General features: G+C 70.6%; 39 protein-coding genes and 1 pseudogene (1 of these 40 cut by a window edge). 19 read left to right on the top strand and 21 right to left on the bottom strand.

The window, feature by feature from the left end; genetic code table 11:
- Nucleotides 1-168 precede the first annotated feature (168 nt).
- Genes ABEA46_RS02395 through ABEA46_RS02375 form a run of 5 tightly spaced genes read left to right on the top strand, consistent with a single transcriptional unit; the run spans nucleotide 169 to nucleotide 3,953 of the window.
- Nucleotides 169-495 carry a hypothetical protein gene (locus ABEA46_RS02395; protein WP_345542731.1) on the top strand — a complete coding sequence of 109 codons (327 nt, stop codon included), beginning with the start codon at nucleotides 169-171 and terminating at the stop codon, nucleotides 493-495.
- A 9-nt stretch (nucleotides 496-504) separates the two neighbouring features.
- On the top strand, nucleotides 505-1,860 hold the full coding sequence (locus ABEA46_RS02390) for a hypothetical protein (RefSeq protein ID WP_345542730.1): 1,356 nt from the start codon (nucleotides 505-507) through the stop codon (nucleotides 1,858-1,860).
- A 40-nt stretch (nucleotides 1,861-1,900) separates the two neighbouring features.
- Nucleotides 1,901-2,491, top strand: coding sequence for a hypothetical protein (locus tag ABEA46_RS02385; protein ID WP_345542729.1), 591 nt, complete (start codon nucleotides 1,901-1,903; stop codon nucleotides 2,489-2,491).
- Nucleotides 2,488-3,111, top strand: a complete 624-nt coding sequence (locus ABEA46_RS02380; protein ID WP_345542728.1) for a hypothetical protein — start codon at nucleotides 2,488-2,490, stop codon at nucleotides 3,109-3,111. The genes ABEA46_RS02385 and ABEA46_RS02380 overlap by 4 nt, the downstream gene beginning before the upstream one ends.
- Entirely contained in the window at nucleotides 3,108-3,953 is an 846-nt protein-coding gene (locus tag ABEA46_RS02375; protein WP_345542727.1) for a hypothetical protein, read from the top strand. The genes ABEA46_RS02380 and ABEA46_RS02375 overlap by 4 nt, the downstream gene beginning before the upstream one ends.
- A gap of 33 nt (nucleotides 3,954-3,986) precedes the next feature.
- Here ABEA46_RS02375 and mmsB read toward each other — a convergent pair whose 3' ends face one another.
- Both mmsB and ABEA46_RS02365 read right to left on the bottom strand, forming a co-directional pair.
- Nucleotides 3,987-4,886, bottom strand: coding sequence for a 3-hydroxyisobutyrate dehydrogenase (gene mmsB / locus ABEA46_RS02370; protein ID WP_345542726.1), 900 nt, complete (start codon nucleotides 4,884-4,886; stop codon nucleotides 3,987-3,989).
- A 32-nt stretch (nucleotides 4,887-4,918) separates the two neighbouring features.
- Entirely contained in the window at nucleotides 4,919-6,115 is a 1,197-nt protein-coding gene (locus tag ABEA46_RS02365) for an acyl-CoA dehydrogenase family protein (RefSeq protein ID WP_345542725.1), read from the bottom strand.
- Nucleotides 6,116-6,354: 239 nt separating this feature from the next.
- Here ABEA46_RS02365 and ABEA46_RS02360 point away from each other — a divergent pair, with 239 nt between their 5' ends.
- The 4 genes from ABEA46_RS02360 to ABEA46_RS02345 all read left to right on the top strand — a co-directional run bounded on the left by ABEA46_RS02360 (nucleotide 6,355) and on the right by ABEA46_RS02345 (nucleotide 12,473).
- Nucleotides 6,355-8,043, top strand: a complete 1,689-nt coding sequence (locus ABEA46_RS02360; RefSeq protein WP_345542724.1) for a choice-of-anchor I family protein — start codon at nucleotides 6,355-6,357, stop codon at nucleotides 8,041-8,043.
- Nucleotides 8,044-8,165: 122 nt separating this feature from the next.
- Complete coding sequence (locus ABEA46_RS02355; protein WP_345542723.1) at nucleotides 8,166-10,061, top strand: hypothetical protein; 1,896 nt, start codon at nucleotides 8,166-8,168, stop codon at nucleotides 10,059-10,061.
- Between the two features lie 22 nt (nucleotides 10,062-10,083).
- Nucleotides 10,084-11,088, top strand: a complete 1,005-nt coding sequence (locus tag ABEA46_RS02350; RefSeq protein WP_345542722.1) for an acetylxylan esterase — start codon at nucleotides 10,084-10,086, stop codon at nucleotides 11,086-11,088.
- An 80-nt stretch (nucleotides 11,089-11,168) separates the two neighbouring features.
- Nucleotides 11,169-12,473 (top strand): FAD-dependent oxidoreductase, encoded by a 1,305-nt coding sequence (locus ABEA46_RS02345; RefSeq protein ID WP_345542721.1) that lies wholly within the window; start codon nucleotides 11,169-11,171, stop codon nucleotides 12,471-12,473.
- A gap of 48 nt (nucleotides 12,474-12,521) precedes the next feature.
- Here the strand turns inward: ABEA46_RS02345 and ABEA46_RS02340 are convergent, their stop codons facing one another.
- From ABEA46_RS02340 to ABEA46_RS02315, 6 genes and pseudogenes are all read right to left on the bottom strand, one after another.
- Nucleotides 12,522-14,342 (bottom strand): heparinase II/III domain-containing protein, encoded by a 1,821-nt coding sequence (locus tag ABEA46_RS02340; protein ID WP_345542720.1) that lies wholly within the window; start codon nucleotides 14,340-14,342, stop codon nucleotides 12,522-12,524.
- A 76-nt stretch (nucleotides 14,343-14,418) separates the two neighbouring features.
- A pseudogene (locus tag ABEA46_RS02335) lies at nucleotides 14,419-14,541 on the bottom strand (alpha-L-rhamnosidase C-terminal domain-containing protein); the annotation flags it as partial.
- A gap of 45 nt (nucleotides 14,542-14,586) precedes the next feature.
- A complete protein-coding gene (locus ABEA46_RS02330; protein ID WP_345542719.1) occupies nucleotides 14,587-15,603 on the bottom strand; it encodes a hydroxyacid dehydrogenase in 1,017 nt (338 codons plus the stop codon).
- Nucleotides 15,604-15,747: 144 nt separating this feature from the next.
- The gene (locus tag ABEA46_RS02325) at nucleotides 15,748-17,748 is read right to left on the bottom strand and encodes a hypothetical protein (protein ID WP_345542718.1); all 2,001 of its coding nucleotides are present in this window, start codon (nucleotides 17,746-17,748) and stop codon (nucleotides 15,748-15,750) included.
- Entirely contained in the window at nucleotides 17,724-21,473 is a 3,750-nt protein-coding gene (locus tag ABEA46_RS02320; protein ID WP_345542717.1) for an Ig-like domain-containing protein, read from the bottom strand. The genes ABEA46_RS02325 and ABEA46_RS02320 overlap by 25 nt, the downstream gene beginning before the upstream one ends.
- 197 nt (nucleotides 21,474-21,670) lie before the next feature.
- On the bottom strand, nucleotides 21,671-22,735 hold the full coding sequence (locus ABEA46_RS02315) for a LacI family DNA-binding transcriptional regulator (protein ID WP_345542716.1): 1,065 nt from the start codon (nucleotides 22,733-22,735) through the stop codon (nucleotides 21,671-21,673).
- Nucleotides 22,736-22,925: 190 nt separating this feature from the next.
- Between ABEA46_RS02315 and ABEA46_RS02310 the strand changes: the two genes are divergently transcribed.
- From ABEA46_RS02310 to ABEA46_RS02285, 6 genes are all read left to right on the top strand, one after another.
- Complete coding sequence (locus ABEA46_RS02310) at nucleotides 22,926-24,305, top strand: ABC transporter substrate-binding protein (RefSeq protein ID WP_345542715.1); 1,380 nt, start codon at nucleotides 22,926-22,928, stop codon at nucleotides 24,303-24,305.
- Nucleotides 24,306-24,379: 74 nt separating this feature from the next.
- Nucleotides 24,380-25,363, top strand: a complete 984-nt coding sequence (locus ABEA46_RS02305; protein ID WP_345542714.1) for a carbohydrate ABC transporter permease — start codon at nucleotides 24,380-24,382, stop codon at nucleotides 25,361-25,363.
- Entirely contained in the window at nucleotides 25,363-26,343 is a 981-nt protein-coding gene (locus ABEA46_RS02300) for a carbohydrate ABC transporter permease (RefSeq protein ID WP_345542713.1), read from the top strand. The genes ABEA46_RS02305 and ABEA46_RS02300 overlap by 1 nt, the downstream gene beginning before the upstream one ends.
- 20 nt (nucleotides 26,344-26,363) lie before the next feature.
- Nucleotides 26,364-29,534 carry a GH92 family glycosyl hydrolase gene (locus tag ABEA46_RS02295; protein WP_345542712.1) on the top strand — a complete coding sequence of 1,057 codons (3,171 nt, stop codon included), beginning with the start codon at nucleotides 26,364-26,366 and terminating at the stop codon, nucleotides 29,532-29,534.
- On the top strand, nucleotides 29,524-31,218 hold the full coding sequence (locus tag ABEA46_RS02290; protein WP_345542711.1) for a hypothetical protein: 1,695 nt from the start codon (nucleotides 29,524-29,526) through the stop codon (nucleotides 31,216-31,218). The genes ABEA46_RS02295 and ABEA46_RS02290 overlap by 11 nt, the downstream gene beginning before the upstream one ends.
- Before the next feature lie 46 nt (nucleotides 31,219-31,264).
- Nucleotides 31,265-32,881: an FAD-dependent oxidoreductase gene (locus ABEA46_RS02285; protein ID WP_345542710.1), complete on the top strand. Its 1,617-nt coding sequence runs from the start codon at nucleotides 31,265-31,267 to the stop codon at nucleotides 32,879-32,881.
- An 81-nt stretch (nucleotides 32,882-32,962) separates the two neighbouring features.
- On the opposite strand, the gene ABEA46_RS02280 is transcribed toward ABEA46_RS02285, so the two are convergent.
- The 10 genes from ABEA46_RS02280 to ABEA46_RS02235 all read right to left on the bottom strand — a co-directional run bounded on the left by ABEA46_RS02280 (nucleotide 32,963) and on the right by ABEA46_RS02235 (nucleotide 52,117).
- Entirely contained in the window at nucleotides 32,963-34,018 is a 1,056-nt protein-coding gene (locus tag ABEA46_RS02280) for a sialidase family protein (RefSeq protein ID WP_345542709.1), read from the bottom strand.
- Entirely contained in the window at nucleotides 34,015-34,938 is a 924-nt protein-coding gene (locus ABEA46_RS02275; protein WP_345542708.1) for a dihydrodipicolinate synthase family protein, read from the bottom strand. The genes ABEA46_RS02280 and ABEA46_RS02275 overlap by 4 nt, the downstream gene beginning before the upstream one ends.
- Nucleotides 34,939-34,942: 4 nt before the next feature.
- Nucleotides 34,943-35,926, bottom strand: coding sequence for a carbohydrate ABC transporter permease (locus ABEA46_RS02270; protein WP_345542707.1), 984 nt, complete (start codon nucleotides 35,924-35,926; stop codon nucleotides 34,943-34,945).
- Nucleotides 35,923-36,858 carry a carbohydrate ABC transporter permease gene (locus tag ABEA46_RS02265; protein ID WP_345542706.1) on the bottom strand — a complete coding sequence of 312 codons (936 nt, stop codon included), beginning with the start codon at nucleotides 36,856-36,858 and terminating at the stop codon, nucleotides 35,923-35,925. Before ABEA46_RS02265 ends, ABEA46_RS02270 begins: the two co-directional genes overlap by 4 nt.
- A gap of 79 nt (nucleotides 36,859-36,937) precedes the next feature.
- Nucleotides 36,938-38,326, bottom strand: a complete 1,389-nt coding sequence (locus ABEA46_RS02260; protein WP_345542705.1) for an ABC transporter substrate-binding protein — start codon at nucleotides 38,324-38,326, stop codon at nucleotides 36,938-36,940.
- An 88-nt stretch (nucleotides 38,327-38,414) separates the two neighbouring features.
- Complete coding sequence (locus tag ABEA46_RS02255; RefSeq protein ID WP_345542703.1) at nucleotides 38,415-41,480, bottom strand: alpha-mannosidase; 3,066 nt, start codon at nucleotides 41,478-41,480, stop codon at nucleotides 38,415-38,417.
- 127 nt (nucleotides 41,481-41,607) lie between these two features.
- On the bottom strand, nucleotides 41,608-43,851 hold the full coding sequence (locus ABEA46_RS02250) for an FAD-dependent oxidoreductase (RefSeq protein ID WP_345542702.1): 2,244 nt from the start codon (nucleotides 43,849-43,851) through the stop codon (nucleotides 41,608-41,610).
- Nucleotides 43,852-43,924: 73 nt separating this feature from the next.
- A complete protein-coding gene (locus ABEA46_RS02245) occupies nucleotides 43,925-45,085 on the bottom strand; it encodes a hypothetical protein (RefSeq protein ID WP_345542701.1) in 1,161 nt (386 codons plus the stop codon).
- 74 nt (nucleotides 45,086-45,159) lie between these two features.
- The gene (locus ABEA46_RS02240) at nucleotides 45,160-48,468 is read right to left on the bottom strand and encodes a hypothetical protein (protein WP_345542700.1); all 3,309 of its coding nucleotides are present in this window, start codon (nucleotides 48,466-48,468) and stop codon (nucleotides 45,160-45,162) included.
- Nucleotides 48,469-48,481: 13 nt separating this feature from the next.
- Nucleotides 48,482-52,117 (bottom strand): glycosyl hydrolase, encoded by a 3,636-nt coding sequence (locus ABEA46_RS02235; protein ID WP_345542699.1) that lies wholly within the window; start codon nucleotides 52,115-52,117, stop codon nucleotides 48,482-48,484.
- A 219-nt stretch (nucleotides 52,118-52,336) separates the two neighbouring features.
- On the opposite strand from ABEA46_RS02235, the gene ABEA46_RS02230 reads away from it, so the two are divergent.
- Nucleotides 52,337-53,605, top strand: a complete 1,269-nt coding sequence (locus ABEA46_RS02230) for an ROK family transcriptional regulator (protein ID WP_345542698.1) — start codon at nucleotides 52,337-52,339, stop codon at nucleotides 53,603-53,605.
- A gap of 61 nt (nucleotides 53,606-53,666) precedes the next feature.
- On the opposite strand, the gene ABEA46_RS02225 is transcribed toward ABEA46_RS02230, so the two are convergent.
- Nucleotides 53,667-54,020 (bottom strand): YciI family protein, encoded by a 354-nt coding sequence (locus ABEA46_RS02225; RefSeq protein WP_345542697.1) that lies wholly within the window; start codon nucleotides 54,018-54,020, stop codon nucleotides 53,667-53,669.
- 120 nt (nucleotides 54,021-54,140) lie between these two features.
- Complete coding sequence (locus tag ABEA46_RS02220; RefSeq protein WP_345542696.1) at nucleotides 54,141-54,467, bottom strand: L-rhamnose mutarotase; 327 nt, start codon at nucleotides 54,465-54,467, stop codon at nucleotides 54,141-54,143.
- A 137-nt stretch (nucleotides 54,468-54,604) separates the two neighbouring features.
- Between ABEA46_RS02220 and ABEA46_RS02215 the strand changes: the two genes are divergently transcribed.
- The 3 genes from ABEA46_RS02215 to ABEA46_RS02205 are packed head-to-tail and all read left to right on the top strand — an operon-like array spanning nucleotide 54,605 to nucleotide 55,590.
- The gene (locus ABEA46_RS02215) at nucleotides 54,605-54,784 is read left to right on the top strand and encodes a hypothetical protein (protein ID WP_345542695.1); all 180 of its coding nucleotides are present in this window, start codon (nucleotides 54,605-54,607) and stop codon (nucleotides 54,782-54,784) included.
- 41 nt (nucleotides 54,785-54,825) lie between these two features.
- On the top strand, nucleotides 54,826-55,194 hold the full coding sequence (locus ABEA46_RS02210; protein WP_345542694.1) for a bleomycin resistance protein: 369 nt from the start codon (nucleotides 54,826-54,828) through the stop codon (nucleotides 55,192-55,194).
- Between the two features lie 39 nt (nucleotides 55,195-55,233).
- The gene (locus ABEA46_RS02205; protein WP_345542693.1) at nucleotides 55,234-55,590 is read left to right on the top strand and encodes a hypothetical protein; all 357 of its coding nucleotides are present in this window, start codon (nucleotides 55,234-55,236) and stop codon (nucleotides 55,588-55,590) included.
- 67 nt (nucleotides 55,591-55,657) lie between these two features.
- On the opposite strand, the gene pulA is transcribed toward ABEA46_RS02205, so the two are convergent.
- Nucleotides 55,658-55,880, bottom strand: the final stretch of a protein-coding gene (gene pulA / locus ABEA46_RS02200; protein WP_345542692.1) for a pullulanase-type alpha-1,6-glucosidase. The gene runs 5,549 nt beyond the window's last position; 223 of the gene's 5,772 nt are visible here — the last part of the coding sequence; the start codon falls outside the window, past its right edge; its stop codon occupies nucleotides 55,658-55,660.

Genomic DNA, 55,880 nt, shown 5'->3' with positions numbered 1-55,880 from the left:
GGGCATCTCCGACATGGGCGAGTCGCTGCGCAAGATGATGCAGGCGATCAAGGACACCGACCAGGCCCTCGCCGGCAACTGATCGATTCCACCTGGTGGGAAGGGGCGCTGATCCGCCCCTTCCCACCAGGCTCACGGCATCCACCACCATCCCGCTGAGGAGCGCTCATGACCGACGTCTACATCAAGGTCGATCACCTGAACCGCCTGAACGGCTCGCTGAAGCAGATCCTCGTCGAATTCCAGGATGCTGCCAAGCGCACCGATGACCTGCAGAACCTCATCGACCGGCCGGACGGCCGCTCGGGTCTGCACGACAAGACGCACGACTTCGAGGGCGGCTGGGACGACCGCCGCAACGCCCTCGTCGAGAAGCTCTCCGGCATCCAGGCCGCCGTCGAGAGCACCTGCAAGGGGTGGCAGGACTTCGACCTCCAACTGTCGAAGGACCTGGAGCTCAAAGAAGACGACGGCCGCAACCTGCCGAGGCGCTGACGGGGAGTCATGGACATCTACACGAAGCAGGGCCACCGCGTCCACGTCCTCGCGGGGAACGCGAGCGGCATCACCGAGCGGGGCAAGGAGATCGAGGACCTCGGCGACCAGATGCACGCCGCCGCCGACGTGCTCCAGGAGATCGGCGGCGGTGCGACCGAGGAGAAGGGTCGCTCGATCGAGAAGATCCGCAACGAGGTCGGCGACACCTACAAAGAGCTGCGGCTCGCCGGTGACCGCTACAAGCCGACCGGTACCGCCATGAAGCGGTACGGCTCCAAGCTCGACACCGTCCAGTCGATGATGCGCACGATCGTGCGCGACGCGGAGCAGGCAAAGCGCGACTACGACAGCGCGAAGGAGGCCGCCGACACCGCGAGCTCGACCGCGAGTTCGTCCGCCGACTACGACCCCACCGACGCCACCGCGAAGACGCAGCACCAGACCGACGCGCAGGACGCCCACGACAAGGGAGTCCTCGCGACGAAGGCGCAGACGGCCCTCAACCACCTGCTCGACGACTACGACACCCAGTGGGGCCACTGGGACGAGGCCTACGAAGACGCGCTCGGGGCCATCAACGACGCGACGCACGGCAATGTCACCGACGACTGGACCGACAACCTCGCCGGTGTCGTGGACGTCGTGCTCAAGGTGCTCACGTGGGTGGGTGTGGCACTCGCGATCGCCGCCCTCATCATCGGCGGCCCGATCCTCGCAGCCCTCGCCGCCATCGTGGGCGTGATCGCGCTGCTCGGCACCCTGTTCCTCTATGCGAAGGGTCGCAAGACCCTCACCGACGTCGCCTGGGCGGTCGTCGGCGTGCTGCCGTTCGGCAAGCTCGCCAAACTCGGTCCGCTCATCAAGGGCGGCAAGTTCGCGACGGCCGGCAAGAGCCTCGTCAAGATCCCGTTCGACGAGATCGCGACGCCCATCAAGCGGATCAAGGATCTGCGCGGCCTCGCCAAGGGCGGCGGTGCTCTGTTCCGCTCGGACCTCAGCGAGAAGGCCGCAGCCGGCCTCGCCCGCAACATCCGCAGCAGCTTCTCGAGCTTCGGCGGCGCCGGCCTGCGCAACATCCCGACCCGCATCCTGGGCGGCTCGAGCCGCGCCTACACGCAGGAGTTCGCCAAGACGTTCGCGTCGTTCTCGGCGCACCATCAGCAGCTCATGACGCCCCAGCTGCGGTCGCTGGCCGACGTGGTGTCGAGCGGCAGCAGCGCGCTGTCGCGCACCGAGCAGGTCGCGAACGTGGTCGACTTCGCCGTCAAGCGCAGCCGCATGGTGAACGCACGCGCCAACGACATCGCGTCGTGGGGAGACCCGCAGCCGGTCGACACCTGGCGAGAGCAGCTCGCGAGCTGAGCGGTCGGCGCGGCACCCGCACCCTGAGAGGATTGATCCTGTGACCCCCGAGGATGTGCCACCGTACCGTCTGCTGCTGCCGACCGGATGGGTCGAGCGCCCGGCTGATCGCGAGAGCATCCGGCTGCTCATGGAGCGCACCAGCGAGGTGTTCCGCTCGCAGCACCGGCCCGATCTGGACTCGCAGATGCGCAGCATCCTCGAGCAGGCGTATCGCAAGATGCAGCAGGGACGCGTGTTCGCCCTGTACCTCCAGGAGGACGTCGCCGCCGAGGACGTGCTGCCCATGTCGATCACGGCAGCGCTCATCTCGGGACAGCTGGGCGGCACGCTGGACCGTCAGGTGGCCGCACTGTTCCGCGATCGCGCTGCCGACTTCCTCGGTGAGGACCGGCAGATCGTGCGCTGGCAGGCCGACACGGCAGGCGAAGGCGAGTTCGCGGGCTCGACGGCGCGCGTGGTCAACTACCTCATCCCGGTGCCCGGCACCGGGCGCCGCACAGCGCTCGCGTTCACGACGACGATCCCGGCGCCGGCGACGCGGGACGACGAGGACGACGAGTTCATCGAGCAGCTGACGATGCTGAGCGACACGCTGCTGAGCACCTTCGCGTGGGAGGCCGCCGCATGAGGTACGCCATCTCGTACGACCGCGGCGCGTGGTACCCCGTGCCCACCGGATTCCCGACCGCGGAGTGGGCCGACGTCGCGGAGTGGCGCGAAGGCCTGATCGCCGACTTCGAAGAAGACACCGGCTCGCTCGACGACGATGCCCGAGACGCCGTCCGCGAGCTGGCGGACACCGCTCGCGCCGCCCACAATCCGCGAGCGAGCGAGGTGCTGCTGTTCTGCCCGCGGCGCCTGCTCGAGTTCGGCATCGCGAGCGTGTACTGCGGCACCTTCGAGGACGTGGCTGCGATGCTCGGCCGGCCGGTCACCGAGTCGCTCGACGAACTCGTGCGCGATGACGCCGCCGAGATCCCGCCGGTGGTGGTGCCGTTCGAGACCGCCGAGCTCGGCGAAGGCCGGCGCGCGGCGATCGTGCTCGCCGACGAGGACGGCCGCGCCGAGGGCGCGTTCAACTACGTCTTCCGCCGTGACGACCACCTCGTGTTCGTCACGGCCGTCGCGGACCGCATCGGCGCAGGCGCGATCATGCTCCCGTTCGTCGACGAGCTGGTGCGGGGCATCCGCCTCGAACCGGATGACGCCGTCCCGGTGCCGGCACAACACGAAGGGATCGCCTCATGACCGCAGACTCCCGCGCCGTCTCGATCGCGATGAAGGTCAGCCCGGATCTGATCTACGGCGCGGCGACCGTCACGCGCGACATCGAGGATGCCGCGCTCACCGAGGTCGACCGGCCGGCGTTCGACCGGGTCGTGCCCATCGACCGCCGGTTCGACAAAGAGCTGCGCGCGCTGCGCGACGAGCTGCGCGAGCGTGAGGAGCGGCTGCCCGAGCACCCCGAGGTCGGCGATCGTGTGGCGCTCGACCTCTGGGGGTTCCTGGCGGCGGCCGTCGCGTTCGGCATCGTCATGGCGGGCATGTCGAGTGCATTCACCGGCCCGCTCGCCGCGTGGGTCGCGACCGCCTGCGCTGTCCTGGCCCTCGCCTTGCATGCCGGCAACGCGTGGCTCACCCGTGCTGAGCCGCCCAACCGCAACACCGCCGGATACCTCGGCCTGTCGACCGTGCTGCTCGGCGTCTCGGCAGGCGTTTCGCTGCTGCTCGCGCCCGGGCTGTGGGCCGCGTTCGTGCTGCTGGCGGTGTGCACGATCGTGGTCGCGGCGCTCACGGTACGCGCGATCATCCGCTGGCAGCCGGTCGCACGGGGCATCGCGGCCTACAAGAGCGCTCTGAGCGGCCTGACGGACGAGCTCGGCGAGCGGCTGGCGCAGTCCGCCGCTCAGGCGACCGCTGACTGGGACGAGGCGATCGCGGCCCTGTCGCCCGAACAGCGCGCGGAGTTCGAGCGCTCGCGCGCCGACGGCCTCGCGGCCTTCGCTGCGCGCGACGACGTGGTCCGGCCGGTCGGGTTCGACCAGAACTCGCCGTCCGGGCGCGTGCGCTACGCGGGCGTGAAGCTGTAGTCCTGCGGCGCCCTCAGGCGCTGCGACGCGCCCTCAGGCGCTGTCGGCGCGGATCGACTCGATGACGCCTGAGAAGTCCCGGCCGGCGCCCTCGCCGGCGGCGTACTCCCGGTAGATCTCCCGCGCGAGCATGCCCATGCGCGCCGCCACGCCGGTCGCGTCGACGGCGTGCTCGGCGAGGCCGAGGTCCTTGTTCATCAGCGCGCCGGCGAACCCGGGCTGGTATTCGCGGTTGGCAGGGCTCGTCGGCACGGGGCCGGGGACCGGGCAGTTGGTGGTGAGCGCCCAGCATTGCCCCGACGCGTTGGACGCGACGTCGAACAGCGCCTGGTGCGACAGTCCGAGCCGCTCCCCCAGCACGAACGCCTCGGCGACAGCGATCTGCGACACGGCGAGGATCATGTTGTTGCACACCTTCGCCGCCTGGCCGAGCCCCGGCCCGCCGCAGTGCACGATGCGACGGCCCATGGCCTGCAGCAGCGGCTCGGCCGCTGCGAAGTCCTCGTCCGAGCCGCCGACCATGAACGCCAGTGTCGCGTTCTCGGCGCCGACGACGCCGCCCGACACCGGCGCGTCGAGCGAGCGGTGACCCGCCGCGGCCGCGAGCGCGTGTGCCGCGCGCGCCTCGTCGACGGCGATGGTCGAGCAGTCGATGAACAGCGCGGTGGATGCCGCGACCGCGAGCAGTCCGGCCGCCTGGGCGGTCCCGCGGTAGGCGTCGAGCACCTGCGTGCCGCTCTGGAACATCGTGATGACGACGTCGGCGGAGGTGGCGGCATCCACTCCCGAATCAGCGGTGGCGAGCCCGGCCTCAGCAGCCGCCGCGACGGCGGCGGGGACGACGTCGAAGCCGACGACGTCGTGACCGGTGGCGGCGAGGTTCTTCGCCATCGGCAGGCCCATGTGGCCGAGGCCCAGGAATGCGATCTTCATGTCGACCTTCTTCTTCGTCGCGGCCGTGCGCGTCAGCCGCCGAGCAGCTGCCGGCCGATGATGACGCGCATGATCTCGTTGGTGCCCTCGAGGATCTGGTGCACGCGCAGGTCGCGCACGACCTTCTCGATGCCGTACTCGTGGAGGTACCCGTAGCCGCCGTGCAGCTGCAGCGCCTCGTTGGCCACCTTGAAGCCGGCATCCGTCGCGAAGCGCTTGGCCATCGCGCACTGCATGGATGCGTCGGGAGCCTTGACGTCGAGCGCGGCCGCCGCATCGCGGACGAGGGAGCGGGCGGCACGGAGCTCCGTGGCCATGTCGGCGAGCGCGAACACGACCGCCTGCTTCTCGGCGAGGGGCTCACCGAACGTGAAGCGCTCGTGCACGTACTTGACCGTGCGGTCCAGCGCCCACTGGGCCCCGCCGAGCGAGCACGCGGCGATGTTGATGCGCCCGCCGTCGAGCGCCGACATCGCGATCTTGAACCCTTGGCCGAGGACGCCCAGGATGCTCGACGCGGGCACCCGCACCTCGTCGAGGATCACCTGACGGGTCGGCTGGGCGTTCCAGCCCATCTTGTGCTCGAGCTGGCCGAACGACAGTCCCGGGGTGTCGGCGGGGACGAGGAAGGCGGTGATGCCGCGCGCACCGGCGTCGGCGTCGGTGCGCGCCATGACGATGTAGACCGCGGCCTCGCCGCCGCCCGAGATGAACTGCTTGACGCCGGTGAGCACGTAGTCGTCGCCCGACCGGATGGCGCTGGTGGCGATGGCTGCGGCATCCGATCCCGCGCCCGGCTCGGTGAGGCAGTAGCTGCCGAAGCCCGACATCGAGGTGAGCGGCGGCAGCCACTGCCCGCGCTGCGTCTCGTCGCCGTAGGTGTCGATCATCCACGCCACCATGTTGTGGATCGAGATGTAGGCGGCGATCGCGGGATCGCCCTGGGCGAGCTCCTCGAAGATCGCGGCCGCGTCCGAGCGCGACAGGCCGGTGCCGCCGAAGTCCTCGCGCACGTAGATGCCGCCGAGGCCGAGGTCGCCGGCGTGGTTGAGCGTCTCGCGCGGGAAGTGCGACGCGGCATCCCACTCCAGGGCGTGCGGCGCGAGCTCGTGCTGCGCGAACTCGCGTACGGCGTCGAGGATCGCGGCGCGCTCCTCCGCGGTGAGGGTGGGCGCCGCGGGGTCGGGGGCCGGCGTCGTCTGGCTGAGGGGGGCGATCGTGGTCACCATTGCTCCTTCTCGGATCAGGACGCTCCTTGTGGGGCATCCTGATCAACGCGATCGTGCCGTCGTTGGCACAGTGATGATTTTACATGGACGTCCTTGTATCTGCTCGGAATTCCGGAGATCAGTAGATGCCGCATCCGTTCGCCGCTCGTTCACCGGGGCGACACCGGACGCCGATAGTCACGTCATGCGCCCATCGCGACGCCACCCCCTCTGCACATCCGACTCCGACAAGGAACCCGATGCCTTCACGCGCCTCACGCCGCGCCGGCGCCGTCGCCGCCACCGCCGCCACCGCGGTCGCCGCCTGCGCCCTCGCCCTCAGCCCGCTCGCCGCCCAGGCGGCCATCGTCCCCGACCCGATCTCGTACTCGGCCGCCGACGCCGCGATCTCGCTCGCCCCGGTGGGAACGTTCGAGACCGGCGCCTTCGACCAGTCCGCGGCCGAGATCGTCGCCGCGTACAGTGACCGGCTGTTCGTCGTCAACGCCCTCGCGGGCTCGGTCAGCGTCCTCGACTACTCCGACCCGTCCGCGATGGCCAAGGAGTTCGCCCTCAGCTCGGACGGCGTCGCCAACTCCGTCGCCGTCCGCGCCGACGGCCTCGGCGTCGTCGCCTTCGAGTCGACCGTCAAGACCGATCCGGGTCACCTCGTCTTCTTCGACGCGCGTGCGAAGGATGCCGCCTCCGCCGTCCTGGGCACGGTCCAGGTCGGCGCGCTCCCCGACATGGTCACGATCGCGCCCGACGGCAAGTACGCCCTGGTCGCGAACGAGGGCGAGCCCGCCGACGACTTCTCGTCCGACCCCGAGGGCTCGGTCAGCGTCGTCAAGCTGCCGAACAAGGTCGCAGCGGCCTCTCAGAAGGACGTCAAGACGGCCGACTTCCACGCCTACGAGGCCGGCGGCGGCAAGACGCTGCCCGCGGGTGTGCGCGTGTTCGGGCCGACCCCGCACGGCGACGACCACCCGGTGAGCCGCAACCTCGAGCCGGAGTACATCGCGGTCGACGGCAACAACGCCTACGTGTCGCTGCAGGAGGCGAACGCCATCGCCGTCGTGCAGATCCCGAGCGCGCGCGTCACCGACATCCTGCCGCTGGGCACGAAGGACCTCGGCCTCGCACAGAACGCGCTCGACCCGAGCGACAAGGACAAGGCGTTCTCGCTGCGCACGTACGAGGGACTGAAGGGCCTCTACATGCCCGACGCCATCCAGTCGTACACGGCCGGTGGCAAGACCTACCTCGTGACTGCGAACGAGGGCGACGCCCGCGAGTGGGGCGACTACAGCGAGGTCTCGCGCGTCAAGGACCTGAAGAAGGACGGCTACGGCCCGGTGTGCGCGTCGAGCCCGCTCGCGTCGTTCCTCGGCGACGCCGACCTCGGTCGCCTGAACGTCACGATCGAGAACGGGTTCGACGCCGCGGCGGGCTGCTACAGCGAGCTGTACGCGTTCGGCGGGCGCTCGTTCTCGATCTGGAGCACCGACGGCACGCTCGTGTTCGACTCAGGCTCGCAGTTCGAGCAGCTCACCGCGGCCGCGATCCCCGGCTTCGTCAACTCGAACCACACCGAGTCGAACTTCGAGGGCCGCAGCGACGACAAGGGCCCCGAGCCCGAGGGCGTCGCGATCGGCCAGGTGAACGGCCGCACGTACGCGTTCGTGGGCTTCGAGCGTGTCGGCGGCATCGCGGTGTTCGACATCACCGACCCGAAGGCCCCGCGCTTCGTGACATATGTCAACAACCGCGACTTCTCGGTGTCGGTCGAAGGCGGCGGCGACCTCGCCGCGGCCGGCGACCTCGGCCCGGAGGGCGTCGCCTTCATCCCGGCCGCGAAGTCGGCCACCGGCACCCCGCTCCTCGCCGTGGGCAACGAGGTGTCGGGCACGACCACGCTGTTCGAGATCACGGCGCTCGTCGGGCGCTGACCGCACGCAGCGGGCCCCGTCGGCGTCGGCCGGCGGACCCGCTGCGTCTGAGGGCGCCGGCACGATGATCGATTCCGATCAAGAGGTGGACTAAATCCACTGAATTGAAATAGGCTGATGGCGTGATCGCCGCCGACGCACCCCGGACCGCCGACCCCGTCCATACCGCCGACCCGCTCTGCCTGGATGCCGCCCGACGTGCGGGAGACGCACGCTACGACCCCGACCGGGACCTGCTCCTGGCACCCGCCAAGCCCAACCCGATCCACACCCGCATCGTCACGGGCTCGGCGCACCCGCCGCGCGAGAGCCTGTCGTACGCTCTCGCGCTCCTCGAGCTCGATCGCGCCGGCGACCCCACCGTCGACGGGGAGTCCCGCGCCGCGCGCGCCGCACGTGTCATCGACGCCGTCCTCGCCCTGCAGGACACCGATCCGACGAGCGACACCTACGGGATCTGGCCCTACTGGGCTGAAGAGCCTCTGGCAGAGATGGACCCTCCGGACTGGAACTGGGCCGACTTCCACGGCGAGGTGCTGTCGCTCATCCTGCTGCGTCACTCCGAGCTGCTCGACGCCGACGTGCTCGAGCGCACCCGAGCCGGGTTGCGACACGCGGCGCGGTCGATCATCCGCCGCGACGTCGACCTCGACTACACGAACATCGCGGTCAAGGGCACCTTCGTCACGCTCGCGGCGGGCACCCTGCTGGGCGATCCGGCCTTCGAGGACTACGGCCGCGGACGACTGCGGCGGCTTCACGCCCGGCTGACCGGCGTCGGCAGCTTCGCGGAGTTCAACTCGCCGACCTACTGGCACATCGTGATCCAGGCGCTCACCGCCACACGGCAGTACTTCGACGACCCCGGCATCACCCCGCTCGCCGCCGACCTCGAGCGGCTCGCCTGGCAGCACCTCCTCGCGCGCTGGCACCCCGCGACAGGGCAGCTCACCGGACCGATGGCCCGCTGCTACGAGACCGATCTGCGCGACACCCCCGGTGCGCTGCTGGTGGTGCAGCGCGTCGCGCCCGAGACCTGGACGCGACTCACCCCCGAAACGCTGGCGCCCAATGTCCATGTCGCGCCGGACGCCGTCATCGACTACCGCATCCCCGACGACCTCCGCCCGCTCCTGGACCGGATGGCACCACCGGCAACGGGGCATGAGACGTTCGCCGACACGCACTACATCGACGGGCAGGTCGCGGGCATCTCGGCGGCGGCTGCCGCCGGCATCCCTTCGTTCGTCCTGCCGACGACCGGCACCAGCTGGCGCGACGGCGCTCTGACGCTCGGCACCGTGAACTTCGGCGACACCTGGCTGCAGCGTCGTCCGCTGCTCGGTTTCTGGGCCGAGGCAGACGATGACCCGCTCGACCCGGCGACGCCCGCCCGGCACGTTGGCATCGAGGTCGTGCGCGACGGTCACGGCTTCGCGGGCGGCTCGTTCAGCGCCGTCCAGGACGGCGGCGACGTGCTGTGGGCGGTGTCGCTTGCGACCCCGTCCGGCGACGCGCACATCCACCTCGACGCGATCGCCGCCGGCGAGGACGCGCCCAGCCGCGAGCTGCTCATGCGGTTCCGGATCCGCGGTGTCGATCCCGGCGCGGTGCGCGTCGACGGCATCGCCCCCGGGGCGCCCTCGTCCTTCGACCGCGCGCACCGCGTCGAGGTGCACACCGCGGGCGTGTGGATCGAGTGGTCGCTCGCCGACGCCCGCTTCGACGGCCAGGAGCGCACCGCGCGTGTGCGCGTCGGCGACGCCGGCATCGAGATCGAGGTGCCCTGGCTCGACGTCGACGCCGCGCGCGGCCTCGTCCTCAGCGAGCTCGGCCCGACGTTCGCGGCCGGTCGGCTGCGCATGTCCGCCGAGCCGCAGGAGGATGCCGCGACGACGGCATCCCTCTCGTCCGATGCCGTCGAGCTCACGGCCGGCGGCATGCGCCTGATCGCGCCTGCGCGGCCCGGTTCGCGTCTCGACCACGCCCGGATCGCGGGCCGCAACACCTCCCGCTGACCCCCACCCACGAAGGATCACGATGGCCCAGTTCGACATGCCCCTGGAAGACCTCGAGGCGTACACCCCCACGCCCGAAGAACCGCACGACTTCGACGCGTTCTGGCGAGAGACCCTCGAGTTCTCGCGCGGTCATGGCCAGGCCGTGTTCACCCGTGTGCCCTCGCCGCTGACGCAGCTGATCGTCGAGGATGTGACGTTCCCCGGCTTCGGCGGCCAGCCGGTGAAGGGCTGGTTCCTACGCCACCCGGACGCGGTCCGCGGCACGGTCGTGCAGTTCATCGGGTACGGCGGCGGCCGCGGCGTGCCCGAGCAGTGGACGATGCTGCCGAGCGCAGGGCACGCCGTGCTGGTCATGGACAGTCGAGGTCAGGGCAACGGCGGATCGGCCGCGGCGACGCCCGACCTGGTCGGCAGCGGCCCCTCGGTCCCCGGGCGCATGAGCGCCGGCATCGAGGACCCGCACACCTACTATTACCGCCGGCTCTTCGCCGACGCGGCGTGCGCGGTCGACGCCGCGCGCAGCCACCCCGCCGTCGACTCGGCGAAGGTCGTGGTGGCGGGCGGCAGTCAGGGCGGCGGAATCGCGATCGCCGCCGCCGGGCTCAGCGAGGGCCTGGCCGGGGCGATGGTCGACGTGCCGTTCCTCAGCCACTTCCGCCGCGCGCTGCGCATCACCGACGCCATGCCGTACAACGAACTGGCCCGTTACCTGCAGACCCGCCGCGGCGACGAGGAGGACGTGTTCCGCGTGCTCTCGTACTTCGACGGCATCAACTTCGCACCGCGCGCGACCGCGCCGGCGCTGTACTCCGTCGCGCTCTGCGACAACGTATGCCCGCCGTCGACGGTCTACGCGCAGTACAACCGGTATGCGGGCGACAAGCAGATCGCGATCTACCCGTACAACGGTCACGAGGGCGGGCAGTGGACGCAGTCGCTGCGTCACCTCGCGTTCCTCGACGGGCTGTTCCCGGCGGATGCCGCTGCCCCGGTCGCCGCGGCAGTCGTCGCCGCCACGTCGTGAAGTCCGTACGGCCCGACCGCTTCTGACCGTTCTCTCTCCCACCGCCAGCCCGCGCTACCTTCCCACGCAGAATGAGACCCATGCCCAGCGAATCGTCCACCTCCGTCCCTGCTTCCGCAACCGATCTCGACGCCGCGGTGCTCGTCGTCGGCGGCGGCCCGGCAGGCGTGAGTGCCGCGGTGCAGGCCGCCCGTGCCGGCGCCCGCACGATCCTGCTCGAGAAGAACGGCATGCTCGGCGGCACCACCACGACCGCCGGCATCAACTTCCCGGGGCTGTTCCATGCGTGGGGCGAGCAGGTGATCGCCGGCATCGGCTGGGACACGGTGCGCGCGGCCGTCGAGCTCGAAGGCGCCGAGCTGCCCGACTTCTCACGCACAGACCTGCCGCATTGGCGACTGCAGATCCGTGTGAACGCGCCACTGTACGCGGCGGTGCTGAGCGAGACCGTGGCACAGTCCGGCGTCGACCTGCGTCTGCACTCGATGCTCGCCGGGCTGACGTGGCAAGACGAGGCGTGGCACGCCACGATCGCGGCGAAGGAGGGCCTGCATCACGTGCGGGTCGCGCGGGTGATCGACTGCTCCGGAGACGCGGATGCCGTCGGCCTTGCCGGTCTGGAGCGCCGTCGCAACGAGGCACGACAGCCGGGGACGTACGCGATCCTGCTCGGCGGCTACGACCCCGACTCCCTCGACTACGACGTGCTGAATCTCGAGTTCGATCGGGCATTGGAAGAGGGCCGCATCCTGCCATCGGACTTCGGGGCGCACGGCCGCGTGCTCGAGCCGTTCCTGCGCAAGCGCGGTGACAACGCGATCCACTTGGTGGGCGTGCACGGCGCCACGTCGGAGGGCCGGACCGCTGCCGAGACCGCGGGCCGCGCGGCCCTGCTGCGCATCTACCGGTTCCTGAAGCCGCTGCCCGGCCTGGCGGGGCTGACGGTGACATACGGCGCCACCGAGGTCGGCGTGCGCGAGAGCTGCACGATCGAGGGTCTGCGCAGCCTGACCGGCGAGGACTACCTGAGCGGTCGCGTATGGGATGACGCGGTGTGCTTCAGCTACTACCCGATCGACATTCACCGCCCCGATGGCAACGGCATCGCCAAGACCTACCTCGAAGAGGGGCGCGTGGCCACCATCCCGCTGTCGGCGATGATCCCGGCCGGCAACCGTCACCTGATCGTCGCGGGCCGGTGCATCGCGGGCGACCAAGAGGCGAACTCGGCCTACCGCGTGCAGGCCACCGCGATGGCGACCGGCCAGGCCGCCGGCGCCGCAGCCGCGCTCTCGGCCGCCGGAGGCATCCCGATCGACGGCGTACCGCTCGTCGAGCTGCGCGCCCTGCTCCGCGAGCACGGCGCGATCGTCCCGCAGCCCTGAGCGACGTGCGGTCCCGGCGTCTGCCGGGACCGCACGCCACGATCCTGGTCAGCGGGCGACGACCTCGACCGTCACGACGCACTCTGCGGCGGCATCCACCGTCACGAGGTCCAACGCGTAGGCGATCGCCGGCTCGTCCTCGTGCGTGCGGTACTCGAGCGTGTCCAGGCGCGGCGTCCATCGCTTCACATCCCAGCTCAGCCGCACCGCCGACCGCTCGCCGCGGATGACCGCGCCGCCCGACTCGAGCGATATCGGGTACAGCGACACCAGCCGGTCGACGAACTCGAGCGGGGCGGATGCCGCGAACCGATCCCGCACCTGCATCGTCGGGCCTCGGAACCGCAGTTCTCGCGTCAGCTCCTGCAATTCCGGCACGTCGTACCCTGCCCGCAGGTCGAGCGTGAGCTCGGCGCCTTCCGGCGCGACCGACACCCGCTCCACGACGGCACGTGCGAGCGGTCCGTGGTGCTGCCGCACTCCCCCGACGATGGGCACGCTGTGCCCGTGCGACCCGGCCGTGGGCACAGCGTAGCGGTACTCCTCGAGGAAGTAGCGACCGTCGTACAGGCCCATGCCGAGCTCTGAGAGGAGCGGTTCGCCGGCCACGGCGAACACGAACGAGCCGAGATCGTTGTGGTTGTGCGGCTCGGCGTTGTTCCCGCCCTTCGCTGCGAACCCGACCTCGACGCTGTCGCCGCCGCTCTCGGCCATGCGCCGCGCGACGAGCCATTCGGCGTCGGCGAACCAGCGATCGGGTGCGAGGGGCAGATCAGCGTCGGGCGAGGCATCCCTCGCCCACACGAACGTGCGCACGAGAAGACCCCAGTTGTGCGAGGTCTCGGGCTGCTCCGCCCACAGCTCCACAGGCGTGTGCGGCACCGTGGGATCGCGACGCTCGAGAAAGGTCACCATCGCCGGCGACACGACGCCGAACGCTGCCGAGTCCGAGAACGCTGCGACCGCGCGGCCGCCGAGCGACACCTGCGCCGCGAATCCGGCGACCACCGCGACCTTCTCGGCGCTCCACCTGTCGGTGCCTGCCCAGAGGTCGACCCCTCGGCTCTGCCGCAGCGCCTCGGCGTACATCACGAAATGGCCGAAGCCGTAGCTCCAGTAGTTCAGGCCCTCGACGCACACGCCGTCGTCGCCGTAGCCGTCCATCATCGCGCCCATCGCAGCGGTGCAGCGGTCGAGGATCGCGTCGAGCCCGGGCGTGTCAAGGTGCAGCGCCGCGATGCCGACACCCGCGGCGCACACACCCGACCAGTTCGTCTCGACGGTCTCCCAGAACCACTCGCGCTGACGGAACGGCGTGAACACGCGCCGTTCGACCTCGCGCTCGATCCTGCTGCGCACCAGCGGGTGCAGGCGCCCCTCGAGAAGGTTCGCGATCTCGGCGAGGAAGAAGGCTGTCTCGGCCGAGAACAGGTCGATGATGTCGTCGTGCGGAATCTCGGGGTGCGGCGCCGACAGCTCAGGGATGTGCGCCGGCAGCGCCCACGCGTACTCGTCGCAGATCGCCCAGATCGCGTCCTCGGCTTCACTGATCGGCACCTCATCGCTGAGCAGCGCGCCGATCGCCGCGGCATACAGCCGGCGCCGGCGGTCGAAGTACGCGTTCTGGAACGCCATCCGGTCGTCGTCGACGTCGAACCGCCGGTACAGCGCGAACCCGAGGGTCGGGATGGGCGTGCCGATCGCGTCGAGCGCGCGACGCAGGATGCGGTCTGCGGATGCCGCCACCCGGCCGTTCGAGATCGGCCGACGCCACAGTGCCGGGTCGCGTCCCTCGGCGAAGACGGCGGCCGGGCCGGCGGGGGCGACGGCGGTGGCGGATGCGGCATCGGGGCCGGCGGGGGCGTTCATCGGGTCTCCTGCTCTGCGGGGTGGTCTGCTCTGCGGGGGTCAGGGGTTCGCGAAACACGTGGCGCCCGGGTTCCATATGCTGCTCTGCGGCGCCGGAAGGAAGCTCCACGACAGTCGTCACACCGTCGGGGACGACGACGTCGAGCACCAACTCGCCGTCGGCGATCCGCCACAAGACCTCGGTGCGCCCGAACGTCAGCTGTCATCGTGGCCCTCGGAACGTCGGATTCAACAGTCAGACAATTCAAGCGGTGATCGCGAACTGCTGCGCGGTGAGCGGATGGCGCAGCGGCTCGCCCGCCGCGAGTCGCGCCACCTCGGCGATCGCCTCGGTGCCCAGGCGCGGCACCTCGTTGCCCACGGAACCCGCCAGATGCGGGGTGAGCACGACGTTGGGCAGGTCCCACAACGGGGACTCGACCGGCAGAACATCGGGTTCGGTGACGTCGAGCACGGCGTCGATGCGCCCGGTCTGCAGCTCGGCGACGAGCGCGTCCTGGTCGACCAGCGCGCCGCGGGCGGTGTTGATGAACACCGCCCCGTCGCGCAGGCGGCGCAGCTGGGCCGCCCCGATCATCCCCTCGGTCTCGGGGAGGTGTGGCGCATGCAGTGAGACCACGTCGCACGCGGCGAACAGGTCGTCGAGCCCGGCCGTGGTCACCCCCAGCAGCGCCGCGTCATCGGCATCGAGGTAGGGGTCGTAGACGCGGACGTCGAAGTCGAAGGGTCGCAGCAGGCCGAGCAGACGTCGCCCGATCTTCGACGCCCCGACGATGCCGATCCGTGCGCCGAACGCGCCGCCTGTGAGCGAGTCGATCGGAAAGCCGGCACGCGCTGCGCGGTACTCCCGCTCGGCGCGGAACACCGCCTTGGCCGACAGGAGGATCATCGCCAGCGAGTACTCCGCGACCGGACGACCGTTCTGCTCGGCCTGCGACGACACCGCGATGCCCCGCGCGAACACTCTTTCGTCGACGAGGAAGCGCACGGTGCCGGCCGCATGCACGATCGCGCGCAGGCCGGGTGCGTGCTCCACCCAATCCCCACTCTGCGCGTAGGTGCCCCAACCGGTGAGCACGATGTCGGCGTCGTGCAGCCGTTCGTAAGCGAGCGGAGTGTCGAGCGCTCCGCCGGCGGGACTCACCGTCACGTCGGCAAGGTTCAGGAGGCGTTGCCACGCGCTCGGGGTGAACAGCCGTTCCCGGAACCGGGGCGGGATCGCCACCAGGACGCGGGGACGCGGGGCGCCGGAGATGCTCATGTGGGTCGTGCCTATCCTCATCGATCTGTCTCCCGGGGCCGATCATGATCGCACCGGCATCCCATGTCGTGTCATTGCGCGCGGGATGACCGCGTTCGACCAACGCAGTGCCCCTCGTCCGCCAGCCCGCCCGCACTGCCCCGATCACGCCCTCACGTCCTGCCGGTATGCGAGGGCGTGGTCCTTGCGCGTGCCGACCGTGGTCCGCGCCGACACCCGCAACTCTTCCCCGTCGACCGGCAGCGCGAGGTGCGCGACGTCGTGGTCGAGGCGCACCGAGACCGAGGCGACAGGGGTAGCGGCATCCACTCCCGACACGCGCAGCGAACCGGCCGCGAAGGCGGCGCCGACCTCGCTCAGCACGAGATCGTGAGGGGTGGATGCCGCCACCCACGGGATCGCGATCGTCAGGGTGCCGTCGGCCCCGCGCTCGACGCGCGCGGCCCGTGGGGAACCGCCGAACTCCGCCGCGGCGAGCGCCCAGTCGATCCGCACCGCATCGGTCGTGACGCGCAGCGTCGCGCAGACGGCAGCGGCCCCCACGGGCAGCTCAGCTCCGTCGACCGCGACGTCGGCATGCCCGTCGACACCCGTCAGCGTGAACCGCACCGACAGCCCGGTGGTCGCGCGCGTCTCGCCCGGGACGATGCCGTCGAGGTGGATGTGCTCGTCGCCGCCGGGGCACGCGAGGCCGAACGCCCACAGCACCGTCCCGTCGTGCTGGGCCGAGCTGAACGAGCCCGCCGCGAAGTCGTGGCCGTCGCGCACGACGGCCGCCGATACCGACCGCATCGGCGACGTCAGGTCGTGGATGTCATCGCCGGGCTCGACCCAGAAGCCGAGCAGCACGCGCCGCTGCGCCCACGTGTCGCTGTGTGCGATCGAGCCCAGGGTGGCGGTATCCGACAGCCATGTCGTCCCGACGGCGGGCAGCACCACCGCGTCGCGGCCGCGCACGTCGGCGGCGGACACCCCGGCGTACTCCTCGTCGAGGTGGTGGACCTGCGAGAAGATCTCGACGACGGTGCGGGAACCGTCGCCGACGGCCGACAGGAGCGGACGCAGGTCGTCGGGGACGCGGTAGTCGACGACGGCGCTGTGCGCGAGGCCGACCGCGGGACGGATGCCGCCGGCATCCGTGACCGTCCAATGCTCGGGATCCACGCGCTGCAGGATGAGCCGCACGCCCTGCGGCCGCAGCTCACCCTTGTCGCGACGCAGATCGGTGTCGTAGCAGCGGGCCATCGGGCCCGAGAGCCGCCCGGTCTGTGGATGCCAGCGGCGGAGGAAGTGCCCCCACGTCAGCCGTTCGAGCTCTTCGGCGAACCCCCGCACTGTCGCATCCGACACGTACTGACGGATCTCGGTGAGCGCCTGCAGCACGACGACCCAGTACGTCGGGGAGTTGTACTCGGCGAACGTGCTCTGGGCCACCAGCCGGTCGCGCATGCGGCGCACCCGTTCGACGGCGGCTACCGCGATGGCGGCGTCGCCGGTGAACTCGCCCGCCGCGAGCAGCACGAACGAGCCCTTGGCGACGACATTCGTGTAGTCGATGTCGACATCGCGGCGGATGATCGATTCCGCCGCATGGCGCAGTCCTTCGCGGGCGTCGGCCGCGACCGCGGGCGAGAGCCGCGCGTCGTGCCGGTACAGCACGAGGGCGATGAGCTCGCCGATGAAGTCGGCCCAGTTCCAGTCGGGCGGCGACATCTCGCTGAGTGGCTCTTCGGCCCAATAGGGCCAGAGGCCGTAGGTCGGGCTTTCGGGGTCGCGGTCCTGCAGCCGCAGCACGGCACGCAGCACCCGCTCACCCCGGTCGATCCGCCCCGCTTCGAGCAGTGCCAGCGCGTACGTCATGCCGTCGCGGACGAAGTGGGCCTCACCGCTCACGATCCTCGTGTGGATCGGGTTGTACGGCGCCGGCACGAGCATCAGATCCCACTCCGGGTCGAACGCCGCGTCACCCGCCTGCAGCGCGCCCGCCAGCATCGCGGCAGTCAGCTCGCCCACGCCCTGCTCCGAAGCCTTCGTCACGGTCTCCATCGTCTCTCTTCTCGTGAGGTCGCCCGGGCGGGCGGACCCGCCGTCGAGCCCGCCCTGCCGGAGTGCCGGCGGCATCAGCAGGTGCCGCCGTCCTTCCATGGGCTCTTCTTGCCGGCACCGGGCTCGTCGCCGCGGGTCCACCACTTCGCCGTCCAGCGGTGCCCGCCATGCACGACGGCTGCGCCCGTGTCGTACGCCCCCGACGTCGTCCACGCACGGGCGTCGCCGGCGGCGCACGCGGTGGGAGTGCCTTCCTCGGCCCACGCGCCGGTCGCGAAGACCCCCGGCACCTCGCTCGCAGCCGCGTACCACTGCGCGACGTACACGGCACCTTCGTACGACACCCGGTCGCCGGCCGCGTAGGTGCGGTCGGCGTTCCAGGCCGCCGGCAGCACACGGACGGTGTGGGATGCCGTCACGCCGGGCGCCGCAGCAGCGGTCGCGGTCACCGTGACCGTGCCCTCGGCGATCGCGTGCAGGGTGCCGTCGTCCGCGACGGTGGCGGCGGCCGGATCGGACGACGACCATGCGACGGCCTGGTCGACGCCCTCGGGGGCGACTGCGGCGGTCAGCGCGAGGTCGCCGCCGACGACGACGGACTCGCCGCCGAACACCTGCACCGACTCGGGAGCCGGAGCCTGGGGAGCCGCGCTCGCGAACGTGAGTGGCAGGTGCTGCGTCACGTCCTTGGTCTTGCCGATGCCCGAGGCCCACTCCACGTAGCCCATCCGTACGCCGTTCGCCGCGTCGTTCACGAGGAACGAGTACGAGAACGATTCGGATGCCGCATCCACACCGATCTGCGCCCATGTGAGCGGAACCGTGTACGTCGTGGTCCTCGCGGCGTCGTCGCGCACCACCTCGGTGCCCGGGAGGGTGACCGCGGCCGCCGGCGACGAGAACTTGTACGTCCCCACCCCGGAGGCCAGCAACGCCACACCGTATTCGACGCGCGGGCCGTTCGCGGCGGGAGGCCCCGGGGCGAACGAGAGCTGGATGGAGTCGCCGTTGTAGAGCTGCGACGGGGCACCGGCGGGGTTGTGCGCCGGATCGTTGATCACGGCGTGCACGACGATGCCGGCGTCGGTGCGGCCGACCCACATGGTGCCGCCGACCGTGGGCTCGGACTCGTTCGAGAGCTGGATGAATGTTCCCGTGGTGTCGAGGTCGGCCGCCGAGTGCGCCTCCCCCTCGGGCACGACGGGCGCGAACGTCGTCTTTCCCGACACCGTGCGCTGGAAGCCGTCCGAGAACGTCACGGTCGCCGCGTAGTCGTACGGCGTCCACAGTGCGTAGCCGGTCACATCGAACGCCAGCACCTGCGTCGAGCCGGGCGCCACTGTCACGCTCTCGGGCGCGTCGCCGGCGATGTCGCCGACGTTCCAGGTGAGGCCGTCGATCACGAGCGGGGTCTCGGTGCTGCGGTTGTCGATCGACACCGCGAGCTGCGCCGAGCCGTCGTCGGCCGAGAACAGCGGCCTGGCGGTGACCGTCGCCTGATTGTCGACCACGTTCACCGGCACAGCGATGTGGGCCACGGCGACGCCGCCGCGCATGACGTCGACGCCGACCTGCGTCTGACCTGCCGCTTCGATCGCCGGGGCGGCGAGCGTCGCGGTGGTCGCCTGTCCGGGCTTTGACGGGACCCGCACCTGCGTGCTCCCGGTGCGGAACGTGACGAGGTCGGTCGACGCGTTCAGGCGCGCCGTGTTGTCGACCGTCACGGTGACGCCGAAGCCCTCGGCGAGCGCGACCACCGCCGGAGCGGTGGCCGCATAGGTCGCCTCGAGCGGCGAGGCCACATCGGTGACCCCGCCGCCGGTCACGTAGACCGGCTGAGCGCCAAGGGTGAGCTCGACCACGCCGCCCTCAGGTGCGTAGGTCGTGCTCGCACCGAACAGGTCGGTGACGACGACGTCGCCCGTCGAGGCGACGTGCACGGTCTTGGGCGTCGATGACCACAACACCCACGTGGCAGTCCCGGAGGCATCCGCGTACTCGTAGGCGTATGCCCCGGTCTCGACGTCGCCGGTGCCCACGTAGGCGAGGCCGTCCAGCATCCGCGTCAGCACGGCGTAAGCGACGTAGCCCTGCTTGGGGGCGAGCGACGTGAGCCCGTCGCCACCGTTGCGCAGCAGGCCGAACCTGTGCTCGCGGTTTGCGTTGTCGGTGCCGTCCTCGAGCAGGTCGTAGACGAACATCTTGTCGACGCCGGCCGCCTGCAGCAGCACCGAGCCTCGTACCAGGTATTTCGCCTGCTCGGCGTCGGTGTTGATGGCGGATGCCGTCGACCAGCCGTACTCCGTCATCCACAGCGGCTTGTCGGCCCCGTCGTTGTAGTCGCGGATCAGCTGAGCGAGCTGCCTGGCTTTGGCCTCGCCCCGGCCCTCGGGGGCGTTGGGGTAGTCGTAGTTGTGGACCGAGACGACATCGAGGTAGTCGAGGCCGCCGAGCTCGAACAGCCGCGTGAGCCACGGCAGGTCGATCCCCGCGATCGCGGGCCCGACCACCGTGGCGCCGGGCACGGCCGCCTTGATCGCCGTGGAGGTCGGGGCGAGCACCTGCAGGTAACAGTCGGCCGTCCGGCCGCAGCGACCGTCGTTGAACCCGATGTTGTACTCGTTGTAGACCTCGTAGTCGACCTCGGTGCCGTAGTGCGCGGCGACCGCCGCCGCGTACGCGGCGTACCCGGCGATGCCCTCGGGCGTGCTCGGCGTGAGGTTGTCGTCATAGAACTTGTTGCGGTAGTCGAGGATGAGAAGCGGCCGGGTGCCCTGGGCGATGATCGCGTCGATCTTGGCGTCGCGCGCCGCGTCGAACGTGTAGACGCCCTTCGTCTGCTCGACGCTCGACCAGCTGAGATCGAAGCGCGCGCCCGAGGCGCCCACGTCACCGAAGACATCGGCCTGTGCGGGCTTGGACTGCAGGTGGTCCGAGACCGCGAACGCGGTGTCGTGGCTGCCGTCTCGGTCACCGAGGATGGCGAACGACGTGTTCCGGACCACCGTTCCGGCATCGACCGAGACGCTCAGGCCGTAATAGCCGAGCTCCAGCCCGGTGAAGCCCAGCGTCGCCGTGCCCGCGGCGGTGGCGGCATCCCCCGTGTCGAGAGTCGTGCCCGCGGCGTCGGTCAGGGTCCACTGCACCGACGCGCGGTTGCTCGCGACCGACACCTGGGCGCCGGACGCATCGAACAGCATGACCGGCGTGCGCACGCTCAGCGTCGGGTCGGTGGGCACCGGCGTCGTCGTGTAGTCCTCGAAGCCGGGGTTGGCGATGAGGTTCTCGGTGGTGCCCGACTTCACCATCGACAGGTCGTCGACCCAGTACGTGCCGGTGTTCTGCTGGATGGCTCGGTAGTTCAGCGCGGTCTGCGTGTCCGTCGTCGTGTAGGTCCAGGTCGACTTGGTCCAGTCGTACGTGCCGCCGGGGAACGTCTGGCGCACGGTCCAGTCCGGGCTCATCACGAACTGCAGCGGCCCCGATGCCGGGACGTCCTGCGCCTTCGTCCAGGCCGTGAACTCGTACGTCGTCGACGGGGTGACCGTCACGGTCTGCACGACGCCGCCGTACACGTTCGCGGCCTTGGGCGTGGTGTCGACGAGCTTGAGCGCGGCGGACCCGCCGTGCGTGACCGCCGTGTCGGCGGTGCTCGTGACATCGGCACCGCCGTTGATGTACGCCTTCCACGAGGCGAACGTGTGCGATTCGGCGAGTCCGGCGTGCGCCGGCAGCGGAATCAGCAGGGATGCCGTCAGCGCGGCGATCCCGATCAGGGCGGCCCAGACAGTGCGCGTACTCGCGCGGGCAGCGGTGTGCTCCATATGTACTCCCTCGTACAGAAGTGGGGTGACGTGGTGAGTGCAGCTGTGGGATCAGGAGGTTGGTCTAACGCTTTCCCAACAGACGGTCACCGACGCTAGCACTGCCAGCGCCGTCAGATCAAGACTTACTCACGTCACCTGCGAAACCGCTTGACCAGCGCACACCTCGATACAGCCGGCACCTGCACCAGGACGCGTCAGAGCAGGTGATCGATGACGGCGAGCAGGTCGTCGATCTTCGACCGCGTGACGTCATCGTCGGGAGCCACAGTGGTGCGGCCCACGTAGAGCGTGGGGGTGATCGCCCACGTCCCCGCGCTCGTCGACGAGGGATCGATCAAGAACTCCGCCGCGGCGCTGCCGAGCGCACCGAGGTCAGGGTCGATCGTCGTCAGGAACTCGGTCCTGCGCCACTTGGGCTCTTGCAGGAAATGGTCGTGACCGACGAGCGCGACGTCCTCGGGGACACGCAGGCCGCGGGAGCGGAAGCCGGCGAACGCGCCGTACGCGATCGGGTCGTTGGCGCAGAACACGGCGTCGAACGGTTCGCCGCCGTCGATCAGTTCGGCAGCCGCCCGGTACCCCCATTCCTTCGACCAGTCCCCCATCAGGGGCGCGTCGCCGACCAGCCGCAGCCCCGCCCCAGCGATCGCGTCGGTGAACCCGCGCGAGCGCTGCGCCGACCCGTACTCTGTGCCCTCGGTGATGTGCGCGATCCGGCTGCGGCCGATCGACAGCAGGTGCTCGGCAGCGAGGCGCCCGGCCGCGTAGTCGTCCGGCAGGAACGATCGGTCGGTCGCTGCGTCCGACGTGCAGAACGCGTACGCGACGGGGCATGAGATCTCGTGAGTGATCGACGGATACGGGTAGTCCGGACCCGAGCCGATCACGAGCACCGCGTCGACGCGGCGCGCGTCGAGCGCCCGCACCTGCTGACTGCGCAGACGCCGGTCCTCTTGCGAATCCAGCACCAGGGTGGCCAGGCCCGCGGCAGCAAGTCGACGTTCGGCGCCTCGCAGGACCATGCTCGAGAACACCTCCGAGCCGTCCTCGATGAGGATGCCGACCAGTTCGCTCTGGCCGTTGGCGAACGAGCGAGCCAGAGCGTTGGGACGGAAATCCAGCCGCTCGGCCGTCTCGCGGATGCGGGCCCGCGTCTCGTCGGATGCGCGCCCCGTGCCGTTGAGCACCTTCGACGCGGTCGACAGCGACACGCCCGCCGCGGCCGCCACGTCCGCGAGCGTCGTCGCCTTGCGAACCATCACGACCTCCCGAAAACTCCGTATCTCAGCAGTCTAACGGTTTCCCAGATCACTCCCGAAGAATGCCTCGGAATGTCGAATTCGTAGTTGACAAGCCGAATCATGCTGTGCATCATGAGGTGGTCAAGCGGTTTCCCATCCCGAAGCGAAGCCGCCTGATCGCACCAGCGACCCATACGAAGGAGTATCCATGTTGCAGCAGACCAAGCGCCTCGTCGCCGGCGTCGCCGCGGTCGGTCTGGCGGCGGTCGCACTGACCGCCTGCTCGCCGGCATCGTCCGATTCGGGCTCGACGCCCCCCGCGGACGAGAACGTCACCATCAGCGTCTCCGGATACCCCGGCAGTGACAAGCCCGACAGCCGCAAGATCTGGGACGACCGGATCGCGCTTTTCGAGGAGGCGAACCCGAACATCACCGTGGAGCCGACCGAGACCAAGTGGGATCCCACGACGTTCTCGGCCCTCGTCGCGGGCGGCACACTGCCCACCGTCATCGGCGTGCCCTTCACCAATATCCGGCAGCTGGTGAGCAACGGCCAGGTGTACGACATCTCCGACCTCATCACGGGCGACGACGTCCTCGAGTCGCTCAACCCCGATGTGCAGTCGCAGGCCGTCTTCGACGACAAGACCTACGGCATCGTCTCGGCCGCCTACACGCTCGGCCTCATCTACAACCGCGGCCTGTACGAGCAGGCCGGCCTGGACCCTGACGCCGCGCCCACCACCTGGGACGAAGTCGCCGAGAACGCCCAGAAGATCACCGAGGCGACCGGGCAGACCGGCTTCTCGATCGCGACCACGCAGAACTCGGGAGGCTGGCTGCTGACGGGCATGAGCTACGGGTTCGGCAGCCGGATCCAGAACGAGGACGGCGACACGGCCGAGGTCGACAGCAAAGGCCCGACGAGCGCCCTGGAGTTCCTCGACGAGGTGCGCTGGGACCAGAACGCCGCCGGATCGAACTTCCTCATGACGCAGGACGACATGCGCACGGCCGTGGCGGCCGGGCAGGTCGGCCAGACCGTGCTCGGGGCCGACGTGTACAACGACCTCGTCGGCAACCGCGGCATGAACGGTGCCGATCTCGGAATCTCCGGACTGCCGCAGGCGTCGAAGGGCCTCGGCACCCTGGGCGGCGGCACGATCCAGGTGGTCTCGCCCAAGGCGACGGCGGCCGAGGCTGCGGCCGCCGTCGAGTGGATCAAGTTCATGTTCTTGCGCGCCTTCACCGACAAGGACTTCGCGATCGAGACGGCCAAGGCGCGTGCGGCGGAGAACCAGCCGGTGGGCGCCCCGCTCGTGCCGGTCGTCGACGAGGAGCAGTACCAGAAGTACCTCAGCTGGATCGCAGACTACGTCGACGTCGACCAGGACCAGTTCACGCAGTACTTCGACAGCCTCAAGGAGCTCGCGATCGTGCCTGAGCCGCTGACGGCGGCGCAGGAGACCTATGCGCTGCTCGACGCTGCCGTGCAGAAGGTGCTCACGGAACAGGGGACCGACATCGCGTCCACCCTCGACGAGGCGAACACCCAATCGCAGGCGCTCATCGACCAGGCGCAGTAGGCGCACTCGCACGATCCAGATCCGGGGGCGGGCGCTCGCGCCCGTCCCCGGTCTCGCCCCGAGGAGGGAAGAAGATGACGGTCCAGGATGCACGGCTGGTCGCGCACACCGCGCCGCCACCGCCGGCGACGCTCGCGACGGGCGCGCACCCCATGCGAACCCGGCAGACCGGCACCGGCCCGCTTCGTCGCTGGGTGCGCAAGGACGGCCCCGGCATGCTGCTGTTCGCGCTGCCCATGATGATCTCGTTCGCCGTTTTCGGCTGGTGGCCGATCCTGCGCAGCCTCGTTCTCAGCGTCCAGCACACCAACTTCGTCGGTCCCGCCGAATGGGTCGGGCTCGACAACTTCGCCCGGGTGCTCGCCGATCCGCTGCTGGGTACCGCGGTGCTCAACACCGCCTGGTACACGGTGCTCGCGATCGTGATCGGGTTCCCGTTGCCGGTCCTGCTCGCCGTGTTCATCGCCGAACTGCGCCGTACCCGCACGATCGCGAGCGTCTTCGCGTACATCCCGGTGATCCTCCCGCCGGTGGTTGCGGTCCTGCTGTGGAAGCAGTTCTACGACCCGAGCGCGAACGGGCTCTTCAACACGATGCTCGGCTGGGTCGGCCTCGGTCCCGTCCCCTGGCTGCAGAACGCGCTCCTCGCGATGCCGTCGATCGTCGTGCAGGCGACCTGGGCGGGCTTCGGCGGCACCACGATCATCTACCTCGCCGCGCTCATGGCCGTGCCTCCGGAGCTGTACGAGGCAGCCGAGGTCGACGGCGCGCGCGTGCTCCGCCGCTTCTGGCACATCACGCTCCCCCAGTTGCGGACCGTGATCCTGTTCATGCTGCTGCTGCAGGTGATCGGGACGTTCCAGGTGTTCACAGAGCCGTACGTCATGACCGGCGGCGGCCCCAACAACAGCACGACGACGATCCTCATGCTGATCTTCCGCTACGCGTTCGTATCGGGTGACTACGGCAAGGCCACGGCCCTCAGCCTCATGCTCGCGGTGTTCCTGTGCCTCATGTCGGCGCTGTACCTCTGGCTGACCAGGAAGTGGGCCAAGTGATGTCCGAGACGCGCACCGTCGTCCTCTCTCCACGCCCGACGAGCACGCACGACCGCCGTCGCGCGGCCCGGATCGAGGCCCGCCGCCAGGCGAAGGCCGATCTCGACGAACGGACCCTGGTCTCGGCGGCCGAGCGCGCCCGCCCACGTACGCGGATCACCCTCGGCGTGCTGTCGGCCCTGGTGGTCGGCTTCCTGGCGATCATCGCCGTCGGGCCGGTGCTGTGGCTCGCGAAGTCCGCCGTCTCCACGACGTCCGACATCGTGACCCAGCCGTTCGCGCTGTGGCCGAGCGGGATCCAGTGGCAGAACCTCGTCGAGGCCTGGAACGGCATCGATATCGGCCAGTACCTGTTCAACACGGTCGTCATCGCCGGCGGCAACTGGTTCTTCGGACTGCTGGTGGCCCTCACCGGCGGGTACGTGCTCGCGATCCTGAAGCCGAAGTACGCCAAGTTCCTCGAGGGTGCGGTGCTCGCGACCCTGTTCATCCCGGGCGTCGTGTCGCTCGTCTCGCTCTACCTGACGATCCTCAGTCTCCCGGTCATCCAGGTGAACCTCATCAACACGTACTGGGCCGTCTGGCTGCCGGCATCCGCCCACGCCTTCAGCGTGCTGCTGATGCGCAATTTCTTCGCGCAGCTGCCCGCCGAGGTTTTCGAGGCGGCGAAGGTCGACGGCGCCGGGTCGTGGACCGTGTTCTGGCGCCTTGTGCTGCCCATGTCCCAGCCGGTCATCGGCGTCGTCTCGCTGCTCACTCTCGTGGGCGCCTGGAAGGAGTTCATGTGGCCGCTCCTGGTGCTGCCCGATCCCACGCTGCAGCCGCTGTCGGTCGGCCTTTACAAGGTGTCGTCGAGCGCGGAGATCAGCATACTGATGGCGGGCATGTTCATCTCGGTGATCATCCCGATCGTGCTGTTCCTGGTGTTCCAGCGGCAGTTCCTGCGCAGCGCGGGGCAGTCCGGGGCGATCAAGGGCTGACGACCGCGCAGACAGCGACGATGCTGGAGATCACCTCCGGCGGCGGGCCGCAGCACACGCCTGCGTCCGGACCGGGCCGAGGACTGACGGATGCCGCCGCCGTGCGCTACCGACTGCTCGGCGCCGCGCGCGGTGAGGTCTGTGGCGCGCCCCTCGTCGAGGCGGATGTCGTCGTGGAGCCGGGGATGCGGCTGACCTACGCGGTGTTCCCCGAACTCCGTGGTGCCGCGGCCGACGTGCGCAGCGGACGTGCGTTCGACGCGACCGCCGTCGCGCTCGAGCTCGTCTTCGACGACGGCACCACCTCGGCCTCCCTGGATCTGGTCGACCAGGCAGGCTACGACGCGCACCCCGCCGGACAGCATGCGTCGGAGGCGCTCGTCGCCGACCAGTGGAACCTGCGTCACGTCCGCCTCGACGCCGCCGTCGGGCGCCGGGTCTGCGGCATCCACCTGCGCGTCCTGAGCCCCGCCGGCGAACCGCAGCCGAACCTCTCGGCGGCGACCGGATGGATCAGCGACGTGCGACTCGAGCCCGACCACCCGCCGCGCGCCAGCCCTCTCGATCTCGTCGACACGCGCCGCGGCACGCATTCCGCGATGCTCGCCTCACGGGGCAACACCCTCCCGGCCGTCGCGGTGCCGCACGGCTTCAATCTCGCCATCCCGGTGACCGACGCGGGCACGCACTCCTGGCCGTACCGCTACCACTCCGGGTCGCGGCTCGAACTGCAGGCGCTCGCCGTCTCGCACGCGCCGAGCCCGTGGATCGGCGATCGCGGCGTCGTGCAGATCATGCCGACGCCGCTCGGCGCCGACGCGTCGGCGGACCGCGCCGAGCGCGCGCTCGGCTTCGCGCACGCCGACGAGATCGCGCGACCGCACGTGTGGTCCGCGATGCTGGAGGGCGGCCTGCGCGCCGAGCTCACCGCCACCGACCACGTCGTGGTCGCACGGATCACGCTGCCCGACGGGGGCGGATTCGTCATCGACCAGCTCGACGACCGGGGCCGGCTGTTCGTCGACGAGTCCGACGACGAGGCGCCGTTCACGGGGTACACGGACTCGCACCACGAATCGGCCACGTCGCATGTGCCCCGCATGTACTTCGCGATCGGCGTCGACCGCCCGATCTCGCGGGTGCGCACCGGCACCGCGCCCGGGCGCAAGGCGGTATCGGCCTCGGTGACGATCATCGGCGCCGGGGCGCTCACGGTGCGCATCGCGACGTCGTTCATCGGCATCGCACAGGCTCGCCGCGCGCTCGCGCAGGAGGCGCCGGCCGACCGCGGCTTCGACGAACTGGTCGCGGCCGCCCGCACCCGCTGGGAGCCCCTGCTCGATCTGGTCGCGATCGACGGCACCGCGGATCAGCGGGCCGGGATCGCGTCCGACCTGTACCGCATGTTCCTCTACCCGAACGACGCGAGCGAGAACGCCGGCGACGCCGGGGCGCCGCGATGGGTGCACGCCGATGCGACCGGCCGACCCGTCGCCCCGCACGGCGACACGCACACGGGGTGCCGCGTGCGCGAGGGACGCTCGTTCGTCAACAACGGCTTCTGGGACACCTACCGCACGGTGTGGCCGGCGTACTTCCTCTTCACACCCGAGCGTGCGGCCGTCATGCTCGACGGCTTCCTCGAGCACTTCCGGGCGTCGGGATGGATGGAGCGGTGGTCGGCCCCGGGCCCCGTCGACTCGATGGTGGGCACCAGCAGCGACATCGTGTTCGCGGATGCCGTGGCCGCCGGCATCCACGTCGCCGCTCTCGAGACTGCCTACGACAGCGCGCTGCGCAATGCCGCGACCGCCTCGCCGCGCCCCGAGGTCGGGCGAGCCGAGAGCGCCCGGGCGCCGTTCCGCGGGTTCGTGTCGACGGCGACGCCCGAGGGCCTCAGCTGGACACTCGAAGGCGCCGTCAACGACTTCGGCATCTCGGTGCTGGCGGCGCACCTGGCGGAGGATCCGACGCACCCGCGGCACGACGAGTTCGCGGCGGACGCCCGGTACTTCGCCGCGCGCGCGGGAGCGTTCGCGCACCTGTTCGACGACGGGACCGGGTTCTTCGTCGGCCGCGACGAGAACGGCCGGTTCCGCTCGCGCCGCGAGACCTTCGATCCGGCACTGTGGGGCGGCGACTACACCGAGACGAACGCGTGGGGTATGCGGTTCAGCGTGCCCCACGACGGCCACGCGCTGGCGACGCTGCTCGGCGGCCGCGACGGTCTGGAGGCGGCGCTCGACGCCTACTTCGCGACCCCCGAGACGGGAGACGACGCGATCGTCGGCACGTACGGTGCGATCATCCACGAGATGACCGAGGCGCGCGACATCCGTCTCGGCATGTACGCGCTGTCGAACCAGCCGGCACACCACATCCCCTTCATGTACGCCTTCACCGATGCGCCGCACAAGGCGCAGGCGATCGTGCGCGACAGCGTGCGGCGGCTGTTCCTCGGCGGCGAGATCGGCCAGGGGTTCCCGGGCGATGAAGACAACGGCGAGATGGCCGCGTGGCACCTGTTCGCGAGCATCGGCCTGTATCCGCTGACGCCGGGCTCCGGCGAACTGCTGCTGACGGCGCCGTCGGTCACCCGGGCCGAACTGCGGCTGCCGGGCGGAGCCACGACCGTGATCACCGCCATGGGGCTCGACCACGACCACGTGTACATCCAGTCCGTGACCGTGAACGGGCGGCCCTGGACGCGCGCATCCGTTCCGATCGCGCTGCTGCGCGAGGGCGCGCGGATCGAGATCGCGCTCGGCCCGACGCCGTCGCGCTGGGCGTCGCGGCCCGAGGCCGGCCCGTTCTCGATGAGCGCTCCGGGTGCCCTGCCGCGGCTGCTGAGGGATGCCGCACCGCCGCGCGCGGGGATCGCCTTCGACGACGACTCGACGCACGGGGTCGCGCTGCGGCCCGGCGAGAGCGTCGAGTGCGCCTTCGCCGCCCCGGTCGTCGTCGAGCTCTACACCGTGACCGCCGGCGTCGCCGGGTCTGCGGGCTGGCGCGTCGACGCGCTCGTCGACGGCGAATGGATGCTGCTCGACGGCCGAGAGGCCGAGACCTTCCGGTGGGACACTCACACGCGCGCGTTCGCCCCGCACCCGCTGCCCGCCGCCACTGCGGTGCGGTTCACCGCGACGACGCCGATCGACCTGAGACAGACGGAGTTCCTCCATGCCCGCTGATGCTGCGACCGGATCCGACACGGCCATGATCGGCCACGACACCGCCCGCGCGCTGCGGGCCGAGCTGCGGCGCCGCGCGTTCCACCAGGTGCGCGATGCCGACCGGTCCGACGACGGCGCCTGGATAAGCCCCCGGCTGGGCATCGCCGACCCCGGCCACAACGGCACCGCCGCGCTCTCGTGCGCGGCGGCGCTGCTGGTCGGCTGCGACGACCGACCCTCGTCGGAGCGCGCCGAACTCGCCGGGCGTGCCACCGCCGCGGTCCGGTTCGTGCTGCGGGCGCGCCGCGACTCGGCTCTGCTCGACCTCCCCGCGTGCAACCCCGACTCGGCGCCCGACACCGGGTTCGTGCTGCAGCAGTTCGGGGCGACCCTGCTCCTGCTGCGGCGGGACGGCGTCCCGCCCGAGCTCGCGCAGTGGGAGCGCGACACATGCGCGCTGCTGGCCGGCACCACCGGCGCGATGCTCGCCGGCGGCTTCCACACCCCCAACCACCGGTGGGTGATCGCGTCGGCAGCCGCCCTCGCCGCCGCGATGCTGCCCGAACACGCCGAGGAGTGGGAGCCGGGCATCCGGGCGATCCTCGACGAAGGCATCGACATCGACGCCGACGGCTTCTTCCCCGAGCGCAGCGTCGGCGTGTACGACGCAGTGACCGATCGCGCGCTGCTGTTCCTGCACCTGCTGCGCGGCACGCCGGGCGCGCTCGACGCGGCCACGCACAACCTGCGGACCGACATGGTGCTGCTGGATGCCGCACTCCGCGCGGACTCGTCGCTGTCGAGTCGTCAGGACCGCGGCTCTCGTGCGGTGCCGGTGTCGCTCATCGACCTGTACCAGGCGGTGGGGATGCTGCGCGACGACCGCGAGCTGCTGTCGATGTCGATCGTGCTGGAGCGCGCCGCGGGTGCGTCCGAACTGCATGAGCTGTTCTGGCGCGCATGGACGGACGCGTACTTCGGCGCCGCCGAGCGCACCGCCTCCGATCCCCGCCCGAGCCGCGGCTGGACCGTCTTCGCGGGGCAGGGCACCGCCCGGTTCCGCGACGGCGACCTCACCGCGACGGTGCGGCGCGCACCGTCGTTCGCCATCGTCGCACACGGCGACGTCGGCATCCGGTCGGTCCAGTTCTTCCAGGCCGTGCACGGCGTCGGTCTGTTCCTGCCGCAGTCGGCGGAGTTCGGCGATCGGCGAGCCCTGCTGACCACTGCGGGCACGCCGGGCCGGCGACCGGGCTACGAGCTCCCGCTGGGCGGACCGGTGCCCCCGGACGGCTGGGAATCCGCACTGGACCGCCGTGATGTGCGCCGGCTCCCGCCGCTCGAGGTCACCGCCGAGGTCGTGTGCGAGCCCGCCGCCGTCGACGTGCGTCTCACGGCGTCGGGCATGGCGGGCACGCTCGGCGCGATCCTCATCGACGTGGATGCCGGACTGGTCGCCGACGGCGCCGGCCTCGCGTTCGTGCTGCGCGAGGGGCAGGAGCTGTTCCTCGCCGACGAGGTCGTCCTGCGCGGCGAGACGCACGCGGTGCGCCTCACGGGCGGTGGCGCCGCACATCGGGCGTGGGCGCTGCGCGATTCGCCTCCTCTCCCGGACGGCTGCGCGCGGATCGTGATCCCGGTGAGCGGATCCGTTCGCCACCGCGTGCGGATCGAGGCGCTGAACGTGGGCTCGCACCTCTGAACCAGCTGCCGCCATCCCTGACCTGACATCTCGAAGGAGAACTCCCATGTCATCCCGCATCCAGGTCACCGACGTCCTGATCGTCGGCGGCGGTCTCGGCGGCGTCGCCGCCGCACAGAGCGCGGTCGCGCTCGGCCGCACCGTGGTCGTCGCCACGGAGGGTCCGTGGCTCGGCGGACAGCTGACCACGCAGGCCGTCCCGCCCGACGAGAATCAGTGGATCGAGACCCTGGCCTCGACGACGTACGCGCGGCTGCGCGCGACGATCCGCGGGATCTACGCCGAGCAGTACCCCGTCTCGCCCTACGGCCGACGGCAGCGACCGTTCAACCCGGGCCTGGGCAACGTATCGCGCATCACGCACGAGCCCCGGGTCGCGGCCGTCGCGATCGAGTCCGTGCTCTCGCCGTCGTACGCCACCGGGCGGCTGGCGGTGCTCCGGCATCGCACGCCGATCACCGTCGAGCGCGAGGGCCGGCGCATCCGCTCGGTGACCGTGCGCGATACGCGCACCGGCGACGAGCTGACGATCGATGCACACGTCGTGATCGACGCGACCGAGCTGGGCGACCTGCTGGAGCTCGCCGCACTGGAGTTCGTCACGGGCGCCGAGGCGCAGCACGAGACCGGTGAACTGCATGCCCTCGAGACTGCCGACCCGCTCGACCAGCAGGCGGTGTCGTGGTGCTTCGCGATCGAGCACCGCCCCGGTGAGGACCACGTCATCGACCGGCCGGCCTCGTACGCGCACTGGCGAGACACGCACGACCCGCGCTGGCCGGCACCGCAGCTGTCGTGGGAGGATCTCGAGCCGCCCACGCTCGCACGCCGCCACCGCGCGATCTTCTCGGGCGATCCCGCCGACGCCGTGGCGCCCGACGGCCGTGACTTCTGGCACTACCGGCGCGTGCTCGCCGAGGCGAACTTCGACGGGTCGATCCCCGACGTCACGCTCGTGAACTGGCCGCAGATCGACTACTGGGAGCGGCCGCTGGTCGGCCCCGGCATCGGACCGGCCGAGCGCACCGCAGCGGTCGCCGGTGCGCGCGGGCTGTCGGAGTCGCTGCTGTACTGGATGCAGACCGAAGCGCCCCGCCCCGACGGCGGCACCGGCTACCCGGGGCTGCGGCTGCGCCCGGATGTCGTGGGCACAGAGGACGGCTTCGCGCTGGAGCCCTACATCCGCGAGGCGCGCCGCATCCGGGCCGTCTTCACCGTCACCGAGGAGCACATCGGGTGCGAGATGCGCGACGGACGGCCGGTCGAGCAGTTCGCCGACTCGGTGGGCATCGGCTCCTACCGCATCGACCTGCACCCGTCGACCGCGGGGCGCACGTACGTCGACATCGACTGCGACCCGTTCCAGATCCCGCTCGGCGCGCTCATCCCCCGCGACGCCGACAACCTGATCCCCGCCAACAAGAACATCGGCACGACGCACATCTCGAACGGCGCCTATCGCCTGCATCCCGTGGAGTGGGGCATCGGCGAGGCGGCGGGGGTGCTCGCGGCGACGATGCTCGTCACCGGCGAGTCGGCCGATGGCGTCCGGGCACGGCATCTCGACGACGTGCAGCGGATCATGCTGCAACGCGGTGTGCCGATCGCGTGGCCGCGCCGGGTGCTCGACGAGCGCGCCCTCTTCGTCAGCGCGCAGCGCTGACCCACGGCCTCACAGCTCGACGGTCACCTCGCCGAGGCCGCGGCTCACGCGGAGCATCATCTTCGCGGCATCGTCGGATTCTCAGACCGATCGGGGCGCGGCATCCTTTGACGCGGGCTCGAGCCGGGCGGCGCACACCACCGACGAGCCCTCGGCGCTCTCGGCGCTCCACGTGACGAGAAGCGCGTCACCGACGAACGCGAGGGCGGGGACACCGGCCTCCGACGACCCCGCGACCGGCGCCGCCAGCGCCCGCGCGAGCTCGCGCTGCGTCCACCCCGACACGCCGCGCGCGTCGAACGCGGTACGCGTGCCGAGCCAGAGCGTCACCTCGCCTGTCGTGAAACGCTCCCCTGTCGCGGCCGCGAACACGTCGCCGCGCACCGCGACGGGAAGCGGGCTGAAGGGCACCGTGTCGGGCGCGGGCCAGCGGGCGAACCCGGTGCCGTCGGTCCGCAGCTCGAAGAACTGCGTCGGGATGCCGGGAGCCTGACTGCGCAGCCCGCCGACGATGCGAGCGGCCGAGGCATCCCACGCGAACGTCGGCTCGCAGTGCTCTCCGGCCGGACCGCCGTCGGGCACGACGTCGACGACTTCGAGCGTGCCGACGGGATCGGACGGGTCGAAGAACACGAAGCCGAGTCGGGACGAGCCCGCGAAGTGGTACCCCGAGACCATCCGGCCGTCAGCCAGACACAGGTCGTGGAACAGCTCGGGGACGAAGCCGTCCTGCTCCGGCGGCAGTTCGAGCCGGCGCGACCACGAGAGGCCGGCGTCGGCAGACGACCACAGCGTGTGCGCGGTGTCGCCGACGGCGTTCGTCGCGCCGCGACCGCGCACGATCGCCCACAGCACGTCGTCGGCATCGACGCCGAGCGCCCAGCAGTCCGTACCGCGCGCATGCGGCTCGAGCGTTCCGATCGGCGCCGGCGCCGACCACGTCTCGCCCACATCGTCGCTCCACGCCACGACAGGCGCCTTGTCGGCCGAGACATGCGCGCTCCCGCGGTTGAACCCCTGGAACACACGCCCCGTCGTCGTGACGCACAGCTTGCCCTGCGGCCACGCGTTCGTCGCGAAGCCGTCGTCGCGCGACACCTGCACGACGCGCACAGCCGCGGGCGCCGGTGCGGTCATCGCACGACCGGCAGGCCGGCGTCGATCAGCAGCCCGCGGATCCGGGCGATCTCAGCGTCGTCGAGCGGGAGCAACGGGGCGAACGTGCGCGAAGACGCGATCACGCCGCGCAGGTGCAGCGCGGCCTTGAACGCGCCGAGCGCGCCCGCGGTGAACCCGATGCGCGTGCGATCGGCGACATCGACGATGCGGAACAGCTCGATGAGGCGCTGCTGCTCGGCCGCAGCCCCCGCGTGATCGCCGGCCTCGACCGCTCGCTGGATGCGGACGTACCCGTCGGGGTCGACGTTGCCGAGGCCGGGCACCATGCCCGTCGCACCGGCCTGCAGCGCCAGGTCGGCGAACACCTCCGACCCGGTCAGCAGGCCGATTCCGGTGTGCGCCACGCTGCCCACGGCGACGCGGAACCTCCCGAGGTCCCCGCTGGAGTCCTTGAGCGCGACGATCGTGCCCTCGTCCGCGAGGGTCTGCAGCGCCGACAGCGCCAGCGGCACGTGGGTCGCGGACGGGATGTCGTACGCGATCACCGGGATGTCGACCGCCGCCCCGACGGCGCGGTAGTGCGCGACGATCTCGTCGGGATGCGGTGCGACGTAGAACGGCGGAGTGACGACGACACCCGCGGCTCCGGCATCCTGAGCCCGACGCGCGTGCTCGACGACCCGGGCCGTGCCGGTGTCGATGGCTCCCGCGAGCACCGGCAGACCACCGGCGGCGGCCACGGCGACCTGCAGCGTGCGGACGCGGACGGCGTCGGTCTGCAGTGCGACCTCGCCGCTGGAGCCCCCGACGAACAGCCCGTCGACGCCCGCGTCCGCGAGGTGTCCGACGAGGCGTTCGAGGGATGCCACATCCAGCGCGCCCTCGTCGGTCAAGGGCGTGACCAGCGGCGGGATCACGCCGCGCAGCGGGACGGTCATGCGCTCACCCCTTGATCGCGCCGGCCTGGCCGGCGCTCTTGAGGAACTGCTTCTGGAAGATGAGGAACAGCACGATCGGCAGGATCACCGAGATGAACATGCCCGCCATGAGCAGCGCCAGGTCAGCGCTCGCGGTCACCTTGTAGAGGCCGACCGACAGCGGCTGCAGATCGGGGCTCGGCAGTACCAGCAGGGGCCACAGGAACTCCTTCCACGCGCCGATGATCGTGATGAGGGAGGTCACGCCGATGATCGGCTTCGACATCGGCAGCACGATGCGCCAGAAGACCTGGAACGGTCCGGCGCCGTCGATCTTCGCCGCCTCGAAGACGTCCTTGGGCAGTGAGTCGAAGAACCGCGTGATCAGCAGCACGTTGAACGCGCTGGCGGCGGCCGGCAGCCACACCGCCCAGAACGTGTTGATGAGGTTCCAGTGCAGCAGCGGCATGTCGAGCACCGTCACATACTGCGCGATGAGCGAAACGACGCCCGGGATGAACAACGTCGCCAGCACACCGGCGTTGACGACCTTGGCGTATGACGGACGCAGGATCGAGATGCCGTATGCCCCCGTCAGGGCCACCATCATCCCGAAGAACCACACCCCCGCCGCCAGCCAGACGGTGTTGAGCAAGTACTTGCCGATGTCGATCTTGACCCACGCGTCGACGAGGTTGTGCCACTGGATGCCGCTCGGCCACCACGCGAACGGCTCGCGCAGGATGTCCTGCGTGGTCGAGACCGCGGCCTTCGCAAGCCACAGCAGCGGACCCGCCGAAATGACGAGCAGCACCGCGACCAGCACGATGTTCAGGATGAGGAGGCCGACCCGCATCCGCTTGCTTTTGCGATCGAGCTCAGAGATGTTGGTGCGGTCCTGCGATTCGACAGCCTTGCGCCGTCGGGTCCGGCGCCGCTGGGGGGCAGGATCGGTCGGCAGGCCGGTGACGAGCACCTCGTTGGTGGGCGCCGTGAGGGTGTCGGTCATGACTTGCTCCAGCTCCGGGTGAGCCGCAGGTACACCGCGGAGACGATCGTGAGGACGACGGCCAGCAGGAGGCTGAGGGCGGTGGCCTTGCCGTAATCGCCCTGCTGGAACGCGTAGTTGTAGATGAGCATGAGCACGGTCGTCGTCTTGTTGACGGGGCCGCCGCCTGTCATGACGAACGGCTCGGTGAAGACCTGCATCGTGCCGATCACCTGCAGCAGGAGCAGCAGCAGCATGATGCCGCGCATCTGCGGCAACGTGATGTGCCAGAACCGGCGGAGGATGCGCGCCCCATCCATCTCGGCCGCCTCATACAGGTCGGACTGGATCGACATGAGGGCGGCGAGGTAGATGATCGTCGCCTGACCGAAGCTCGCCCACGTGGCCTGCACGACGATCGACGGCATCGCCATCACGGGACTCTGCAGCCACGGCAGCGGGCCGATGCCGAACATCCCCAGGATCTCGTTGAAGACGCCGTCGGGCGACGGGTCGTAGAACTGCTTCCACAGCAGCACCGCGACGACCGGCGGGATGATCACCGGGAGGTAGACGAGCACGCTGGCGATCTGACGCGTGCGGCGCAGCTCGGCCATGAACGTCGCCATCAGGATCGGGATCGGGAAGCCGATGATGAGCGCCAATGTCGCGAACCACAGCGTGTTCACCACCGCGGTGGTCAGCAGCGGATCGGCGAGCACGCGCTGGAAGTTGTCTAAGCCCACCCACGTGGGCTCGGTGACGAGGTTCGTCTTCTGCATCGCGAGGACGAGGCTGCGCAGGATCGGCCACCACGCGAAGTAGCCGAAGGTGAACAGCAGCGGCACGAAGAAGAGGAAGGTGGTGATGCCGCCGCCGCGCACCCACCTGGTGAGGCGCTGCAGCGGCGGCTGGGCACGACGCCGCTGCGCTGCGGTGGTGACCTGGGTCATACGTCGTCCTGTCGGGTCGGGGGTCGGGGGGGGATGGCGTCCCGGCGCGGCCCATACGGAGCCGCGCCGGGAAGGGGGATCAGCCGGCGTCGACAATCGCCTGCACGGCGGTCTCGGCATCGGCCAGCAGCTGGCCGATGTCGGCATTCTCGTCGGTGAGCACGGCCTGCGCGATCGGGTCGAGGGCTGCGTACAGCTCCTGCGCCTTGATCGCGGGTTCGGGAACGACCGCGAGGTCGGACGTCAGGTATGCCTCGTAGACGCTCCGGTCGACGTTGATGTACGGCTCGATCCAGCCGAGGTACGTCTCGTACGTCTCGGCGTTGACGATCGGCAGCTCAGGTGCGCCGACGGGGCGGCCGTCCTCGGCCTGGGACTTGGCGAGCGCGACGGCCGCATCCTCGTCGACGTACTTGTTGAGCCAGTAGAACTCCGTCCACAGGGTCGCCGCACCGATCTCGTCGGCGGTCGCCTTCGGGTTGAACCACTGGATCGTGCCGCCGCCGAGCGCACCGAGGCCCTTGTCGCCCTGCGGCATCGGCGCGATGCCGATGTCGGTGCCCGTCATGCCGCGGTTGATGACCATGTCGTTGTAGATCGACCCGCCGTTGACCGTCTGGCCGACACTTCCGGCGGCGAACTCGCTGCGGATGTCGTCAGGCCCGAGCAGGAAGTTCGCGCCCGCGGCATCGCCTTCCCAGCGCACGTCGTGCAGCAGCTGGAGCGAGTCCTTCATGCCGTCGGTGTCGATCGTGACTGTCACCGTGTCGCCATCGATCTTCTGGACGAGCGACCCGTTCGAATACGACATCGTCGTCAGCAGCCAGCCGCCGTTGTTGTTCGTCGTGGGGATGATGAAGCCGGTCTTGCCGGTCTTCTCGGTGATCGTCTTGGCGTTCTCGAGCACACCGTCCCAGTCGGTGGGCGCGTCGTCGGGATCGAGCCCGGCCTCTTCGTACAACGCCCGGTTGTAGATGAGGGCCATCGTGTACGCCTGGCGCACGACGCCGTACTGACGGTCACCAGACCGCACGACCTCGTCGAGAGTCGGGTTCAGGTTCGACAGGATGTCGCTGTCGGCGACGTAGTCGGTGATGTCGGCGGCCTGGCCACGCTCGATCAGCGCCTGCATGTCGGTGAACGGGATGCCGACCGTCGTGGGTGCCGTGCCGCCCACGAGGAGCGCGTTGAACGTCGACGGGTCGTACTTGGTCTCTTCGCCCTTGACCGTGATGTTCGGGTGGAGCTCCTCGAACGCGGCCACACGCTCATCGAAGGTCTCGAGAGACGCGGCCTGGTCGGCGGTGGGCATCTCGCCGACGGTGATCGTGACCTTCGCGTCCGGGTCGTACGCGGGTCCCGAGTCCGTCGGGTCGGCGCTCGGGGTGCCCGCGCACCCTGCGAGCGTGAGCCCGGCTGCGACGGCGACCACCGGGATGGCGAACCGGCGAGTACGGCGTGAATACATGACTGCTACTCCTTCGTAGAGGGGCGCGATGCGCCCGGGCTGACTTCTCTTGGTCATCCGCGGCCGGCTGGGCAGGCGGCCGCGGCTCTCACTCCGCCGCTGCGGCCTTGACCTCCCGCCGGACGCGGAGGGTGATGAGCTGGAAGGGACGCAGCACGAGTCGCGCCCGGTCGGCGGCCAGCACGCTGCCGTCCGGTGCGTCGAGTTCGCGCTCGAGCAGGTCCACGACGGCCGTGGCCGTTGCGCCGTCGATGTCGAACTCGAGGTCGACGGCGGCACGAGCGCCCTCGGACTCGTAGAGGCGCACGATGACGTCACCGCTGCGATCCTCGGCGAGCTTGACCGACTCGACGCGCACGGCGCGGTGCGACACCCGCACAAGCGGAGCGACCTCGCGCCCGCCGCGCACGGTGCGATCTGTCAGGTTCAGGCGGTAGCCCTCGTCGACCGCGTCCCGGATGCCGGCACCCGGCCGGATCGACACGGTGAGGTCGTGGTGGCCCTGGTCGGCTTCGGGGTCGGGGAACACCGGGGCGCGCAGCAGCGAGATGCGCACGGTGGTCGTGGTGCCGCCGTCGGCGCGGGTGTCGCGGGTGACGTCGTGGCCGTAGCTGGACTCGTTGGCGATCGCGATGCCGTAGCCCGGCTCGGCGACGTGGATCCAGCGGTGGGCGCAGATCTCGAACCGTGCGGCATCCCATGAGGTGTTCGTGTGGGTCGGACGGAAGACATGCCCGAACTGCGTCTCTGCGGCCGACCGGTCGGCGTGCACATCGAGCGGGAAGGCGAGCTTGAGCAGGCGCCGGGTCTCGTGCCAGTCGACGTCGTGGTGCAGCTCGAGCGACTCGGCGCCGCGCCGCAGGCGCAGCGTCTGGACGATGCGGGATGCCCCGAACGAGCGCTCGACGACCACCGCGGCCTGGTCGCCGGCGGCGACGACCGAGATCGCGTCGGCGTGGTCGAGGTCCTCGGCGACGCGGCGGTAGTGCTCGTCGATGTCCCAGGCGTCCCACTTGTTGGGGATGTCGCGGTGCAGCTGCAGCAGGTTCCCGGCGGCGCCGGGGGCGATCGCCTCGCGGCCGGTTCGGGCATCTCGCAGCGACACCAGCAGGCCCCGCCCGTCGACGACGGCGCGGACGAGGCCGTTGTCGAGCACCACGACCCCGTCCTGCTCGACCGCGGTCGCCGGTGCGGCAGCGGTGGCATCCGCTCCGCCGATCGCGAGCGCGGGGACGCCGGCGGCGGACTGCGGCCGGGCGTTGAGGGAGAGCGTTCGGTCGCCCTCGCCGACGAGGGCCACCGCGGACGCGTCGACGATGCGCTCGAGGCGCTCGGTGAGCGCGGCGTTCTCGCGCGCGACGTCTTCGAACACCCACGCGATCGAGCAGCCCGGCAGCACATCGTGGAACTGGTTGAGCAGCAGCGTGTGCCAGCTGGTCTCCAGTTCGTCGTACGGGTAGGTGACGCCCTCGCGCACCGCGGCGGTGGCCGCCCACAGCTCGGCCTCGCGCAGCAGGTGCTCGCCATGACGGTTGCCCTGCTTGGTGTGATGTTGCGAGGTCAGCGACCCGCGGTGAAGTTCGAGGTACAGCTCGCCTGACCACACCGGCGGCTCGGGGTACTCGTCCTCGACGCGCTCGAAGAAGCGCTGCGGCGAGTCGATCGTGACCGTCGGCGATCCTTCCAGCGACCGCAGGCGCGCGGCCGCGGCGATCATCTCGCGCGTCGGCCCGCCGCCGCCGTCGCCCCACCCGAACGGAACGAGCGACACTGTCGACGCGCCGGCCTCGCGGAAGCTGCGCTCGGCGTGGGCGAGCTCGGCGCCCGACAGCTCGGAGATGTAGGTGTCGGCCGAGGGGAAGTGGGTGAGCACCCGTGTGCCGTCGATGCCCTCCCACAGGAAGGTGTGGTGCGGCATCTGGTTCGTCTGGTTCCATGAGATCTTCTGCGTCACGAACCACTTCGAGCCGCTCGCGGCGATGATCTGCGGCAGCGCGGCGGAGTAGCCGAACGTGTCGGGCACCCACACCTCCTGCGTGTCGACGCCGAACTCCTCGAGGAAGAACCGCTTGCCCGCGACGAACTGGCGCGCCATGGCCTCGCCGCCCGGCATGTTGATGTCGGGCTCGACCCACATGCCGCCGACCGGGATGAACTGGCCCGTCGCGACCTTCTCCTTGATCCGCGCGTAGAGGGCCGGGTAGTGGTCCTTCATCCACTTCAGCTGCTGCGCCGACGAGCACGCGAAGCGGAACTCGGGGTACTCGTCCATGAGGGCGATGACATTCGAGAACGTGCGCGCGCACTTGCGGATCGTCTCGCGGAACGGCCACAGCCACGCCGAGTCGATGTGCGCGTGTCCGATCGCCACGACCTCGTGCGCCGTCGCGTGGGCGGGGCTCGCAAGCAGCGGAGCGAGGATGCCGCGGGCAGCGGTGGCCGTGCCGGCGATGTCGAGCGGGTCGGCGACATCGAGCATGCGCTCGAAGCCGCGCAGGATCGCGGCGCGGCGAGGGCTCTCGACGCTCAGCTCGCGCATGAGGCCGTCCAGCGTCCACACGTCACGGGCGAGCTCCCACACGTTCTCGTCGAGGAGCGCGACGGCGAACTGCTTCGCGGTGTACAGCGGGGCGTCCCCGGCAGTGGCCTTGAGGCCCAGAGGCGTCGGCAGGAAGTCGTAGTCGCCCGCGACGTCCGGGTTGGCGGCGGCCTCGACGTACACGTCGACGGCGGTGCCGGCATCCCCCGTCCACGGCAGATACGAGGCGCGCGGCGAGACGGCCTTGATGATCGAGCCGTCGGCGCGGTAGGCGAGCCCTTCGGCCTGGAAGCCGGGACGGTCGCCGAAGAAGCCGAGGTCGACGACCACCTCGAGCCGGGTGGCCTCGGGCAGGCGACCCTGCGCGTCGAACCATTCGGCGGGGACGGCGCCGGTGGCGTGGAACCACACGGTCCGCCACGCGCGGCCCCATGCGTGCGGCAGCGCGATCGGGGCGTATGCGGCGGCGAAGGCTACGGCGGCCGCGACCGGCTCGTCGGGCACCTCCCAGGCCTCGACCAGCAGCGGGCTGACCCGCCGGTAGACCGCCGGGGTGAGGAACTCGGCGATGAAGCGCTCGAGGCGCCCCTCGACGATGAGCCGGTTGTCGTGCACTGCGATCCTCTTCGTTGAAGCTGCGGCGCCTGGGACGCCCGGGTCGAGGTCTTCCTCGTGATCCATACGATAAATCAACTTGATAGACTTAGTCAAGCTCCAGCGCCGAGACGCCACGCGGGCGGGCTCACACGCCCGGTGCGAAGACCCTCAGCGCGACGATCATCGCCGTCGCCGCGCCGTTCGTCGCCTCGACGACCACACGCAGCCCACTCGCGTGCACCGGCTCCTCCAGCCGGTGCACGCGCCGCCGCAGGCGATTGCCCTCGATGCGGACGAGTGGATGCCACTCCCCCGCGCTCTCGGCCTCCACACGGTAGTCGCGCACGAGCTCGGGCATCACGAGGAACGGCGTGCGGTGATGATGCAGGTTCACGAGGTCCTCGTCCACGTCGTCGTTGAAGACGAGCTCGACGCTGCCGATCTCGTGCTCCTCGGGCCACGCCAGCCGCACCCACTCCTCCCCCACGACCGGTTCCGACGACCACAGGTTCGGACCGTCGAACGGGCGCGCGAGCCCACCGGCCACCTGCGACGGACGGTATGCGTCGGTGGCGGGCTCGACGGCGAATCGCGGCGCGCGGCGGCGCAGCTCGACGGCCGACCATGCGTTGGTCTGCGCCTCGCCGGTCGTCAGCCCGGGCTCGCGGCTGAGCAGGCCGAGCACGCCATAGGGCGGCGGCTCGTCGGCGACCCGCACAGCCAGGCGCGGATCGCGCCGGATCACCACCACGACGCTGCACGGTGCGTCGGGCGCATAAGCGAACTCGGCGCGCAGCGCCGAGCGCCCCGCCGGCACCGCGACTTCGAGGCGGTCGATGACATCGACGGGCACGTGGTTCATGCCGTTGCGCGTACCCCACAGCTCGACCACGGCCGTCGTGGCCGTCTCGGCCTCGATGTCGATCGACACGGCATCCAGGCGCGGGTCGACCGGGAGCAGCAGCCCGAAGTCGCGGTCCGCCAGCGTCACGAGCTCCTCAGCGACGGCCGAGCGCGGTGCCGCAAGCCGCCGCAGCTGCGACGACGCCGATACTTCGGCCCTGAGCGCCAGGTCGCGAGCGTCCCGCCACGGCACCCCCGCGATCGCGGCATCCTGTCGCAGCAGCGCCAGCTGCAGCTCGTCGCGGCGCTCGGCCAGCAGGGTGCGCGGCGACACCGCGTATCGCGCGGCGAGCGCAGCGCCCGCGCCGGCGGCCTCGCCCGTGACCGCGCATGTCGCCATCACGCGCGTCGTGCCGAACGCGACGTGGCTCGCCGAGATGTCGCGGCCCGCCATGAGCAGGTTCGACACGTTCACCGAGTACAGCGACCGGAACGGGATCTCGTACAGCCCCGGACCGTGCAGATGCATCGAGCCGGCGGCATCCGAGTACACGCCTCCGGGAGGATGCAGATCGATCGACCAGCCGCCGAAGCCGATGTTGTCGTCGAAGCGGGTCTGGTCGAGCACATCCTGCTGCGTCAGCACATGGTCGCCGACGAACCGGCGGTACTCGCGCTTGCCGGGCATCGTGCCGACCCACTCCAGTGTCAGGGTGTCGGCGTCGAACGCGCCCGAGTTCTTGATGTGGTCCCAGATGCCGAACACGACGCCCCACAGCTCGTCGCGGATGCGCTCGTTGTCGTCGACCGCATCGAGTTCGCCGCCCCACTCGATCCACCAGTAGTCGCAGCCGTTCATCGCGGTGTCGATGTGGCGGTGGATCGGGATGCCGGCGGCGGCGACGTCCTTCGTCACGCCCGGCGGCACGAACCGCACCGGCTCGCCGGCATCCTTCGTGTAGAAGAGGATCGTGCTGCCGAGCATGTCGTCGTCGGCGACCTCAGGCGCCCACGGTTCGCCGTGCGCGGCGCGGTCCTCGCGGCCCGACATGAACCGCGCGCCCGCGAGGAACCCGACCAGTCCGTCACCGGTGCCGTCGACGTAGATCGGCGACTCGAACGTGATGAGCTTCTCGGACCCGGACTGCCACCCGGTGACCGAGTGGATGCTGCGGTCCTCCGCCGGGCCATCGGCGTCGACGTCGCGCACCTCGGTGTTGAGGAACAGGGTGAGGTTCGGCTCGGCACGCACGAGGTCGAGGACGACGTGGTCCCACAGGATCGGGTTGCCCTCGGGGTTGCGCCACTGGTTCTCGAGGAACAGCTCGCCCATGATGCCCGTCTCGCGCGCGAACTTCTGCGCGCCGTGCGCGGTGCCGCCGACGACCCATACCCTCACCTCGCTCGACGAGTTGCCGCCGAGCACGGGGCGGTTGTTGACGAGCGCGACGCGGGCGCCGTTGCGTGCGGCCGAGATCGCCGCGGCGACCCCTGCCAGCCCGCCCCCGACGACGGTGACGTCCGAGCGATGGGTGAGTTCCTGCACGAGTTCTTCCTCCTGAGGCGACGGGGTGGCCCGATGACATTAGTTAACGATTATCGATCCGTCCAGCGGCCGGTCAGGACCGATCAGCCCGACCCGGCGGATCGACGTCGACGATCGCGACGCCGCGGCGGACCACCGCGCCCGCGGAGTCCCGCTCGACGTGGTTGAAGACGACAGCGGAGCCATCGGGTGTGAATGACGGATGCGGGTGGTACGGGTGGGCGATGAACCCGGCCTCGACGAGCGTGCGGCGTTCCCCCGTCACGGCGTCGATCAGCACGATAGAGCTCGACGTGCCCGCATGCTCCCAACCACGGCCCGGCGCGCCGGCGGGTCCGGTCGTGTCGACGACGAGCCGCCGCCCGTCGCGGGAGATGCCGACGTGCCAGTCCCGCTCCCCCGCCGACACCAGGCGCGGCGGGCGGCCGTCGACGAACACCTCGTAGACGCCGCGCGGGCCGGCGGGGCTCTCGCCGTAGGCCACGACCACTGCGCCGAGGTCATGGAACATCCAGCGCTCATGACCGAGCGCGACTGCGTCGGGCGGATCATGCGACAGCGCGCGCTGGTCGACGACCGGCCGACCGGACGGCGCGGCGGTGGAGTGCCACGCCCACACCCGGTCGTCGACGGCGGTGGCCGGGCCCTCGTGGGAGTAGCCGATCCACCCCTCGTCGGCCGGTGCGAAGTGGACGTGGTTCGCGTGCCACCGGTGGCGCAGGATCTCGCGCGACGACCCGTCGCCCAGCTCGACGAGCAGCGCACGATGCACGCCCTCGCGCTCCTCGGTGACGGCCGCGGTCCGCCCGTCAGCCGCGACGCCCGCGAGACCGTCGAGCGTCCAGCCTTCCTGAGACCGGTATGCCACGCGCGGGCGTCGCACGGCGTCGGAGAGCTCGACCGCGATCAGCGCGTCGCCGTGGGCGCACACCAGGGTGTGAGATCGCAGTCCGACGTCGAACCACGGCACCGACCGGGTGGGCGCCTCGGGACTCCAGGCCGAGCGCTCGTGCCCCGAGGCCGCGACCAGGAACCCTGCGGGCACGAGGACCTCGGGCTCACCGCCGCTCGGGGCCGCCGCATCCCATGCCACACCGACGATCTCGTCGACACCGGCGGCCCGGCCGAGTGCGACCCGCCGCCCGCCGTCGCCGTAATAGCCGTTGGCGTGCGGGTACGTCGCGTAGGCGTTCTCGAGCAGGAGCCGTGGCGCCTCCCGGGTGTGCGCGGACATGTTCCTCTTCCTCTGTCGAAGGTGCGCGGACGCGCCGGACGGCGGGGAGGACGGTGCCTCCCCGCCGTCCGGGTTCAGTCCAGTCCCAACACCTGGACGGACTTGAACAGCGCCGGGTTCTTCGGGGCGGTTCCCACACCTGAGCCCCATTCGAGGAATCCGGCACGCGCGTCGGCACCTGCCACGCCGCCGTCGGCGTCGTTGGCGAGGAACGACAAGCCCCACACCCCGGCGGGCGGGCCGTCGAAGCCGAGAGACGACCACGGCACCGACACGTCGTAGGTCGTCGTCTTGGCGGCCTCGTCGCGCACGATGTGGGCGGTCGCGCCCGGGGTGGGCCCGGCGGACTGCCCCGCCGGGGCCGTGAACGTGTAGACGACCGGGCCCGAGCCGTACAGCGCCGCGCCGATCTCGGTCCGCTCGCCGCCCAGCACGGTCGGGAACAGGTCGTACGTGCTGAACTGGACGGAGTCCACCTGCCAGCCGAGCGACGGGTCGGTGCGGTCGGCGAGGTGCACGTCGTCGGTGATCGCGGCGTGCAGCACGAGCACGTCCTGCGTGGCGGTGAACCGGATCGCGCCGCCGAGGTCGGCCGAGCCGGTGCGCGTGCCGCCACGGATCGACGTCCATGTGCCGAGCGTGTCGAGGTCGATCTCGGGCAGCGTCGTCGCGCCGTCCTCCTCCACGGGCGAGAAGCTCAGCGATCCGACGGCCGACCGGGCCAGGGCTGCGGAGTGAGCGGTGATCGCGTACTTCTGCGTCGCGAACATCTTCGGGTCCGACACCGGCACCGAGACCGTGCGGGACTCGCCGCCCGGGATCGTGACGGCATCCGTCACCGCCCCCTTCTGCGTGCCGAGGGTCCAGTCGATCCTGTCGACGTCGACGCCGAGGTCGGGTGCGTTGTTGGTCACCGTGATGTCGAGCGCGTAGTCGTAGCCCCCGGCGCCCCGCGCGATGGACGGCCGCGCCGACACGACGTACGGGTCGACCACGTTCGTGGCGCCGCGCACCTGCGAGAGGAGCCGCCCCTTCGCGTCCGAGACGGTCACCGCCACCTCACGTTCGCCGAGCCGGTCGACGCCGGGGAGCGTCAAGGAGACCGGGCCGTCCTTCTTCAGCTTGATCTTCTTCTCCACGCCGTCCGCCGACACGACGAGCGTCGCGCCGCTGGCGTCCGACCCGGGCACCGCCGCGACGGTGATGGGCAGGTCGTGCGTGAGCACCGAGGACGGCGGCACGTCGACCGTGAACTGCGGCGCCGACGTCGCGACCGCGACATCGCCCTTGACGAACACCGGCGACCCGGTGAGCTGCAGCGAGACCGAGTCCTTGCTGACCTGCTGCACCGTGCCGAACTCGTCGGTGAGGGTGAATCCTGCCGCCGAGGTCACCGTGACGGTGTCGGCGCCGGTGCTCCACAGCACCCGCACGGTGTCGGCGGCGTTCGCTCCGGTGTAGCGCAGGCTGTACGCCGACGCCGAGCCGAGGTCGTCGCGGCCGGCGAGCTCGCGCCCGGTCGTCTGGCGGATCGCGACGGCCTGCGTCACGAACCCGGGCTTCGGGCTGATGCCGTGGACGGCGCCGTACGTATAGTTGTCTCCCGGGCACTTCCACAAGAAGCACGCGGTGTCGTCCGCGCGGTTGATGAGCCCGAAGCGATCCTCGTTCACGCCCGCGTTGAACCCGTCGTCGTACAGGTCGTACCAGAGGTACTCGTCGGCACCGGCGAGCTGCGCGAGCAGCGGTCCGCGGATCGCGTAGTCGGCCTGCTGCGCCGGCGTCGACCCGGCGATGTGCGTCGGCCAGCCGTTCTCGGTGATGCGCACCGGGATGTCGCGGTCGCCGTCGGCGTCGTCGATCATCGCCGTCAGCTGCTGCAGATTGGCGAGCTCCGTGGCCTGCTCGGGTGGAGTGCCCGCGCCGTGCTGCGAGTAGCCGTAGTAGTTCGTCGCGTACGTGTCGAGGTGACCGAGGCCGCCCTGCGCGATGAAGTCCTGCGCCCACGCCAGCTGCACGCCCGCGCTGATCGGCGCGATGACGTTCGCTTCGGGATCAGCGGCATGCGCGGCGGCGTACGTCGGCTCGAGGATGTCGAGGTAGCACGCCGCCGTGAGCCCGCACGTGCCGTTGTTGAAGCCGGCCGAGTTGTACTCGTTCAGGATGCCGATGTCATGCGAGTCACCCTGCCCGCTGTAGTGCGCAGCCGTCGCCCCGACGTACGCCGCGAACGCGTCGATCGCCTCGTCGCTGGCCGGTGTGCGGTTGTCGTCGTACAGCGCACTGGTGAGCCCGGCGTTCCACATCACTTGCTGGCCGCGGTCGGCGAGCTCGCCCACGACCCGCGGGCCCTCGCCGGCGAACTCGTACACGCCCTTCTGCTTCTCGACCTCGCCCCACGTCGTCTCGATGCGGCTCATGCCGTAGCCGGCCAGCACCATGGCGTCCATGAGCGCCTCGGTCTCGCCGGCCGACTGGTGGCCGCGGTGGATCTGCGTGCCGAAGAACGCGTCGTCACCGTTCCACCCTGCAGGCGGGTCGTCCAGCACGGCCAGCGAGGTCGTGCGGGTCACCGGCTCGCCGACGTCGGCGGTGACTGCGAGCGTGTAGTACCCGAAGGGCAGATCGGTGAAATCGATCGCGCCCTCGCCGTCGGTCACCGCGGTCGTGCCCGTACGCAGCGCCACGTCGTGCGCGTCGCCGAGGCGCCACGTGACCTCGTCGGCGGGCGTCGCGACGTCCACCGACGCCGCGCCCTCGGCGAAGATCAGCGACGGGCTCATGATCGCGAGCGAGTCCAGCGCCGCGACGGGCTTGTCGGTGAAGCTGATGTCGATCTTCGAGAAGCACACCGGCGGCATCGAGCCCTGCAGCGCCTTGACGTTCAGGCGGAAGTCGGCGCCGTTGGAGCGGTTCTTGAAGTTGATGTTCGTCAGCTCGAACGCCGTCGTCTTCCATGTCCCGGTATCGGTGAGCTGCTGATTGCGCGACCCCGTCCAGGGTCCGGCCTTGGCGTCGTAGTGGATGTCGAAGCCCGCCGTGCCGGCGTCGAAGTACGACACCCGCACGATGGCGCGTGTGGCGCCGGTCGGGATGGCGGCATCCGCGACGTCGACGTACACGTAGCGGACGTACGGATCGTTGCGCATCTCCCAGCACTCGACACCGTCGACGGTGGTCGTGATGACGGCCGGGTCCTTGCCGGCGTCGCCGGGGCGCACCTTGTCGACACCGCTCAGCTGCGGCGTCGCGCCCAGCACGACGGATGCATCGGGGGCGGCCGCGACGGCGGTGCTCGGGGGGAGCGCCCCGAGCGCAGCCGACAGCAGGGCGGCGGCGAGGCCGCCGGCGAGCAGCTTCCGTGATCTCCCACGCATGGTCATCTTCGTTCCTCTCTCAGAAGCCCGAGCACTGGCCGGCGGCCGCGCCCGTGATCGTGTTGGCGACGCCGCCGTTCGTGGGGGCAGGGTGGTTCGCGGAGCACGTGAGCACACCCGCGACGGTGTTGCCCGACACGGTGACGCCGCCGGTGCTCCCGGTGAATGCGCCGATGCCGGCGATGGTCGAGCCCTCGACGATCACCGCGCCGGTCGCACCCTGCACCATGAGCGCGCCGCGCACCTCGGAGCCGGTCACGGTCACCGCTCCCGCACCCTGCGCGAGGACCATCCCCTTCACGACCGTGTCGGTGATCGTGACGGATGCTCCGCCGGTGACGGTGATGGGGCCCGACACCGTCACACCGGTGAGGCAGGTGAGGCCCTTCGTGAGGGTGAGCGCACCGCGCACGTCGTGGTCGACGGTCGCGTCGCACGCCGGCGCGGGCGGAGCCGGCTCGAGGACGAACGGCAGGTACAGCGCGTTGTTCTTCGATCGGGCGATGCCGCTGCCCACCTCGATCCAGCCGGTGCGCCCGGCGCCGTCGTCGTCGTTCACGACGAACGACATGCTGACGAGGCGTGTGGCCGGGTCGGCGGGCGCGACGGCGCTCCACGGCAGAGTGACGTCGTAGGTCGTGGTCGCGGCGGCGTCGTCGCGGACGATGGATGCCTCGGCCCCGGCCACTTCCCCGGTCTCACCCGATCCCGCCACCCATTTCCACACCACGGGCCCGGCGGCGGTCAGCGCGACGCCGATCTCGTCCCACGGCTTCGTCTCGCCCGGCGTCCCGGCCTGCACCGTGAACTGGATGGAGTCGCCCGCCCAGATCTGCTCGCCGCTGTTGGGCTGCGCATGCACGTCGTCGACGACCGTCGCGTGCAGGTGCAGCCCCTCGCCGTCCCACGTGGGCTGGATCGTGCCGCTCAGGTCGGCTGCGCCCTCCCACCCGGTGACGGCGTTGGTGCCGTCGGCCGCGAGGTCCAGCGGTGCGGCATCGGATGCCGTCGCGGCGTGCGCGAGAACGCGCTGGGCTGTGGCATCCACCATCACTGTCGTCGTCGATGAGGTCGCCGCGGGCAGTCCGTCGATCTCGTACGACACCGAGGTGGGATAGGTCCCGGGCGCGACGCCGGCGAGCGGCACGTCGACCACGACGTTGCCGCCGGCGGACACCTCGGGCACGGCGGCCGTGCCCGAGGTGCTGCCGATCGTGTACGCGATCTCGTCGGCCGGCACTCCCTCGACCGAGGCGTTGCTCACTGTCACCTCGAGCACGTCTCCGGTGTCGCGCAGGGCGTGCCGTACGGCGACGCCGATCCGGTTCTTCACGGTGACAGTGCCCTCCACGGTGGCCACGAGCGCGCCGCCGACGCGCAGTTCGCCGCGATAGCTGTGCGTGCCGAGGTCGCGCCCGACGGTCAGCGACACCGGGAACTGCGCCGTGGCGCCGGCGGGCACGTCGACCGCGACCGCCTGCCCGTCGAGCGTGAACTCGCCCGACAGCGCGGCGGCGCCGTCGCTGTTGTCGACCCCCAGCGTCGCGGTGAAGGTGTCGTCGATCGCGACCGAGGCCGGCAGCGTCAGCGACAGGCGCGACGAGGTGACGCCGGTCACCGCGCCCGCGATGTACACGGGCGTGGCGCCGACCGTGAGCTCGACGGCGCCGTCGGCAGGCTGCAGCGTCGTCTGACGGCCCTGCTGGTCGGTGACAGTGACCGCTGCCGTGGCGGCGAGCGCGACAGTCGTCGGCGTGGTCGACCAGATGACGCGCTTCTCGGCGCCGCCCTCGTCGAAGACGTAGCTCGACACGCCCGCCGGCGCCGTCTCGACGCGGTCGAAGTCCGCGTCCTGCAGCTGGTCGGTGAGAGTCGAGTACGCCACATAGGCGGGCTTGGCCGTCCACTTGCCGAGCTCGTCGGCCGTGTTGCGGACGATGCCGAAGCGGTTCTCGACGTCGGCGGCATCGGTGCCGTCGTCCATGAAGTCGTACCAGAAGTACCGCTGCACGCCCTTCGCGAACGCGCGCACGTGGGTCTGCACGATGTAGTCGGCCTGGGTCTGCTCCGGGACCGCGCGCGCATTTGTGCCGGTGACCCAGCCCTGCTCGGTGATCCAGATCGGGATGGTCTGGCCGTTGTTGTACTTCTTCACGAGCGCATTCACCTGGTCGATGAGCGTGTCCAGGCCCGCGGGCGACCCCGGGTAGAGATACGGATGGATCGACAGCGCGTCCATGTACTGCAGACCGCCGAGCTGGAACAGCGTCTCGAGCCACGCCAGCGGCACTCCTGCGGTCGCACCGCCCACGACCACGCGGTCAGGGTCGGCGGCCTTGATGTCTTCGTACGCCTTCTTCAGCAGCGGGTAGTAGTACTCGGCCTTGGAGTCGGCCGGGCCGTCGCCGCGGTCTCCGAAGCCCGGCAGGTTGAACTCGTTGTAGATCTCGACGGCGGTGCTGTCGTAGTGCTCGGTGAGGGCGACCGCGAAGTCCCCGTAGGCGGCGCGCCCCTCGTCGGTGTACGGGGTGGCGTTGCCGTCGTGGAACTGGTTCGTGTACGCCGGGATCGGCAGCCAGTCGATGCCGGCGGCATCCAGCTTCGCGACCATGCCGTCGTACCTGACGTAGGAGTACGAGCCCGGTGCCGTCTCGACCGATGCCCACGAGGCGTCGTCGCGCACGTGCGCGACACCGGCGTCGGCGAGGAGATCCGTGAGCGTGAAGTCGGGGGCGTCCCATCGGGTCATGTGCGCGGCCATGCCGAACGGCGAGTCGGCGGGAGTCGTATCGTGGTCGACGAGCAGCGCGATGACCGTGCTCGCGGTGCCGATGACGGAACCCGAGGACGAGGCCGTCGTCGCCAGCGTGTAGTAGCCGAGGTCGAGACCCGGCAAGCTCAGGCGCTCGACGGGCGTGCTCATGCTGAGGGTGCCGCTGTCGACCGTGCCGCCGTCGAGTCCGGTGAGCGACCAGGCGACGCTGTCTCCGCTGGACTGCACGTCGACGGCCGGGGTCTCGCCCTCGACGAACACGTTGCCCTCGGCGACCTGCTCCAGGACGAGCGGCGACGGCGTCTTCCTGGCGACGACGTCGTCGACGAGGATCGAGCCGGTCTTCGCACCGCCGAAGCTGTTCTCATCGGCGAGGATCGAGAACGTCTTCGACGGTCCGTGCCACACGCCGTCGTTGGCGCCGCCGAAGTGCGAGTACCCGCTGCCGGCGGCGAAGTCGGTGACGACGAAGTGCTGCCAGTCGGCGCCCGGCGTCAGCGCGAGACGCTGCTGGTGGGTCTGCCCGGTACTGTCGACGGCGCGCAGCGCGATGCGGGTGCCGGTCGTGGACTTCACCCAGAAGCTCAGCGACACGACGTCGATCGCGGCGCTCTTCGACATGGCGACGTACTTGCCGCCGCCGGTGAAGTCGGCGCTGAGGCGCGCGGCCGCCGCTCCCGAGTGCGCGTCGGGGTCGGCGGCGATGCCGCCGGTGGCGCCGGGGAATTCGGACCCGTTGCTGAACGACCAGAGCGCGCCGTTCTCGAAGTCCCCCATCACGGTGTCGAGGCTGTCGGCGGAGGCGGCGGACGGGACGAGCGCTGCGGAGAGAACGAGCGCCGCGGTCACTGCCAGGGCGAAGAGCGATCTGCGCGTATGCATGGGGACTCCAGTTCGGACGACCTTGTCGGAATACGGGATCTTCGAGGTGCGCAGCAGAGCCGAGCGACTTACTTCCTCAAATGTATGGATTAACATAGAGGCAGGGACTCGCCGATGGCAAGGGCCCTCCGTCGCGACCGACCGGCCGTGTACGGTAACAGCAGACTCCCGGCACGGATGCGGCCGGACGCACGGGACCGGATTCAGCGAGGAGCACGTATGGAGCGTTCCTGGTCCCCTGGCGCCCGGGGCTCGACCGGCGGCACGAACCTCCCCCGGGTGGCCGACTTCAACGAGACGGTCGTGCTGAACGCCATCCGGCGCGCCGAGGGCGGCTGCAGCCGCGTCGAACTGACGACCGAGACCGGCCTGTCTGCCCAGACCGTGTCGAACATCTGCCGGCGGCTCATCGACCAGGGCTACGTGCTCGAGACCGGCAAGCAGCCCGTCGCGTACGGCAAGCCCCGCACGATGCTCGAACTCGATCCCACAGGCTGCTACGCCGTGGGCGTGCACATCGACCCGGCCGTCATCACCTACGTGCTGCTCGACTTCACGGGGCGCGTCGTCGTCGATGCGAGCCATCCCACTCCTGACGTGCGCGACCCCGACTCGGTGCTCACCCTGATCAGCGAGCACATCGAGCAGCTCATCGAGGGCGCGCCCATCGACCGCGCCCGCATCCTCGGCGTGGGGATCGCCTCACCCGGACCGGTCGACGTGCAGAAGGGCCTCGTGCTCGACCCGCCGCACCTGCCCGGCTGGCACCAGGTGCCGCTGCGCGACCACCTGCGTGAAGCGACGGGGCTCCCCGTGCTGCTCGACAAGGACGTCATCGCCGGCGCCGTCGCCGAGCAGTGGGCCGACCGCGGCGCCGGTGAGTCGCGCAATTTCGTGTTCCTGTACCTCGGGACCGGCATCGGCATGGGCTTCGTCATCGACGACGTGGTGATCCGTGGCATGTCGAGCAATGCGGGCGACGTCGGGCGCATGCCCGTCTCGTCCGAGGAGTACGGCGACCGCTACACCGACCGCTTCCACGCGTTCTGGCAGGTGGGCTCGCCGCGCGAGCTCGCCGCCGAGGGCGTCGAGCTGGGCGTGCTCCCCGCCGACACCGATCTCGGCAGCCCGGCGGCGGCCAACGTCGCGTTCGCCGCGCTGTGCGAGCTCGCCGACGACGGCGACGAGCGCGCCGGAGACATCATCGACAGGGCCGGCCGGTTCGCGGCATCCGCGGTCCTCACCGCCACCAACATGCTCGACGTCGACCGTGTCGTGATCGGCGGGGCGATGTGGGAGCGGGTCGCCGAGCGATACCTGCGCATGATCCCGCCGGTGATCGCCGCCGAGTCCGTCTCGCGCGATCTGCACGGCATCACCATCACCGGCACCCAGCTCGGCTCGGACGTCGCGGCCATCGGCGCCGCATGCCTCGTGCTCGACAACAAGTTCTCGCCCAAGCCGTCGACCCTGCTGCTCGCCGGCTGAGCCTCGCGAAAGGGCGGCTCCCGCCCCCGGGAGCCGCCCTTTCGAAACGGGATGCCGCGGCTCAGGCCTCCGGGCCGGCGTCGCCGTCGGGCCAGACCATGAACGGTCGCAGCTCGAGCTGGCCGTTGCGGGCCATCGGATGCCGCGACGCGATCTCGATCGCCTCGTCGAGACTGTCGACCTCGAGGATGTCGAAGCCGCAGATGACCTCGGCGGTCTCGACGAACGGTCCGCGGGTGGTGAGCACCTTGCCGCCGCGCACCTTCACGACGGTGGAGTCCGCCTGCGGGGCGAGCACCTCGCCGATGATGCGCTTGCCGCTGGCGTCGAGGGGGTCGACCCACAGGTCGACATCGGAGTCGTCGACCTCGGTGTCGGGCTCGAGCGAGGTGACGACGAACATCATGTACTTCATGTCAGATCCTTCCGGTGCGGGCGGGCCGATGCCCACCTCACTGGGGTCGTCGTGCGGCGTACGCCGGCATCGACAGTTCGCCGAGATTCTTTTTCTGAAGGGATGCCGCCGCCACCGGCGTCACCCGCGCTGCGCGCTCAGCCGCCAGACCTGCGGCAGCATCATGCCTTCGGGCTCGTCGCCGTCCAGGACGAAGTGGTCCACGTGCTCGCCGATGCGCGCCTGCCACGCGGCATCGGCGGGATCATCCTCGAGCGCCCTCATCGCCGCCGCGAAGTCGTCGCAGTCGACGACGTGGAACAGATGGGATCCCGAACGCCAGATCGTCCAGTCGTGGATGCCGATGCGTGCGAAGCTCGCGGCCAGGTCGTCGGGGATGCGCTCGTGCTCGCGATCGTAGGAGCGCTCGTGACCGTCCTTGACGATCGAGTGCAGGGCGACTCTCATGGTCGGGCCTCCGGAACGGCGGGTGCGAACGGGCTCCACCGTAGCCCATGCCGCCATCCCGGAATCATCCGAAAGGCGGAGGCGCATGAGACCACGGGTGGATGCCTGGCGCGACGGCGCTCCGTAGCGTCGTAGGCATGGTCACCACCACGTCCCCGGTCCGCATCGCCCGTCACCGCGAGCTGTCGCCGATCGCGGCGGCATTGCTGACGATCGGCGGCAACATCCTCATCCTCGCCATCGCAGGTTTCGCAGTCGTGGGCGTGGGCCTGGCCGCGGTGGCGGTGTTCGGCGCGCAGCTGCTCGGCGCGCTCTGACCCCTGTCGCGCTGTCGGCGGGTGGCGCTAGCCTGCGGGGCATGACCGAGCGGGCCGTCCCCATCCTTCTCAGCCGCGATCTGCGCGAGACCCTCGAGTTCTACGAGCGGCTCGGGTTCGAGAACCGGGGCGCCCCGCCCGAGGAGTGGCGGTACCTCATCGTCGGCCGGGGCGAGGCCGAGCTCCACTTCACTGAGGCGCCTGACGTGGACCCGCTGAGCACGGCGTCGATGTGCTACCTGTACGTCGACGATGCGCGGGCAACGCACCAGGAGTGGGCAGGGCTGGTCGAGCCGGATGCTGCCACCGGAAGCCGCATCACGGCGCCGGTCGACACCGACTACGGCATGCGCGAGTTCGCCGTGGTCGACCGCAACGGCAACCTGGTGCGCGTGGGCAGCACGATCTGAGCTGTCGTCGGAGGCGGTCGGGCCGCTAGGCTCGCGCCCATGACGGACGTCGCGACGAAGCCGCGCCCCACCAGGCCCGGCACCAGCCTGCGGGGGTTCTCCGCGCCACTCGTACTCGTGCTGGGGCTTGTGATCGTGCCGATCGCACTCGCCTTTGCGACGCTGCCGGCGGGGGTGCCCACTGACGAGGACTACGTGCGCATGGCGTTCGCGAGCGTCGCGGGCTGCACGATCGGCATCGTGAGCGTCGTCGGGCTGCTCGTCGACCGGATCGTGCGCCGGGCGAAGGCGTCGACGATCGCCCTGTTCGCGGTCATCGCCCTCGTGGTCGTGCCGTGGCAGCTGAGCGGCATCGGCCGCGCCGCCGACCAGCTGCTCGCGAACCTCAGCCTCTGACAGGACGCCACCGCCCGCCCGCCCCGAAGGGCGAGCGGGCGGTACGCGTGCTCGGCGGTCGTGGGTCTCAGCGCTTCTGCGCCTCGACCAGCACCACGGCGCTGCGGGCGGGGACTGTCACCGTGCCGGTGGCGGCATTCCACGTCGTCGTCTTGACGACGGGGTCGGAGCCCTTCGCCAACGCCGGGGTCAGCGCGAACGAGCGGCCCTTGAGCGTCGAGACTGTCTGCGAGACGGTCTCGGTGCCGGCGTTGAACACCACCAGGGCGCCCTTGAGCTTCGGATCCACA

Origin of the sequence: Microbacterium jejuense, from assembly GCF_039544225.1 — a bacterium.
Lineage (GTDB): Bacteria > Actinomycetota > Actinomycetes > Actinomycetales > Microbacteriaceae > Microbacterium > Microbacterium jejuense.
The sequence above is the reverse complement of the archived record's forward strand: the minus strand, read 5'-3'. Positions and strand labels throughout refer to the sequence as shown.

Bases quoted from the DNA above. Each gene is read 5' to 3' on its own strand.
- ABEA46_RS02235 (WP_345542699.1), bottom strand. From the start codon at position 52,117: ATGCATACGCGCAGATCGCTCTTCGCCCTGGCAGTGACCGCGGCGCTC.
- ABEA46_RS02350 (WP_345542722.1), top strand. From the start codon at position 10,084: ATGGCCCAGTTCGACATGCCCCTGGAAGACCTCGAGGCGTACACCCCC.
- ABEA46_RS02220 (WP_345542696.1), bottom strand. From the start codon at position 54,467: ATGAGAGTCGCCCTGCACTCGATCGTCAAGGACGGTCACGAGCGCTCC.
- ABEA46_RS02310 (WP_345542715.1), top strand. From the start codon at position 22,926: ATGTTGCAGCAGACCAAGCGCCTCGTCGCCGGCGTCGCCGCGGTCGGT.
- ABEA46_RS02295 (WP_345542712.1), top strand. From the start codon at position 26,364: ATGCTGGAGATCACCTCCGGCGGCGGGCCGCAGCACACGCCTGCGTCC.
- ABEA46_RS02315 (WP_345542716.1), bottom strand. From the start codon at position 22,735: ATGGTTCGCAAGGCGACGACGCTCGCGGACGTGGCGGCCGCGGCGGGC.
- ABEA46_RS02325 (WP_345542718.1), bottom strand. From the start codon at position 17,748: ATGGAAGGACGGCGGCACCTGCTGATGCCGCCGGCACTCCGGCAGGGC.
- mmsB (WP_345542726.1), bottom strand. From the start codon at position 4,886: ATGAAGATCGCATTCCTGGGCCTCGGCCACATGGGCCTGCCGATGGCG.
- ABEA46_RS02230 (WP_345542698.1), top strand. From the start codon at position 52,337: ATGGAGCGTTCCTGGTCCCCTGGCGCCCGGGGCTCGACCGGCGGCACG.
- ABEA46_RS02240 (WP_345542700.1), bottom strand. From the start codon at position 48,468: ATGACCATGCGTGGGAGATCACGGAAGCTGCTCGCCGGCGGCCTCGCC.
- ABEA46_RS02275 (WP_345542708.1), bottom strand. From the start codon at position 34,938: ATGACCGTCCCGCTGCGCGGCGTGATCCCGCCGCTGGTCACGCCCTTG.
- ABEA46_RS02395 (WP_345542731.1), top strand. From the start codon at position 169: ATGACCGACGTCTACATCAAGGTCGATCACCTGAACCGCCTGAACGGC.
- ABEA46_RS02345 (WP_345542721.1), top strand. From the start codon at position 11,169: ATGCCCAGCGAATCGTCCACCTCCGTCCCTGCTTCCGCAACCGATCTC.
- ABEA46_RS02300 (WP_345542713.1), top strand. From the start codon at position 25,363: ATGTCCGAGACGCGCACCGTCGTCCTCTCTCCACGCCCGACGAGCACG.
- ABEA46_RS02260 (WP_345542705.1), bottom strand. From the start codon at position 38,326: ATGTATTCACGCCGTACTCGCCGGTTCGCCATCCCGGTGGTCGCCGTC.
- ABEA46_RS02280 (WP_345542709.1), bottom strand. From the start codon at position 34,018: ATGACCGCACCGGCGCCCGCGGCTGTGCGCGTCGTGCAGGTGTCGCGC.
- ABEA46_RS02305 (WP_345542714.1), top strand. From the start codon at position 24,380: ATGACGGTCCAGGATGCACGGCTGGTCGCGCACACCGCGCCGCCACCG.
- ABEA46_RS02225 (WP_345542697.1), bottom strand. From the start codon at position 54,020: ATGAAGTACATGATGTTCGTCGTCACCTCGCTCGAGCCCGACACCGAG.
- ABEA46_RS02320 (WP_345542717.1), bottom strand. From the start codon at position 21,473: ATGGAGCACACCGCTGCCCGCGCGAGTACGCGCACTGTCTGGGCCGCC.
- ABEA46_RS02375 (WP_345542727.1), top strand. From the start codon at position 3,108: ATGACCGCAGACTCCCGCGCCGTCTCGATCGCGATGAAGGTCAGCCCG.
- ABEA46_RS02290 (WP_345542711.1), top strand. From the start codon at position 29,524: ATGCCCGCTGATGCTGCGACCGGATCCGACACGGCCATGATCGGCCAC.
- ABEA46_RS02390 (WP_345542730.1), top strand. From the start codon at position 505: ATGGACATCTACACGAAGCAGGGCCACCGCGTCCACGTCCTCGCGGGG.
- ABEA46_RS02340 (WP_345542720.1), bottom strand. From the start codon at position 14,342: ATGAACGCCCCCGCCGGCCCCGATGCCGCATCCGCCACCGCCGTCGCC.
- ABEA46_RS02265 (WP_345542706.1), bottom strand. From the start codon at position 36,858: ATGACCCAGGTCACCACCGCAGCGCAGCGGCGTCGTGCCCAGCCGCCG.
- ABEA46_RS02210 (WP_345542694.1), top strand. From the start codon at position 54,826: ATGACCGAGCGGGCCGTCCCCATCCTTCTCAGCCGCGATCTGCGCGAG.
- ABEA46_RS02330 (WP_345542719.1), bottom strand. From the start codon at position 15,603: ATGAGCATCTCCGGCGCCCCGCGTCCCCGCGTCCTGGTGGCGATCCCG.
- ABEA46_RS02245 (WP_345542701.1), bottom strand. From the start codon at position 45,085: ATGTCCGCGCACACCCGGGAGGCGCCACGGCTCCTGCTCGAGAACGCC.
- ABEA46_RS02360 (WP_345542724.1), top strand. From the start codon at position 6,355: ATGCCTTCACGCGCCTCACGCCGCGCCGGCGCCGTCGCCGCCACCGCC.
- ABEA46_RS02380 (WP_345542728.1), top strand. From the start codon at position 2,488: ATGAGGTACGCCATCTCGTACGACCGCGGCGCGTGGTACCCCGTGCCC.
- ABEA46_RS02205 (WP_345542693.1), top strand. From the start codon at position 55,234: ATGACGGACGTCGCGACGAAGCCGCGCCCCACCAGGCCCGGCACCAGC.
- ABEA46_RS02365 (WP_345542725.1), bottom strand. From the start codon at position 6,115: ATGGTGACCACGATCGCCCCCCTCAGCCAGACGACGCCGGCCCCCGAC.
- ABEA46_RS02215 (WP_345542695.1), top strand. From the start codon at position 54,605: ATGGTCACCACCACGTCCCCGGTCCGCATCGCCCGTCACCGCGAGCTG.
- ABEA46_RS02285 (WP_345542710.1), top strand. From the start codon at position 31,265: ATGTCATCCCGCATCCAGGTCACCGACGTCCTGATCGTCGGCGGCGGT.
- ABEA46_RS02270 (WP_345542707.1), bottom strand. From the start codon at position 35,926: ATGACCGACACCCTCACGGCGCCCACCAACGAGGTGCTCGTCACCGGC.